This window comes from Streptomyces sp. NPDC044064, from assembly GCF_056434245.1.
In genome coordinates, this window is the sequence record NZ_JBWKFN010000024.1 from 53,706 (window position 1) to 110,202 (window position 56,497).

The following is a 56,497-nucleotide window of genomic DNA, read 5'->3' on the forward strand; positions in this document are numbered from 1 at the left end:
TGGGGGGATCCGCTCCGGGGAGACTCGGGAAAGGGAGAGTTCTACGGCGCCTCAGATTGTGGTTGAATCCGCACACCCCGACACAAAAGCGCCGGGCGGGCTGAGAACTCCTCAGCCCGCCCGGCGCCTTGTACAACGGAAACTCAGACCAGGTTCACCGAGCGGGCGGACGTCGCCCCGATCTCCGACGCGACCTCGGCCAGAACCGCGGTGCCCACCGTGTCGTCCACGGTCAGCACGGCCAGCGCCTCTCCGCCGACCGCCGCGCGGGCGACCTGCATGCCGGCGATGTTGATGCCCGCCTCGCCGAGGATGCGGCCGACGGTGCCGACGACACCCGGGCGGTCCTCGTAGCGCAGGACGACCATGTGGTCGGCGAGGGCGAGGTCGACGTCGAAGTCGCCGACCGCGACGATCTTCTGCACATGCTTCGGGCCCGCCAGCGTGCCGGAGACCGACACCTCCTCGCCGCTGCCGAGCGTGCCGCGCACGGTCACCACGTTGCGGTGGTCGGCGGACTCGGAGCTGGTGGTCAGCCGCACCTCGACGCCACGCTCCTGCGCGAACAGCGGCGCGTTGACATACGACACCGTCTCGTCGACGACGTCCTCGAAGACGCCCTTGAGCGCGGACAGCTCCAGCACCTTCACGTCGTGCTGGGTGATCTCGCCGTAGACCTCGACGTCGAGACGGACCGCGACCTCGCCCGCGAGCGCGGTGAAGATGCGGCCGAGACGCTCGGCGAGCGGCAGACCCGGCTTGACGTCCTCGGCGATGACACCGCCCTGGACGTTCACCGCGTCCGGCACCAGCTCACCGGCGAGCGCGAGGCGCACCGACTTGGCGACGGCGATACCGGCCTTCTCCTGGGCCTCGTCGGTCGAGGCGCCGAGGTGCGGGGTGGCCACGACCTGGTCGAACTCGAACAGCGGGGAGTCCGTGCAGGGCTCCTTGGCGTACACGTCCAGACCCGCGCCCGCGACGCGGCCCTCCTTGAGCGCCGAGTACAGCGCCTCCTCGTCGACGATGCCGCCGCGGGCCGCGTTGACGATGCGCACGCTCGGCTTGACCTTGCGCAGCGCCTCGTCACCGATCAGGCCGAGGGTCTCGGGGGTCTTGGGCAGGTGGACGGTGATGAAGTCGGAGACCTCGAGCAGCTCGTCCAGGGACAGCACCTTGACGCCCATCTGCGCGGCCCGCGCGGGCTGCACGTAGGGGTCGTAGGCGACGACCTTCATACCGAAGGCGGACATGCGCTGCGCGACAAGGGCACCGATGCGGCCCAGGCCCACGACACCCAGCGTCTTCTCGGCCAGCTCGACACCCGTGTACTTGCTGCGCTTCCACTCGCCGACCTTCAGCGCGGCGTTCGCCTGCGGGATGTTGCGCGCGGTGGCGAGCAGCAGACCACAGGCCAGCTCGGCGGCCGTGACGATGTTGGAGGTCGGGGCGTTGACGACCATCACGCCGGCCTTGGTGGAGGCGGAGACGTCGACGTTGTCCAGGCCTACGCCGGCTCGCGCGACGACCTTGAGCTTCTTCGCGGCGGCGATGGCCTCCGCGTCGACCTTGGTGGCGGAACGGATCAGGATCGCGTCGACGTCGGCGATGGCGGGGAGCAGCTCGGCTCGGTCGGCGCCGTTGCAGTGCCGGATCTCGAAGTCGGGGCCGAGCGCGTCTACGGTCGCGGGCGACAGCTCTTCAGCGATGAGTACGACGGGTTTCGAGCTCACGTGAGTCCTCACAAGTCCAATGCGGACGGCCGTCCCGACGGCCGCTGGCGGTGGAGGGGGCTAGCCGCGGAAGACGCACGACGCTGTGGGCCTGACGCGTATGTTGTGCAGCAGTGTAGTGGCGTGCCGGAGGGCGTCTTGCGCCTCTGCGGAAGGATCACCCGTCCGTGGCTGGACGGGGTGGACAAAGGGGGCCGGAGCAGTTTGCCCCGACCCCCTGACGTGGGGCTTACGCCTCCTCGTTCACCCAGCTCATCAGCTTGCGGAGCTGCTTGCCGGTGGTCTCCAGCAGGTGCTCGGCGTCCTGCTGCTTGTACTCGTTGTACTTCTTCAGACCGCCGTGGTACTCGTCCATCCAGGTCTGGGCGAAGGTGCCGTCCTGGATCTCGGCGAGGACCTGCTTCATCTCGGCCTTGGTGGCGTCGGTGATGATGCGCGGGCCGGTGACGTAGTCGCCCCACTCGGCGGTCTCGGAGACGGACCAGCGCATCTTCTCCAGGCCGCCCTCGTACATGAGGTCGACGATCAGCTTCAGCTCGTGGAGGCACTCGAAGTAGGCGATCTCCGGCTGGTAGCCCGCCTCGACCAGGGTCTCGAAGCCGGCCTTGACCAGGGCGGAGGTGCCGCCGCACAGCACGGCCTGCTCGCCGAACAGGTCGGTCTCGGTCTCCTCGGTGAAGGTCGTCTTGATGACACCGGCGCGGGTGCCGCCGATGGCCTTGGCGTACGACAGGGCCAGCGGGAAGGCGTTGCCCGTGGCGTCCTGCTCGACGGCGGCGATCGCCGGAACGCCGCGGCCCTCCTCGTACTGACGGCGGACCAGGTGGCCCGGGCCCTTCGGGGCGACCAGGGCGACGTCGACGCCGGCCGGGGGCTTGATGAAGCCGAAGCGGATGTTGAAGCCGTGGGCGAAGAACAGCGCGTCGCCGTCCTTCAGGTTCGGGGCGATGGACTCCTCGTAGACCTGGGCCTGGATCGGGTCCGGGATGAGGATCATGATGACGTCGGCCTCGGCGGCGGCCTCGGCCGGGCTCACCACGCGCAGGCCCTGCTCCTCGGCCTTGGCCTTGGACTTGGAGGCCTCGTGCAGACCGACACGGACGTCGACACCGGAGTCGCGCAGCGACAGGGCGTGCGCGTGGCCCTGGCTGCCGTAGCCGATGACCGCGACCTTGCGGCCCTGGATGATGGACAGGTCGGCGTCAGCGTCGTAGAACAGCTCGGCCACTTTGGGTTCTCTCCTTGGTGTGCAGGTTGTGCGTCCCACCGTATGCCGGTGAGCGGACGGAAAGTCTCGGGGTCTCGGCATACGGGCGACCGGCGATGCGCCGACCGCCCGTATCCAGCCTTACGCGGATCGGTCGAGAGCGCGCAGCGAGCGGTCCGTGATCGAACGGGCGCCGCGACCGATCGCGATCGTGCCGGACTGCACCAGCTCCTTGATGCCGAACGGCTCCAGCATCTTGAGCATGGCGGACAGCTTGTCGCTGGACCCGGTGGCCTCGATGGTCACGGCCTCGGGGGAGACGTCGACCGTCTTGGCGCGGAACAGCTGGACGATCTCCACGATCTGGGAGCGGGTCTCGTTGTCGGCGCGCACCTTCACCAGAACGAGTTCGCGCTGAACGGCCGAACCCGGCTCCAGTTCGACGATCTTCAGGACTTCGACGAGCTTGTTGAGCTGCTTGGTGACCTGCTCCAGCGGCAGGGCTTCGACGCTCACCACGATCGTGATGCGGGAGATGTCGGCGTGCTCGGTGACGCCGACGGCGAGGGAGTCGATGTTGAAGCCGCGGCGGGAGAAGAGGGCGGCGATCCGGGCCAGGATGCCCGGCTTGTTCTCCACCAGGACGGAGAGCGTGTGCTTGGACATTTTCTTCTGCGTCTCTCTCGCTCAGTCGTCTTCGTTGTCGCCGAAGTCGGGGCGGACGTCCCGGGCGGCCAGGATCTCGTCGTTGGAGGTGCCGGCGGCGACCATCGGCCACACCATCGCGTCCTCGTGGACGATGAAGTCGATGACGACCGGACGGTCGTTGATGGAGTTCGCCTCTTCGATGACCTTGTCCAGGTCCTCGGGGCGCTCGCAGCGGATCGCGTAACACCCCATGGCCTCCGACAGCTTCACGAAGTCGGGGACGCGGGTGCCGGCGCTCGGCTCCTTGCCGGTGGCCTCCGGGCCGGAGTGCAGCACGGTGTTGGAGTAGCGCTGGTTGTAGAAGAGGGTCTGCCACTGGCGGACCATCCCGAGGGCACCGTTGTTGATGATGGCGACCTTGATCGGGATGTTGTTCAGGGCGCAGGTGGTCAATTCCTGATTGGTCATCTGGAAGCAGCCGTCGCCGTCGATCGCCCAGACCGTACGGTCCGGCCGGCCGGCCTTGGCGCCCATGGCGGCCGGGACCGCGTAGCCCATCGTGCCCGCGCCACCGGAGTTCAGCCAGGTGGCGGGCTTCTCGTACTGGACGAAGTGCGCGGACCACATCTGGTGCTGGCCGACGCCCGCGGCGAAGATCGTGCCCTCCGGGGCGAGCTGCCCGATGCGCTCGATGACCTGCTGCGGGGCCAGGGAGCCGTCCTCGGGCTGGTCGTAGCCGAGCGGGTAGGTCTCGCGCCAGCGGTTGAGGTCGCTCCACCAGGCGGTGTAGTCGCCCTTGTGGCCCTCGCTGTGCTCCTTCTGCACGGCCTGGACCAGGTCGGCGATGACCTCGCGGGCGTCGCCGACGATCGGCACGTCGGCGGCGCGGTTCTTGCCGATCTCGGCCGGGTCGATGTCGGCGTGGACGATCTTGGCGTACGGGGCGAAGCTGTCCAGCTTGCCGGTGACGCGGTCGTCGAAGCGGGCTCCGAGGGCGACGATCAGGTCGGCCTTCTGCAGCGCGGTGACGGCGGTGACCGCACCGTGCATGCCCGGCATTCCCACGTGCAGCGGGTGGCTGTCGGGGAATGCGCCGAGCGCCATCAGGGTGGTGGTGACGGGCGCTCCGGTGAGTTCGGCGAGGACCTTCAGCTCGGCGGTGGCCTGCGCCTTGATGACGCCGCCGCCGACGTAGAGGACGGGCCGCTTGGCGGCGGTGATCAGCTTGGCGGCCTCGCGGATCTGCTTGGCGTGCGGCTTGGTCACCGGGCGGTAGCCGGGCAGGTCCATGGTGGGCGGCCAGGAGAAGGTGGTCTTCGCCTGGAGGGCGTCCTTGGCGATGTCGACCAGGACCGGGCCCGGGCGGCCGGTGGAGGCGATGTGGAACGCCTGCGCGATGACCTGCGGGATGTCCTCGGCCTTGGTGACGAGGAAGTTGTGCTTGGTGATCGGCATGGTGATGCCGACGATGTCCGCCTCCTGGAAGGCGTCCGTGCCGATCGACTTCGAGGCGACCTGGCCGGTGATCGCGACCAGCGGCACCGAGTCCATGTGCGCGTCGGCGATCGGCGTGACCAGGTTGGTGGCGCCGGGGCCGCTGGTCGCCATGCAGACGCCGACCTTGCCGGTGGCCTGCGCGTAACCGGTGGCCGCGTGGCCGGCGCCCTGCTCGTGGCGGACCAGGACGTGGCGCACCCGGGTGGAGTCCATCAGCGGGTCGTACGCCGGCAGGATCGCGCCGCCGGGAATGCCGAATACCGTCTCAGCGCCGACCTCCTCGAGGGAGCGGATGAGGGACTGCGCACCCGTGACGTGCTCGACGGGGGCGGACTGCTGTCCTCCGGATCGGGGCCGCGGCTGCGGATGGGCCCCGGTGGCCTGCTCGGTCATCGGCATTCTCTTCTCGATGCTGAGGGTTTTTGCGAGGTTTGTACGGTGTACGACTGCGGTACGACAGGTGCCTGTGCAACAAAAAACCCCTCGTGCCGTAGGGCAAGCGAGGGGAGCGCGCCGGTGTGGTCGCTGGGGATTCCGGATCGTCCTCCGGTCGTTCCCAGCTCAGCCGACGCGCTGTCCAAGTACGAGAATTCGGGTGCGCATGGCACTGACCCTCCCCCCGACGCGCACCACGTGTCAAGTGGGTGGGACGGGAGTCTCATTATGTGAGCGAAGGGCACTGCCACCTCCGAAGACGGCGGACACACCTCCGGTGTACACCCCCGCTCCCCCGCCCGCGAACGCCGGCTCGGCCGGGGCGTGCGGAACGGGATAATGGCCTGATCCGAGCGCCCGGCGCAGCCGGTACTCGTCCAGCGGTCCCGCGAAGGCCATGCCCTGCCCATGGGTGCAGCCCATCGCGCGCAGCGCGACCACCTGCTCCGGCAGGTCGACGCCCTCGGCGACGGACTGCAGCCCGAGATCGCCGGCGATGCGCAGCAGCCCGCTGGTGATCTTGTGCAGCCGCGCGGACTCCACGACACCGTCGACCAGGCTGCGGTCGAGTTTGAGGATGTCGACGGGGAGCCTTCTGAGGGCCGTGATCGCCGCGTAGCCGCTGCCGAAGCCGTCGAGCGCGATCCGCACGCCGAGCCGGCTGAGCGCGGCCAGGCGCCGCTCCAGCTCGTCCAGCGAGGTCCTGGGGTCGGTGTCGGACAGCTCGACGACCAGTGCGCCGGGCGGCAGCCCGTGCCGGGTCAGCAGCGCCTCCAGGGGGCCGAGCGGTGTCGAGCGGTCCAGCAGCCGCCGGGCACTCGTCCGGACGGCCACCGGCACCACGCTCCCGGTGGCGGCCCGCTCGGCCGCCTGCTCCACGGCCTCCTCCAGGATCCAGCGCTCCAGCTCGGCGGTCTTGTCGCCGTCCTCGGCCACCCGCAGGAACTCGGCCGGGGTGAACAGCACCCCCTGGGAGGAGCGCCAGCGCGCCTGCGCGGAGACCGATGTGATCCGGCCGTTCTCCAGACAGACCACCGGCTGGTGCAGCAGCGCGAACTCTCCGTCGTGCAGCGCGGCGCGCAGCCGGGTGGCCAGCTCCGCCTTACGTACGACGTCCTGCTGCATCTGCGGTTTGTACAGCTCGACACGGCCCTTCCCGGCCGACTTCGCGCGGTACATCGCGAGGTCGGCGTTGCGCAGCAGCTCGCCCGCGCCGAGGCCGGGTTCGGCGAAGGCGACCCCGATGGAGGCGTTGACACGGACATCGTTGCCGTCGATCGCGTACGGCTGGGAGAGGGTCACCCTGAGGCGGTCGGCGAGCTCCAGGATGTTCCGCTCCCGGGCGGCACGGTCACGGGTGCCGTCCCCGACGATCAGGGCCGCGAACTCGTCGCCGCCCAGCCGGGACGCGGTGTCCCCGTGCCGGACCGCGTCCTGGAGTCTGCGGGCGGCCTGGACGAGCAGCTCGTCCCCCGCCTGGTGCCCGATCGTGTCGTTGACGGCCTTGAAGCCGTCCAGGTCGATGAAGAGCACGGCCGTGCCCCTCAGGGCGGCGCCGCGGTCGGTGGCCCGGCGGCCGGAGACGGCCTGCTGGACGCGCCTGGTGAACAGCGCGCGGTTGGGCAGGTCGGTGAGCGGGTCGTGCTCGGCGTTGTGCTGCAACTGGGCCTGCAGCCGTACCCGTTCGGTCACGTCCCGGCTGTTGAAGATCAGGCCGCCGTGATGCCGGTTGACGGTCGACTCGACGTTGAGCCAGCCGCCCTCGCCCGAGCGGAAGCGGCACTCGATGCGTGTGGTGGGTTCCTCCAGCGGGCTGGCGGCGAGGAAGCGGCGCACCTCGTGCACCACGCAGCCCAGGTCCTCCGCGTGGATCAGGGCCGCCAGTTCGGTGCCCACCAGATCCTCGGCGGGCCGTCCGTAGACCCCGGCGGCGGCCGGGGAGACGTACCGGAGGATGCCGTTGGGCGCGGCGATCATGATGACGTCGCTGGAGCCCTGCACCAGGGAGCGGAAGTGGTTCTCCTTCTGCGCCAGTTCCTGGGTGAGGGTGATGTTGTCCAGCAGCATGATGCCCTGGCGCATGACGAGCGCCAGCACGACGCCGCCCGCGGTGATCAGCACGACGTGGTCGGGCCGGCGGCCGTTGAGGACGTTGTACAGGATGCCCAGGGTGCAGACCGCGGCGGCGAGGTACGGCGTGAGCGCGGCGAGGGAGCCGGTGAGCGGCCGGCCGGCCGGGTACCGGGTGTGGTCGCCGCCCGGCGCGGGCACGTGGGGGTGGCCGGTGCCGCGCTGGCCGGGCACGTGCTCGTGGACGACGCGTGTGTGCCCGTCCGGCACGTGCCGCTCGCCGTCCTGCGCTCCGGGGCGCCGGGGGGCGGCCCAGGGGGCGTAGGCGAGCAGCAGGGAACCGGCGAACCAGCCCGCGTCCAGCAGCTGTCCGGAGTGGTAGCTGCTGTGCAGCAGCGGCGAGGTGAACAGCGCGTCGCACATCACGGTCAGGGCGAGCGCGCCGATCGCGGTGTTCACCGCCGTGCGGTTGCCGGGGGTGCGGCGGAAGTGCAGGGCGAGGACCATGCTGACGAGCGCGATGTCGAGCAGCGGGTACGCCAGGGACAGCGCGGTGTGCGCGACGCTCGGCCCGTCGAACCGGGCCGCCTGGGCGAGCGCGAGGCTCCACGACAGCGTGAGCAGGGAGCCGCCGATCAGCCAGGCGTCCAGCGCCAGGCAGATCCAGCCCGCCCGTGTCACCGGCCGTTTGGCGAGGACCAGCAGGCCCACGATGGCGGGCGGCGCGAAGCACAGGAAGAACAGGTCGGCGTAGCTGGGGCTGGGCACGGGTCGTCCGAGGACCACTTCGTACCACCCCCAGACCGCGTTGCCCAGGGCGGCCATCGCCGACGAGAGCGCGAACAGCAGCCAGGCGGGGCGGAAACGGACCCGCGGGCTGCGTGCGTAGAAGAAACAGGAGACTGCGGCGGTGCCCGCCGCGGCGGTCAGCCCGAAGTCGCCCATGATCAGCGCGAGTTTGCCCGAACCCCAGTCGAACATGGAGCCGATGACATAGGCGCCGCAGACCAGGGCGAGGGCGAGCTGATGGACCAGTCGCCTCCCGTCACCGGCGGCCGGCCGGCGGGGCGGCAGCGAGGCCCCCGGCGGATGCGGTGTGCGCAGCGCGCCGTCGAGGGTGGTCGTCACGGAGGGCGGCGCGTTCACCGGGGCCTCCCGGTGCGCGCCGCTCCCGGGCCCCGTGGGTCCCGGTGCGCATTCCTCCTGCGGCCGCCCGGCCTGCGGTGGTGGCTGTGATGGCTCATGTGGTGGCCGCGTCTGCGCGCCGCCGTGCGCCAGGGTCGCCGTCGGCGGCTCCGCCGCGTCGGATCGTTCGTCCATAGGCCGTGCATCGCCCGTCGCCCCCCTCACAAATCTGAAATGTCCATCCCCGGCGCCGTACGTCCCCGGCGCAGCCCCTGTCGGGACGATACACCAGTATCGTCACTCAGGGACATAGCTTCTCTACGCTCCGTGACGATCAACGGATATGCCGGCACGGTCTGCGTCCGGAAGATTGCGGAGGGTACCGGAAGCGGATTACGCCCCTGTTGTGAGGATCACGTTCCGCAGGGGCTCCCGGTTCACAAAACGGTTCAACTGGTCCACGAGCAGCCGCTTGGCGCGTGGCAGGAAGGCCGACGTGGGCCCGCCCACATGGGGGCTGATGAGCACGCCGGGCGCCTGCCACAAGGGGTGTCCGGGCGGCAGCGGCTCCGGGTCGGTCACGTCGAGGGCCGCCGCGATGCGCCCGTTCTCCAGCTCCGTGAGCAGCGCCTTGGTGTCGACGACCCCTCCCCGGGCGACGTTGACGAGCAGCGCTCCGTCCTTCATGCGGGCCAGGAATTCCGCGTCCACCAGACCCTGGGTCTCCGCCGTCAAGGGCGTGCAGAGGATCACGACATCGGCTTCCGGAAGCAGTGAGGGCAATTCGGTGAGTGGGTGCACCAGACCGCGCGCCGTGGTGCGCCTGGAGCGCGCGACGCGCGCCACCCGCGCTACTTCAAAGGGCACGAGCCGGTCTTCCACGGCCGAGCCGATGGCGCCGTAACCGACGATGAGGACGCTCTTGTCGGCCAGGGCGGGGTGGAACGCGCTCTGCCAGCGCTCCTCCTGCTGCGCCCGGACGAACCCGGGGATGCCGCGCAGGGAGGCCAGGGTCAGGGTCAGCGCGAGTTCCGCCGTGCTCGCCTCGTGCACACCGCGCGCGTTGCACAGCTGTACTCCGGGCACGATCGCCGACAGCCGGGCGGTGACGTCGTCCACGCCCGCGGTGAGCGTCTGGATGACCTGAACACCGGTCAGATGCTCCAGGGGGCGCACCTTGACCGGCCACCGCTTCATGTACGGCACCACGTACACGACACAGTCCGCGGGGTCGCCCGGAAACCCCTGGTCGCCGTTCTCGCCCCCGTCCCAGAACAGGTACCGGAGCCCCTCGGGAAGCCCTTCGATCTCGTCCGGCGGGATGGGAAGCCACACGTCTGCACTCATGCCAGGAGGCTATGTCAGTCGTACACGTGTGCAGAGGTTAGGTTGGGGGCCGGCACAGGGAGGTTCACGAGCAGGTGGAGCGCAGGACGATCGGCGCGGGGGCGCTCGCGGTGGGGGCCGTCGGACTCGGGTGCATGCCGATGAGCTGGGCGTACAACGGATCCCGGCAGCGGGGCGACCTATCGCTCAGAGCTGTTCACCGGGCGCTGGATCTGGGCTCGACCCTCCTGGACACGGCGGACATGTACGGCCCGTTCACCAATGAGCTGCTGCTGGGGCGGGTGCTGAAGGAGCGGCGCGAGGACGCCTTCGTGTCGACGAAGGTCGGGCTGCTCGTGGGCGAGCAGCACATCGTGGCCAACGGCCGCCCGGGGTATGTGCGGCGGGCCTGCGACGCCTCGCTGCGGCGCCTGCAGACGGACGTGATCGACCTCTACCAGCTGCACCGCGCGGATCCCGAGGTCCCGGTCGAGGAGACGTGGGGCGCGATGGCCGAGCTGGTGCAGGCGGGAAAGGTACGGGCGCTGGGTGTCTGCGCGGTGGGTGCGCGCGGCGGGCGCCGCTCGGGGTCCCGGCTGTACGACCCGACGCTGCGCCAGCTCCAGCGGATGCAGCAGGTCTTCCCGGTGAGCGCGGTGCAGGCGGAGCTGTCGGTGTGGTCGCCGGAGGCGCTGGACGGGCTGCTGCCGTGGTGCGCGGCGCGGGGCGTGGGCTTCCTGGCGGCGATGCCGCTGGGCAACGGCTTCCTGACCGGCACGCTCACCCCGGGCGAGGGCTTCGAACCGGACGACCTGCGCGCCCGCCACCCCCGCTTCACGGCCGAGATGATGGCGGCCAACCAGCCGATCGTCGCCGGACTGCGCCGTGTCGCCCGCCGGCACGGCGAGGGCGTCACCGCGGCGCAGGTGGCACTGGCCTGGGTGCTCGCCCAGGGAGGCCAGGTGATCGCGCTGCCCGGCACCAAGCAGGAGCGCTGGGCCGAGGAGAACGCGGCGGCGGCCGCGCTGCGGCTGACCGCGCAGGACCTGGCGGAGGTGTCCCGGCTGCCGGCCGCGCGGGGTTCCTGGGACTGAGGGCCCTGGCGGGGCCCGCAGTGGTGAGATGGGAGCAGCTGCCGCTGGATCACCGCCCCGAAGGGACCATGATCGTGCAACGTCGAGTTGTGACGGCCGTGTTGGCCGCGACCGCGCTCCTGCTCACGGCGGGCTGCTCCTCCGGCGGTGGTGGCGGCGGCGGCGCGCCGAACGGCAGCGGGAGCGCGACGTCACCGGGTGCCGCCGCCTCCTCCGCCCGGGCCACGGAGTCGGCCGCTCCGGCCAAGGGCTCGGTGAAGGTGCTGCGCACCGTGGCCGAGGGGCTGAAGACACCGTGGGGTCTGGCTCCGCTGCCCGGCGGCGGGCTGCTGGTCTCCTCCCGTGACGAGGGCACGATCACCCGGATCGACGAGAGGACGGGCAGGAAGACCGAGCTGGGCAAGGTCTCCGGGGTCTCCCCGGCCGGGGAGGGCGGCCTGCTGGGCATCGCCCTGTCGCCCGACTACGCCTCGGACCACATGATCTACGCCTACTTCACCTCGGCCTCGGACAACCGCATCGTCCGGATGCTGTACGACGAGCAGAAGCCGGCCGGCGAGCAGCTCGGCGCTCCCGACACGATCTTCAAGGGCATCCCCAAGGGAATCATCCACAACGGCGGCAGGATCGCCTTCGGCCCCGACGGGATGCTCTACGCGGGCACCGGCGAGAGCGGCGACCGCGGTCTGGCCCAGGACAAGAAGTCCCTGGGCGGCAAGATCCTGCGACTGACCCCCGAGGGCGAGCCGGCCCCGGGCAACCCGTTCCCCGGCTCCCCCGTGTACTCGTACGGCCACCGGAACGTCCAGGGTCTGGCCTGGGACTCCAGGCAGCGCCTGTTCGCCTCGGAGTTCGGCCAGGACACCTGGGACGAGCTGAACGCGATCAAGCCGGGCGACAACTACGGCTGGCCCCAGGCGGAGGGCAGGTCCTCACGGGCCGGTTTCCACAATCCGATCGCCCAGTGGCACACCGACGAGGCCTCCCCCAGCGGGATCGCCTACGTCGGCGGCGTCATCTGGATGGCCGCCCTCAAGGGCCGGCGCCTGTGGCGCATCCCCCTGCGGGGCACCGGGGCCGCGGCGGCCCCGCAGGCCTTCCTCACCGGCGAGTACGGCCGCCTGCGGACGGTGGTCCCGGCAGGCGGCGACAAGGTGTGGCTGGTCACGAGCAACACGGACGGACGGGGGAAGCCGAAGAAGGGCGACGACCGGGTACTGGAAGTGGAAGTGAAGTAGCTCCCGGCTCATCCGTGGGTCACTCGTCGTCCTCCGCCCCGGCTTCCGGGGAGGGCGGCTTGGGCCCGCGGACGACGACCTTCCCCGAGGCGAGGTCTATGGGTCCCCGGCTCGGGTCGTTGTCCCCGACGTCCTCCCGGGTCAGCTCCAGGCGCTTCTCTTCGTCATGGGTGTGCTTGCGACCGGGTGCGAACAGTTCCTCGAAGGCGTTGAACACGGCTTCTCCCCCTTGCCGGTTTCCTCCAGCGTACGGTCAGCCCGGCGCTTCCGCGGTGAGCGCTTCGGCCGGGAACAGCCCCAGCCGGTGCGCCACCGCCGCCGCCTCGCCCCGGCCCGCGACGCCGAGCTTGGACAGGATGTTGGAGACGTGGACGCTCGCGGTCTTCGGGGAGATGAAGAGTTCCTCGGCTATCTGACGGTTGGTGCGGCCGGCCGAGACCAGGCGCAGGACGTCCCGCTCGCGGCTGGTGAGGCCGAGGCTCTCGGCGGGGTCGAGGGCCCTGTGGGGCGTGTGGCCGAGAGTGAGGCGGGCGCGCTGGGCGAGGCGGCCGACGGCGTCGGCGAGCGGGCGGGCGCCGAGGTGGTCGGCCACGGCCCCGGCCAGACGGAGCAGTTCCGTGGCGCGGTGGCGCTCGTCGTCCCCGGCGGCCTCTTCGAGCAGGGCCTGGGCGAGTCGGCGGCGGACGCGGGCCAGGTCGTAGGGGCGGTCCAGGCACTCGAAGTCGGTGACCACGTCCGACCAGACCGCGGCGGTGTCGGTGCCACGGGCGCGGTGCAGTTCGGCGCGGGTCCAGCGCTCGTAGGCGTCCCAGACGGGTGCTCCGGTGGTGAGCTTCCGTGCGGCTTCGGCGAGCGTGTCGAGAACGGCGGCGCGGCCGTCGGCCGCCACGGGCAGGGCGCGGGAGTCGGCCTCGGTGGTGGCGGCGGCCAGCAGCAGGGGCCAGCCGTAGCGCTGGGTGCCTGGTGGGAAGCCTGCCGCCAGGGCGCGGTCCAGCTCGACGCGGGCGTCGAGGAGTCGTCCCTCCTCGGCGGCGACGCCGATGGTGATGCGGCCCACGGGCAGCAGCACCTGGGGCATCGGATCGTGGGAACCGTAGTGGGTGAGCGCGATGGACAACTGGCGGGCGGCCTCGGCGGCGTCGCCCCGGGCGAGGGCGATGTGGGCGAGGCGCAGGGCGCCGGCGCCCCGGGGTTTGGCGCTGGCCGCGGAACCGAGGGCGCCCGCGGCGGCTTCGGCGGCCTCGTCCCACTTGCCCAGCGCGTACAGCGAGTCGGAAAGGTTGCCGTGGAGCCACGCCTCGGAGTCCAGCAGGCCGAACCTGCGGGCGAAGACGAGACCCTCGCGCAGGATCGGCACGGCTTCCCGGGAGCGGCCGACCGAATCCAGCTCGGAAGGCAGGTTCACATACGCCCGGCCCACGACATGGGCCACGCCCTCCTGGAGCGCCGCCTGCTTGACCCGGGCCATCTCCGCCAGCCCGGTCTCGACGTCACCCGAGTCGACCATGAGGGCGGCCAGGGTCAGCTGCGCGTTGAGCTCGATCTCACGGGCGTCCACCATCCGCGCGTACTCCACGGCCCGCTCGGCGGCGGCGAAGGCCTCGGAGCCGGGCTGGTGGAGCATGGACCAGCTGGCCACGTTGGCCAGCACGTCGGCGTGCACCTCCGAGGGCGGCAGGCCGCGCACCAGGTCCTGGGCGTTGGCGAGTTCCTGCCAGCCGTCGCCCCGGGCCAGGGCCTGGACCAGCCGGGAGCGCTGCACCCAGAACCAGGCCGCGCGCAGCGGGTCGTGCTCGTCCTGGAGGAGCCGCAGGGCCTTCTTGGCGATCTTCAGGGCGCGTTCGCGCTCCCCGCAGAAACGGCCCGCGACCGCCGCCTCGGCCATCAGGTCGAGATAGCGCAGCGGGGTGGTGGCCGGATCGCACCCGCACGGCGGGTAGACGTCGGTGTAGTCCACCGGGCGCAGGGCGGCACGGACCTCTTCGGGTGCGGCGTCCCACAGCTCCATCGCCCGCTCCAGGAGCCGCAGTTGCTCGGTGTAGGCGTGCCGGCGGCGGGCCACGACGGAGGCGTCTAGGACGGCGGGCAGGGCCCGGGCGGCGTCATGGGCGTGGTACCAGTAGCTGGCCAGGCGCATCACGCGGGCGTCGGAGGGGACGAGCGTGGGGTCGGTCTCGACGGCCTCGGCGTAGCGCCGGTTGAGCCGGGAGCGTTCGCCGGGGAGCAGGTCGTCGGCGACGGCCTCGCGGACCAGGGAGTGCCGGAAGCGGTAGCCGTCGCCGCCGGGGGTGGCGGTGAGGATGTTGGCGCCGACGGCGGCTCGCAGCGCCTCGATGAGGTCGTCCTCGACGAGCCGGGCCACGGCGGCGAGCAGCCGGTACTCGACGGTGGAGCCGCCCTCGGCGACGATCCGGGCGACCCCTTGGGCGCTCTCGGGCAGCGCCTCGACCCGGACCAGGAGCAGGTCGCGCAGGGAGTCCGTGAGCCCGGTGCAGCAGCCCTCGACGGCGGCGACGGCGAGTTCCTCGACGAAGAAGGCGTTGCCGTCGGACCGCTCGAAGATCTCGTCGACCTGGGCGGGATCGGGTTCGGCGGCGCGGATGCCGGCGATCTGGCGGCCGACCTCCTCGCGGGTGAAGCGGGCGAGTTCGATGCGGCGGACGGTGCGCAGCCGGTCGAGTTCGGCGAGCAGGGGGCGCAGCGGGTGGCGGCGGTGGATGTCGTCGGCGCGGTAGGTGGCGAGGACCAGGAGGCGGCCGGTGCGCAGGGTGCGGAAGAGATAGGCGAGGAGGTGGCGGGTGGAGGCGTCGGCCCAGTGCAGGTCCTCCAGGACGAGCACGACGGTGTGCGCGGCGGCGACCCGCTCCAGCAGCCGGGCGGTGAGTTCGAACAGGCGGGCCATGCCCTGCTCGTCGTGGCGGCTGGAGGTGGCCTCGCCGAGCTCGGGCAGCAGCCGGGCCAGTTCCTCCTCCTGTCCGGCGCCGGCGGCGGCGAACTCCTCGGGCAGGGCATCGCGCAGGGCGCGCAGCGCGGTGGAGAAGGGGGCGAAGGGCAGCCCGTCGGCGCCGATCTCCACACAGCCGCCGACGGCGACGACGGCGGCACGGCGGCAGGCGGCCGCGGCGAACTCCTCGACGAGGCGGGTCTTGCCGACCCCCGCCTCCCCGCCGAGCAGCAGCGCCTGCGGCTCGCCCGCGGCGGCACGGGCGAGCGCGTCGTTCAAGGTGTCCAACTCGTCGGTGCGGCCGACGAACACGGGACTCACGGACCTGGTCTCCACGGGCCCGAGCATCGCACGAGGTCCGGACGGCGATGCACCCGTTTTCCACAGCCCCGGTGTGATCGTCGTACGAATCTGGGGCGGAGGACGGCCGACCCCCGTGCGGCCGCCCTCCGCCCTGCCCGCGCTCACGCGGTGCGCGGGAGCCGGTGCCTGCGGGGACGGTCGGTATGGGTCTCGGCACCCGCGGTGCTGTGCAGTGCGGCCTCCTCACGGCGGGCGATGCGACGGGAGCGCCGGACCTCGCGGGCGAGGCGCTCCTGTGCGGCCACCCGCAGCAGCTCGGTGGAACGCACCCGGTGGAGTTCGTACTCGTACATGGTCTGTCCTTCGGGAGAGGTGGTTTCGTGCTTCGCTTTCTGCGATGCCTCCACCTTCGTCTCCCAGGGGGGTGCGCCACATCGGGAGAGTTCCGCATCTTCGCGCGCGCGGGCGGCCGTTGACGCGCGTAAGGGGCCTCAGAGACTCCGTAAGGTACCTACGGATTCCCTAAGGCCCCTGGGACCTGCGGTTTCTCAGCCCGTCGAGGGCAGGGCGAGCAGCGCGTCGGAGTACTTCAGGATGGCCAGGAGCAGGCCGATGACGCCGAGCGAGACACCCGCCCAGGCGACCGACTTGATCCAGGCGGCCTGCGGGCGCCCGGGGACGCCGAACGCGGGCCGGGCGAGCACGACCACGCCGGTGATCAGCGCGGCCAGCGCGAACAGGCCGGCCCACAGGGCGGTGGTGTGCCAGGCGTCGCCGTAGACCTCCTTGACCTGCTTGGCGACGCTCGCCGAGGACGAGGTCTGCAGCTGGCCGACGAGGGTCTCGCGGGCGGCCGCGACCGTGCCGATCCAGCCGCCGCTGAGCGAGACCAGGCCCAGTGCGGCGGAGACGACGGCACCGGCGCCCTGGCCGACCCCGGAGGGGGTCTTCGCCCGAGGCGCCGGCTCGGGCTCCCCGCCCTCCCCGGAGTCGTCCCCGGTGCTCTCGTCGGTGCTCTCGCCGGTCAGCTGCCCGTCCGGTTCCGCGGTGTCCGTCCCGGCCACCGCCTCGGCAGCCGCGGCCGCCTCCTGCGGTGCCTGCTCGTCGTCGGTCTTGGTGGGGTCCTCAGTCTTCGTTGCCATGCCCGGCACCGTACGGACGCAGTCTGAGAGGTCTCTTAATGATCGTCGTGCGCGCCACGCGCGCGTGCGGCCCGCCACTCCGGGGCCAGCACCGCCCAGATCTCGGTGTCCGCGCGCACGCCCCGGTGCGGGTAGTTCTCCCGCAGGAGGCCCTCGCGGCTCATGCCGAGGCGCCTGGCCACGTTGAGGCTGCCCTGGTTGGCGGCGGAGGCGTACCACTCCACGCGGTGCATGCCGCGCTCGTCGAACGCCCAGTCCAGCAGCACCCGCATACCGCGCGTGACGAGGCCGCGCCCGGCCGCCGCCGGTTCCAGCCAGCAGCCGGCCTCGCAGACCCCGCCCGGGGTGTCCCAGACGCGGAACAGCAGGCCGCCGACGAGCTTTCCGTCCAGCCAGATCCCGTGCAGGCTGCCCGCGTCGGCGGCGCGCTTGTCGGCGTACGACTTCACCCAGGACCTGGCACCCGCCAGGTCGGACACCACGTCCGCCAGACCGATGTGCCGGCCGATGTACTCCCGCCCCCGGTCGATGTTCGCGAGGACCTCCTCGGCGTGCCAGACCTCCAGGGGGCGCAGTTCGGCGCCGTCCTCACCCAGGGATATCGCGTACATCGCGCTGCTGCTCCTCCCGCAGTTCCTCCATGGACACCCTGCTGAGCCTCTCATGCGCGGCACGGCACTCGGGCGGCTCGATGCTGATACGCGGCAGCCGGCGCTCCAGCCAGCCGGGCAGCCACCAGTTGGCGGCGCCGAGCAGGTGCATCAGGGCGGGCACGAGCAGGGTGCGCAGGACGAAGGCGTCGAGGGCCACGGCGGAGGCGAGCGCGATGCCGAACATGGCGATCACGCGGTCCCCGCTGAGCACGAAGGCGAGGAAGACCGAGATCATGATGACCGCGGCCGAGTTGATCACCCGGCTGGTCTCGGCGAGTCCGACGCGCACGGCCCGCCGGTTGTCACCGGTCTCCAGCCACTCCTCGTACATCCGGCTGACCAGGAAGACCTGGTAGTCCATGGACAGCCCGAACAGCACCGAGACCATGATCACGGGCAGGAACGGCTCGATGGGGCCCTCCCGGCCGAGGCCGAGCGGTTCGCTGCCCCAGCCCCACTGGAAGACGGCGACGACGATGCCGAAGGCGGCGGCCACGGCGGCGATGTTCATCGCGGCGGCCTTCAGCGGGATGCCGAGCGAGCGGAAGGCGACCAGCAGCAGCAGACAGCCGAGCCCGATCACCACGCCGATGAACAGCGGCAGTTTGCCCACGATCACATCCGCGAAGTCGTCGTAGCTCGCCGTCACTCCGCCGACGTGCACGTCGAGCGAGGTTCCCCTCTCCGCGCGCGGGAGCACCTCGGTACGCAGCCGGTCGACGAGGTCGCTGGTGCGCTGCGACTGGGGCGCGGAGCCGGGGACCACGGTGAGGTAGGCGGTGCCGCCGCCGGAGTCGTACGTCACCGGGGTGACAGAGGCGACGCCCCGGGTGGAGCGCAGGGTGGTGTCGAGGCCGTCCAGGACGAGCTTGTCGTCGCCGCCGTCCACCCGGGTCACCAGGGTCAGCGGACCGTTCACGCCGGGTCCGAAGCCCTGCGCGAGGAGGTCGTAGGCCTGCCGTGTGGTGGACGAACGGGGGTCGTTGCCCTGGTCGGAGGTGCCGAGGTGGAGGGAGAGCGTGGGCAGCGCGAGCAGGGCGATGACGGCGACGGCGAGAGAGCCGAGCAGCTTGGGCCGGCGCTCCACGAACGCGGCCCAGCGGGCGGCGAGACCGGTGGGCAGCTCGGGCCGCGGCCCGCGCCGGGCCAGCCGGCGCCGCTCACGGCGGCTGAGCGCGCACGGTCCGATGCAGGCCAGCAGGGCGGGCAGCAGCGTGACGGAGGCCGCGACGGTGAGGACGACCGTCAACGACGCGGCGACGGCCACCCCGTCGAGGAAGCCCAGGCGCAGTATCAGCATGCCCAGCAGGGCGATGCACACGGTCGCACCCGCGAACACGACCGCGCGTCCGGTGGTGGCCACGGCGTTCGCGGCGGCCTCGGTGACGCTCAGACCGCGTTTCAGACCGCGCCGGTGCCTGGTCACGATGAACAGCGCGTAGTCGATGCCGACGCCGAGCCCGATCAGCAGGCCGAGCATGGGCGCGAAGTCGGCGACGGTCATGGCGTGCCCGAGCAGCCCGATGCCGGCGTACGCCGTGCCGACGCCGACCAGCGCGGTGGCGATCGGGAGCAGCGAGGCGGCGAGCGAACCGAAGGCGAGGAACAGCACCACGGCCGCGACCGCCACGCCGACCACCTCGGCCGTGTGCCCGCGCGCGGACTCGGTGAGCCCGATGGCGCTGCCGCCCAGCTCCACCCGCAGCCCGTCCCGTTCGGCGGCCCTGGCGGTGCGCACGACCGCCTCGGCCTCGGACCTGCCGATGTGCTCGGCCTGCTGGGCGAAGGTGACGGTGGCGTAGGCCGTGTGCCCGTCGGCGCTGATCCGGTGGGCCCCCTGACGGCCGTACGGGCCGGACACGGAGGCCACTCCCGGCAGGCCGGCGATCCGGTCGAGGGTGCGCGTCATGGTCCGCCGCACGGCGTGCGCGCGGACGGTGCCGTCGGTGGTGTGCCAGACGACGGTGTCGCTGTCGCCGCTCAGGCCCGGGAAGCCCTCCTCGAGCAGCTGCGTCGCGCGTCCCGACTCGGTGCCGGGGACCTCGTAGTCGTTCGAGTACGCCGAACCGGCCGCGGCGGCAGCCGCACCGGCCCCGCCGAAGGCGAGCAGCCACAGCAGGACGGTGATCAGGCGGTGGCGGACACACCAACGTGCGAGGGCTGCCACGGACGTGCTCCCAGGGACGATTTGTGGATCTTTGGCCGGGAACCATCGTCCATAAACTGAACAGCCCGCAAAGAACGAATGAGCAACGCGGGACACTCTTGCAGGCGAAAGTGATCGTTTGCCGCGTTCGTGGGTTTATTCGCAGGAGTGGGAGGGAAGTCACAGAACAATCAGGTGAACTCTGTCGTCCCTGCGGGTACTTTGGTGCGCTTCGCGACGCCGCCGCGCTCGACGTCTCAGTCGAACTGGTCGCCGAGCGCCATGACCATCGTCCCCAGGATCAGCAGCCACAGCGCCCGGCGGGTGCGGCCCCTGGCACCGAGGACCGCGGCGAAGGCGCAGACGGCGGCGCCGAGGGCGTACGCGGCCGGTACGAGGGCCGGGGCGGAGCCGCTGAGCCGCAACACCGCGGCGGCCAGCCCGGCCAGACACAGCAGCACACCGGTGCCGGAGGCGATCCAGCGGGCCCGGCGGGCGTCCGAGACGTCGTCCGCCGGCTCCTCCACGTCGGATATGACGGGTTCGGCGTCGGTAGCGGTGTCGGAATCGGTGCGTCCACTCATGGCGGGCGAGCGTAGCGCGTCCGGCCCGGGAAACCTGATGCGGGTCGGTGCCCCCGGCTGCTACCCATGGTCGCTTGTGACCGAGACAGCGAACACACCGGACGAACTCACCGGCCGCCTCACCCATCCCCGCCGTCCCCGCAGCAGCCGTTACGACGCCCGCTGGGCCATCGAGAACCAGATGGGTCCGCACGCGCTGTGGCTGCTGGAGTGGCTCGCACCCACGCTCGGGCTGGACCAACTGCGGCCCGGCGCCCGGGTGCTCGACCTCGGCTGCGGCCGCGCGATGACCTCCGTCTTCCTGGCCAGGGAGTACGGCGTCCAGGTCACCGCCGCCGACCTGTGGGTGAAGCCCGACGAGAACGCCGTACGCATCGCCGAGGCGGGCGTGGCCGACCGCGTGCTGCCCGTGCACGCCGAGGCACACGCCCTGCCGTTCGGCGAGGGCGGCTTCGACGCGATCGTGTCCGTCGACGCCTACCAGTACTTCGGCACCGACGATCTGTACCTGCCCACGCTGACCCGGCTGCTGAAGCCGGGCGGGCGGATCGGGGTCGTCGTGCCGGCACTTCGGGAGGAGCCGACGGGCACCGAGCCGCCGGAGCACCTGAAGCCCTGGTGGGAGCCCGACTTCTGGTGCTTCCACTCCCCCGGCTGGTGGCGGCGCCACTGGACCCGCAGCGGGGCCGTCGAGGTCGAGGCGGCCGACTGGCAGCCGCACGGCTGGCGGGACTGGCTGCTGTGGTGCGAGGTGGTCGCCGAGGAGAGCACGGACGACTTCCACGTCCGGATGGCCGGCCGGTGCGCGGAGATGCTCCGCGCGGACCAGGGGCGCGCCCTCGGATTCGTACGGGTCGTCGGGCGCCGCCCGTAGGCACATGCCTGGGGGGACACACCGGAACCGGTGTGTCCCCCCAGGGAGTGAACGAACGTCAGCCCTCGCTGACGCCCAGCCTCTCCAGGATCAGTTCCTTGACGCGGGCCGCGTCGGCCTGACCCCGGGTCGCCTTCATGACCGCGCCGACCAGGGCGCCGGCCGCGGCCACCTTGCCACCGCGGATCTTGTCCGCGATGCCCGGGTTGCCGGCGATGGCCTCGTCGACGGCCGTGCCGAGGGCCGAGTCGTCGGAGACGACCTTCAGGCCGCGCTTGTCGACGACCTCGTCCGGGGTGCCCTCGCCCGCGAGGACGCCCTCGATGACCTGGCGGGCCAGCTTGTCGTTCAGGTCGCCGGAGCTGACCAGCTCGGTGACCCGGGCGACCTGCGCCGGCGTGATGGCCAGCTCGTCCAGCGACTTGCCCGACTCGTTGGCGCTGCGCGCCAGCTCGCCCATCCACCACTTGCGGGCGGAGGCCGCGTCGGCACCGGCGTCGATCGTGGCGACGATCGGGTCCAGCGCGCCGGCGTTCAGGATCGCCTGCATGTCGGTGGCCGAGATGCCCCACTCCGCCAGCAGGCGGGTGCGGCGGGCCAGCGGCATCTCCGGCAGCGCGGCGCGGATCTCCTCGACCCACTCGCGCGAGGGCGCCACCGGGACGAGGTCGGGCTCCGGGAAGTACCGGTAGTCCTCGGCCTCCTCCTTCACGCGGCCCGAGGTCGTCGACCCGGTGTCCTCGTGGAAGTGGCGGGTCTCCTGGACGATCGTGCCGCCGGAGGAGAGCACGGCCGCGTGGCGCATGACCTCGAACCGGGCCGCACGCTCCACGGAGCGCAGCGAGTTGACGTTCTTCGTCTCGGAGCGCGTGCCGAACTTCTCGCTGCCCGTGGGCATCAGCGACAGGTTGACGTCGCAGCGCATCTGGCCCATCTCCATGCGGGCCTCGGAGACGCCGAGGGCACGGATGACCTCGCGCAGCTCACGGACGTACGCCTTCGCCACCTCGGGGGCACGGTCGCCGGCACCGACGATCGGCTTGGTGACGATCTCGATGAGCGGGATACCCGCGCGGTTGTAGTCGAGGAGGGAGTGCTGCGCACCGTGGATACGGCCCGTGGCACCGCCGACGTGCGTCGACTTGCCGGTGTCCTCCTCCATGTGGGCGCGCTCGATCTCCACGCGGAAGGACTCGCCGTCCTCCAGCTGCACGTCGAGGTAGCCGTTGAAGGCGATGGGCTCGTCGTACTGGGAGGTCTGGAAGTTCTTCGGCATGTCCGGATAGAAGTAGTTCTTCCGGGCGAAGCGGCACCACTCGGCGATCTCGCAGTGGAGCGCGAGACCGATCTTGATCGCAGACTCGACGCCGGTCGCGTTGACGACCGGGAGCGCGCCGGGCAGGCCGAGGCAGGTCGGGCAGGTCTGCGAGTTGGGCTCGGCGCCCAGCTCGGTCGAACACCCGCAGAACATCTTGGTCTTGGTGCCGAGTTCGACATGGACCTCGAGGCCCATGACGGGGTCGTACGACGCCAGCGCGTCCTCGTACGACACCAGGTCGGTCGTGGTGGTCACGGTGAAAACTTCCCTCTCAGCCCAGCAGGACGTCGTCGTCGCCCAGCCGCTTCAGCTCGCGGTAGAGGATGGCGAGGCCGGTGACGATCGCGACGGCGGACACGGTGGCGTCGATCAGCCGCAGCGTGTCGTGCTCGGCGCGCGCCTTCTTGATCTGCTTGGCCACACCGAACGCGCCGAACGCGGTCCCGGCCATCGACAGGTACGTGCCGGACTTCGACTTCTTGAAGCCCTTGGCCTTGTTCAGTGCACTCACAGCGACGGAGCCTCCTCGAGCAGCGGGTGCCCCCACTTTTCCACGAAGGCGGCCTCGACGGCGGCGCCGACCTTGTAAAGACGGTCGTCCTTCAGCGCCGGGGCGATGATCTGCAGACCGACCGGGAGGTTGTCCTCCGGGGCGAGACCGCAGGGCAGCGACATGGCCGCGTTGCCCGCCAGGTTGGTCGGGATGGTGCACAGGTCCGCGAGGTACATCGCCATCGGGTCGTCGGCGCGCTCGCCGATCGCGAAGGCGGTGGTCGGGGTCGTCGGGGAGACGATCACGTCGACCTGCTCGAAGGCCTTCTCGAAGTCGCGCGTGATGAGCGTGCGGACCTTCTGCGCGGAGCCGTAGTAGGCGTCGTAGTAGCCGCTCGACAGCGCGTACGTGCCGAGCATGATGCGGCGCTTGACCTCGGGGCCGAAGCCCGCCTCACGGGTGAGGGAGGTGACCTCCTCGGCCGAGTGGCTGCCGTCGTCGCCAGTCCGCAGGCCGTAGCGCAGGCCGTCGAAGCGGGCGAGGTTGGAGGAGCACTCGGACGGGGCGATCAGGTAGTACGCCGACAGCGCGAGGTCGAAGGACGGGCAGTCCAGCTCGACGATCTCGGCGCCCAGTTCCTTGAGCAGCACGACCGACTCGTCGAAGCGCTGGATGACGCCGGCCTGGTAGCCCTCGCCGCGGAACTGCTTGACCACGCCGACCCGCATGCCCTCGACGCTGCCGTTGCGGGCGGCCTCGACCACCGGCGGGACGGGGGCGTCGATGGAGGTGGAGTCGAGCGGGTCGTGCCCGGCGATGACCTCGTGCAGCAGGGCCGCGTCCAGGACCGTACGGGCACAGGGGCCGCCCTGGTCCAGTGAGGACGAGAAGGCCACCATGCCGAAGCGGGAGACCGCGCCGTACGTCGGCTTCACGCCGACCGTGCCGGTGACGGCGGCCGGCTGGCGGATGGAGCCGCCGGTGTCGGTGCCGATGGCCAGCGGGGCCTGGAAGGAGGCGAGAGCGGCGCTGGAGCCGCCGCCGGAGCCGCCGGGGATCTTGGTGAGGTCCCAGGGGTTTCCGGTCGGGCCGTAGGCGCTGTTCTCGGTGGAGGAGCCCATGGCGAACTCGTCCATGTTGGTCTTGCCGAGGATGACGACGTCGGCGGCCTTCAGCCGCTTGGTGAGCGTCGCGTCGTACGGCGGGATCCAGCCCTCGAGGATCTTCGAGCCGACGGTCGTCGGCACGCCCTCGGTGGTGAAAATGTCCTTGAGTGCGAGCGGGACGCCGGCCAGCGGGCCGAGCTTCTCGCCGCGGGCCCGCTTCTCGTCGACGGCGCGGGCCTGCGCGAGCGCGCCCTCACGGTCGACGTGCAGGAAGGCGTGGACCTTCTCGTCCACCGCCTCGATGCGGGCCAGGTGGGCCTCGGTGACCTCGACGGCCGTCAGCTCGCCGGAGGCGATCTTCTCGGCGGTCCGGGCCGCGGTGAGCTTGATGATGCTGTCCGTCATGGTCAGTCCTCCCCCAGGATCTGCGGCACCTTGAAACGCTGCTGCTCCTGGGCCGGGGCGCCGGAGAGCGCCTGCTCGGGGGTGAGCGAGGGACGGACCTCGTCCTGCCGCATGACGTTCGTCAGCGGGAGCGGGTGCGAGGTCGGCGGTACGTCTTGGTCGGCGACCTCGCTGACGCGGGCGACCGCGCCGATGATGTCGTCGAGCTGGCCTGCGAAGTGGTCGAGTTCTTCGGGCTTCAGCTCCAGACGCGCCAGCCGGGCGAGGTGGGCGACCTCCTCGCGCGTGATGCCAGGCATGCAGCGATCCTCTGGGGTGAGTGTGTGTGGTTAGGGCCCAATCCTATGGGGCGGGCCCCGGTGCCCGTGAAACGGTTTGCCGGGGCCCCTCCGAGAGCACTCCGTCAGCGCCGCCTCGCGTCCCAGATCTCACTCTTCAGGAAGTGGTTGTCGTACAGCTCCTGCACGTCCAGGAGGCTCTCCGGGGGGACCTCGCCGAGGCCGATGCGCTGCAGGTGGCGGAAGTACTCGAAGCGCTCGACGCCCGGTGTGATGACGATGAGCAGGTCGGCGTCGGCGCCGGGCACGGCGGCGAAGGCGTGCGGCTTGCCGGGCGGGACGATGACGAGGTCGCCCGGGCCGGCGGTGACGACGTCCTCGCCGGAGAGGATGTCGGCGGCGCCGTCCAGCAGGAAGAACATCTCGGCGGAGTTGTCGTGCCAGTGCGGCTTGGCACCGTCGGCGCCCGCCGTGAGGGTGACGCGCTGGGTGGACAGCGCGCCGCCGGTCCGGCTGCTGTCGGCCAGCAGGCGCACGGTGGTGGGCGCTCGGCCGACGACCTCGGCCTCGGCCTCTCGGACGATCACGGACTCGTCGAACTTCGGAACGAACAGCGACATCTGGAAACCCCCTGGTGACGGTGGTGCCGTGGTCAGACGAGGAAGAGCAGCGCGGCGCTGATCAGTACAACGACCGCGGTGGCGAAGTGGATCCCGAAGGCGATGGCCTTCGTACCGCCGCTGCGCAGGACTATCAGCGTGTCACTGAGCGGGACAAGGGCCACGCAGACCATGAACCAGGCCTCGGCCTGCGCCCCGGCGAAGGCCAGCAGCGCCAGACCGACGAGCCCGAAGGTGCCGTCCCGCATGCCCTTGACCGTGAGGTAGGGGCCGGCGTCGCCGTCCGGCCGGGCGGGGGCGCCGTAGCCGGCCGCGGCGGAGGCGGGCTGGAACAGGAATCGGTATCCGAGGAACACGCAGAACAGGTCGAGCACGACGGCCAGGGTGTATGCGGTGACGGTCACGTGTCTTCTCCTTGCTAGCAGCGCTAGGGACAAGAGCGAAGCTACCAGAGCGTCGACAGAAGCGCTAGCGGCGCTAGAATCACGGTCATGACGATCCAGACGCGCCGGGAGCGCGAACGAGCGGAACGCGAGCGGCTGATCGTGACGGCCGCACGGGAACTGGCGGAGGCGGAGGGCTGGGACGCGGTGACCACGCGCCGGCTGGCCGCCGAGATCGAGTACAGCCAGCCGGTCCTCTACAGCCACTTCAAGGGCAAGAGCGCGATCACGGCGGCGGTCGTGGTGCAGGGCTGCGCGGACCTGGCGGCCGAGCTGACCTCGGCGCGCGCCGAGGCACAGGGCGTGCGGGAGTCACTGGCGGCGGTGGCGGAGACTTACATGTCCTTCGCGCGGCGCCGGCCGGCCCTCTACGACGCGATGTTCACCCACCTCGTGGAGCTGCCGTTCGCCACGGAGGAGGCACCGGAGCCGCTGCGGGCGGCGTTCGGCGAGCTGTTCGCCGCCGTGCAGCCGATCGCGGCCGAGGGCGACGACCCCGGCCTGCTGACGGAGACGTTCTGGGCGGGGCTGCACGGGCTGGCGACGCTGATGCGCAGTGGCCGGCTGCCTGAGCACGCGCACGAAAGGCGGTTGGCGTTGCTGATCGGCCACTTCGCGGGCGGCCGAGCACCGGCGGCCGCCGACGGCGGTCGGCGCCGCGGGAAGCGGCACCGCGCGACCGGGCTGTGACGGACAGACCGGTGGGAGAGGTTATTCGGCGGCCGGAAGCGCGGCACGCGGCCGCTGCCACCCGCGGGACCCACGCGCCCGCAGCCAGGCCGTCGTCTCGTCCGGAGGCATCGCCGCGGCGACCAGCCACCCCTGCACCGCGTCACACCCGAGATCCCGCAGCCGCTCCCAGGTCTCGTCGTCCTCCACCCCCTCGGCGACGACCAGCAGCCCCAGCGAGTGCGCCAGGTCGACCGTGCAGCGCACGATCTCCGCGTCCTCCGTGTCCACGGCCAGCCGGGCCACGAAGGACCGGTCGATCTTCAGCTCGCTCACCGGCAGCCGCCGCAGATGCACCAGCGAGGAGTACCCGGTGCCGAAGTCGTCCAGGGACATCTTCACGCCGTGCCCCGTGAGCCCGGCCAGAGTGTCGGCGGCCCGCTGCGGGTCCTCCAGCAGCACGTGCTCGGTTATCTCCAGCTGGAGAGCTCCCGCGGGCACTCCGTGCCGGGCCAGCCGGGCGGCGACGGAGCCCGCGAAGCCGGGCGTGTGGACGTCGCGCGGGGAGACGTTCACCGCCACCGGCACCCGCAGCCCCTGGGCCCGCCAGCGGGCGACCTGCGCGAGCGCGGTCTCCAGCACGTACTCCGTCAGATGGGGCATCAGCCCCGAGGACTCCGCTATCGCTATGAACTCGTCCGGCGGCACCTTCCCGCGTTCGGGATGCACCCACCGCACCAGGGCCTCGAGGCCGGCGACCTGTCCGTCGAAGCGGACCTTCGGCTGGTAGTGCAGCTGCACCTCCTGCGCGTCCAGCGCCCGGCGCAGATCGCCCAGCAGGCCCAGCCGGTCCGGGGTGTTGGAGTCGCGCTTGGACTCGTAGACCTCGACGCCCGTACGGTCCCGCTTCGCCTGGTACATTGCCACGTCCGCCCGCCGCAGCAGCCCCTCGGCGTCCAGCGCGTGGTCCGGGAATACGGCTACGCCCGCGCTGGCCTCCAGGACGAGGGTGAGCCCGTCGAGGTCGAGCGGGGAGCTGAGGGCGGCGACGAGGCCGCGGGCGACCCGCGTGGCCGACGTGGTGGAGTCGGCGACGGGCAGTAAGACGGCGAACTCGTCACCGCCGAGCCGGGCCGCCTCCGCGCCGCGCGGGAGGGCGATCCGTAGCCGGTCGGCTATCTGCAGCAGCAGCCGGTCACCGGCGAGATGACCCAGGGTGTCGTTCACCGACCGGAAACGATCGAGGTCGATCAGCATGAGGGCAGTGCGGGCGCCGATGCGCTCGGCGTCGTCGAGGGCGGTCCAGATCCGCTCCAGCAGCCACTGCCGGTTGGGCAGTCCGGTCAGCGGGTCGCGGAGCTGCTCCTCGGCCCGGGCCCGGGCCATCCACAGCGTGGAGTCGAGGGCTATCAGCGGGATGGCGAACAGCGGCAGCAGGATCGGCTGGGCGTCGGCGACCACGCACACCAGCGGGGCGATGCCGAGCAGCGCGACGGCGACCAGGCCCTGCCTGACCAGGGCGGTACGCGCGACGGTGGGCAGTCCGCCGCCGCGCGGTGCGTGCAGGTACCACAGCAGGCCACGGCTGACCAGGAGATAGGCGGCGGCGACGAGCACCACCTCGGGCACGGTGGTGATGCTCCAGCTGTCCGGGCTCCAGGGATCCTCGACCGTCGGTACGCGCCCGAACGAGCCGAGCACCAGGGCGCCGGCGCTGATCCCGAGGATGTCCACGGCGCCGTGCAGCACGCCCTGCCGCCAGCGGTTCCGCCTGGCTATGCCGACCAGGACGACGACGGTGAGGCTGACCATCCCGGCGGGCACCCAGCCGTACAGCAGCAGGACGGCGAGGGTGAGGGCCGCGCCGGAGCCCGTGCCGCCCCACCAGCGGGCGCGGCCGAGCATCACGAGGTGGCCGACGATGGTGCCGGTGAGCACGGCCAGCGACCAGCCGAGCGTGCCGCCCGGGAAGAGGGCGTGGTTGCCGCTGAAGGCATGGTAGAAGCCCGCGCCCAGGGCGAATCCGGCGGCCGCCACGAGGCCCGCGGGCAACGCGGGCCAGGACAGATGCCGTTCGGGGTCGGTGCCGGGCAGCACGGGGGCGGCCTCGATGGCGAGCGGGACCGGTGTGTGTGCCTCGGACGCGGTGCCCGGTCCGGCCGGACGCGCCCGGGTGCCCGTGCGCTCGGCGCCCCACCCGGTCCACCGGATCCCCCGCCAGGCGACCGCACGGCGGCGCAGGCGCAGCCGTGAGTCCGGGGCGGCGCTCTCGGTCGGTTCCATTCCCGTCCCTCTCACAGCCGGCGGTGCCCACGCCACGCGGCCCGATGCCCGACAACCGTCAGCGGCTCCGCGTCGAAGAAACCTTCCTCGTGCCCTTCACGGGCAGGGGGATGCCCCAGCCGCAGCTGGGCACGGCAGGTGCACACCTCAACAGTAGGCCGCGGAAGGCTTCCTCGGGCAGCGGTCGTCGACGGTTGCCCGAATGCGCCCGGGCCACCCGTATGCAACTGATATGCGCCGAACGGGTGGCCTTCAACCGCTACTCTCCGGTCGGAAGCGCGACTTCCGTCGCCGCCTCGGGGCCCTGCTCCAACAGGACGCCGAAACCGTCCTCGTTCAGAACCGGAACCTTGAGCTGCATGGCCTTGTCGTACTTCGATCCCGGGTTGTCGCCCACCACGACGAACGAGGTCTTCTTCGAAACCGAACCGGTCACCTTCGCACCACGGCTCTGCAGCGCCTCCTTGGCGCCGTCCCGGGTGAAGTTCTCCAGCGTGCCGGTCACGACGACGGTGAGACCCTCCAGCGGGCGCGGCCCCTCGTCCTCGCCGGACGTTTCGTCCTCGAGCGGGACTCCGGCCGCCTTCCACTTGCGGACGATCTCGCGGTGCCAGTCCTCGGCGAACCACTCCTTGAGGGCGGCGGCGATGATCGGACCGACGCCGTCGGTGGCGGCCAGCTCCTCCTCGGTGGCCTGTTCGATGCGGTCGACGGAACGGAACTCGCGCGCGAGGGCCTGCGCCGCCACCGGACCGACGTGCCGGATGGACAGGCCGTTCAGGAAGCGGGCGAGCGGGCGGGCCTTGGCCGCCTCGATGTTCTCCAGCAGCGCGAGGGTGTTCTTCTTCGGCTCGCCCTTCTGGTTGGCGAAGACCGTGACGACCTTCTCCTCGCCCGTCTTGGGGTCACGCTTGGGCAGGCCGCTGTCCGGATCGAGGACGTAGGCCTTGATGGGCAGCAGCTTCTCCACCGTCAGGTCGAACAGGTCGCCCTCGTCCACCAGCGGCGGGTCGGCCGGCTCCAGCGGGCGGGTCAGCGCGGCGGCGGCCACCGCGCCGAAGTTCTCGATGTCCAGGCACTCACGGCCCGCGAGGTAGGAGACGCGCTCGCGCAACTGGGCCGGGCACGTACGCGCGTTGGGGCAGCGGAGGTCGATGTCGCCCTCCTTCATGGGCCGCAGCGGAGTCCCGCACTCGGGGCACTCGCTCGGCATCACGAACTCCCGCTCGGCGCCGTCCCGCAGGTCGACCACCGGGCCGAGGATCTCCGGGATGACGTCTCCGGCCTTGCGGATCACCACGGTGTCGCCGATGAGCACACCCTTGGCCTTGACGACCTCCTGGTTGTGCAGGGTGGCGAACTCGACCTCGCTGCCCGCGACCGTGACCGGCTCGACCTGGGCGTACGGCGTGACGCGGCCGGTGCGGCCGACGCCCACCTTGATGTCGATGAGCTTGGTGTTGACCTCTTCCGGCGCGTACTTGTAGGCGATCGCCCAGCGCGGGGCCCGGGCGGTGGAGCCGAGGCGGCCCTGGAGCCGGATCTCGTCCAGCTTGATGACCGCGCCGTCGATCTCGTGCTCCACGGAGTGGCGGTTCTCGCCGTCGTAGTGGGCGATGAACTCCCGTACGCCGTCCAGGTCGTCGACCACCCGGTTGTGCGTGGAGGTGGGCAGGCCCCAGGTCTTGAGCAGGTCGTAGGCCTGGGAGAGACGGGTCATGCCCGTGAAGCCCTCCAGGGCGCCGATGCCGTGGACGACCATGTGCAGCGGGCGGGTGGCGGTGACCCGCGGGTCCTTCTGGCGCAGCGAACCGGCGGCGGCGTTGCGGGGATTGGCGAACGGCTTGTCGCCGGCGGCGACCAGCCTGGCGTTCAGCTCCTCGAACTTCTCCATCGGGAAGTAGACCTCGCCGCGGATCTCCACGAGGTCGGGGACGTCGTCGCCCCGGAGGCGGTCCGGGATCTCCGCGATCGTGCGGACGTTGGGGGTGATGTCCTCGCCGGTGCGGCCGTCGCCGCGGGTGGCGGCGCGCGTGAGACGGCCGCGCTCGTAGGTGAGGTTGACGGCGAGGCCGTCCACCTTCAGCTCGCACAGGAAGTGGTACTCCTGGTCGCCCAGCTCCCTGGCGATGCGGTCGGCCCAGGCGGCCAGTTCCTCGTCGTTGAAGGTGTTGTCCAGGGAGAGCATCCGCTGGCGGTGCTCGACCGCCGTGAACTCCGTCTCGTACGACCCCGCGACCTTCTGGGTCGGCGAGTCCGGCGTGCGCAGCTCCGGGTACTGCTCCTCCAGCGCCTCGAGCGTCTTGAGGAGCTGGTCGAATTCCGCGTCGCTGACGACGGGAGCGTCCTTCACGTAGTACCGGAAGCGGTGCTCCTCGACCTGCTCCGCGAGCAGGGCGTGCTTCTCGCGGGCGTCTGCGGGCACCGTCGTCGTCTCCGCTTGCTTGTCGCCGGCCACCGTGTGGTCCTCCCGTTACTCTGGGTTGTCCGCGAGTGATCTCGCCGCCCGAACGCAGTGGGCGAGCACCTGGCGCGCCCAGGCGGGGGAAGCGCCCGCGAGACCGCACGCCGGGGTGACCGTGACCGCCTCCGCGAGCAACCCCGGATGCAGCCCCAGCCTGCGCCACAACGTCCTGACACCCATGACGCTACCGGCAGGGTCTGACAATGGGCCGTCCGTGCCCGGGACGACACCGGCGAACAATCGCGTACCGCCTTCCACGGCCTCGCCGATGGCGTCGTCGTCACGTTCGGTGAGGAGCGAGAAGTCGAAGGAGAGCGCGTCGGCTCCGGCCCGGCGCAGCAGGGCGAACGGGACGTCGGGCGCGCAGGAGTGGACGACGACGGGTCCGCCCTCGTGCACCCCGATGACGTCCCGCAGGGTGGCCTCCACGACCTGCCGGTCCACGGCCCGGTGCGTGCGGTAGCCGCTGGCGGTGCGGACCTGTCCGCGCAGCACTGCGGTGAGGGACGGCTCGTCGAGCTGGAGGACCAGCCGGGCACCGGGGACACGGCGCCGCATCTCGCCGAGGTGCAGCCGCAGGCCCTCCGCCAGCGAGCCGGCGAGGTCGCGGCAGGCGCCGGGGTCGGACAGGGCGGACTCGCCGTTCCTCAGCTCCAGGGCGGCGGCCAGCGTCCACGGTCCGACCGCCTGGACCTTGAGGTCGCCCTCGTAGCCCTGGGTGAACTCCTCCAGGGCGTCGAGGTCCTCCCCCAGCCAGGACCGGGCCCGCTTGGTGTCGCGGCCCGGCCGGTCGCCGATCCGCCAGCCGCTGGGCTCCACGCGCGCGTACAGCTCGACCAGCATGCCCGCGGTCCGTCCGATCATGTCGGCGCCGGGGCCTCGGGCGGGCAGCTCGGCCAGGAACGGAAAGTCCTCGAAGCTGCCGGTGACGGTCTTGGCGGCCTCCCGCGCGTCCCCTCCGGGCATGGACCCGATGCCGGTGGCTCCGGCGAACCTGAACTCCCTGTTTTCGCTCACCCAGGCAGGGTACGTAACGCCGGCCGGTGCCCTCACAACCAGTAGGCGCCGTACCGGCGCAGGAGGGCGCACAGGCCCTCCGGATCGGCCACCACGAGGTTGTTGCGGAAGCGGCCGCGCTCCCAGGAGAGGTCGGTGCCGCCGTGCACGCTGCCGGCGCCGGTGAACTCGCAGTCGGCGTCCAGCAGCGCCACCGTCAGGCTGCCCGGGCACCGGCAGATGCCACCGGTGAACTCGCCGACGGTGGTCAGCGCGCGCAGCTGTGCGAGGCCGGACGGGGCGAACAGCTCGCCGAGGACCTCCCGGTCGGCGAGCCTGCCGCGCCCCTGGCCGCCCGCGAGGATCAGCGCGGCCTCGGTCCGGGACCAGGTCTCCTCCAGCCAGGCCAGGACCTCGTCGGCGCTCGCCCCGCGCCTGCCGTCCGGTACCGCCGCCCCGCTCCCGCCGTCCCCTGTCACCGCCCCGGTCGCACCGTCAGGTCGTTGACCTCCGCGTCCCTCGGCAGGTCCAGGGCCATCAGGATCGTCGTCGCGACCGACTCCGGGTCGATCCACCGGGCGGGGTCGTAGTCCTCGCCCTCCTGCTGGTGGACCTTGGCCTGCATGGGGCTGGCCGTGCGGCCGGGGTAGACGGAGGTGACGCGGACGCCGTTGCCGTGCTCCTCGTGGCGCAGGGAGTCGGCCAGGGCCTTCAGGCCGTGCTTGGAGGCGGCGTACGCGGACCAGCCGGCGTGGGCGTTGAGGCCGGCACCGGAGTTGACGAAGATCACATGGCCGCGTGCGGCGCGGAGCTGGGGCAGGAAGTGCCGGGTCAGCTCGGCCGGGGCGAGCAGGTTGACGTTGAGCTGGTGGCGCCAGGTCTTGGGGGTCAGCTCGCCGACCTCGCCGAGGTCCACGACCCCGGCGATGTGCAGCAGCGAGTCGACCCGGTCCGGGAGCGACTGGTGGGAGAACGCCCAGGAGAGCTTGTCGGGGTCGGCCAGGTCGCCCACCAGGGTGCGCGCCCCGGGGTACTCGGCGGCCAGCTCCTTCGCGCGGCCGGCGTCGCGCGCGTGCAGGACGATTTCGTCCCCGCGCGCGTGCAGACGGCGGGCGACGGCCGCGCCGATGCCGGAACCGGCCCCGGTGATCACATGTGTAGCCATGCCCGCCATGCTCGCATCATCAGGAGCGCGGACCCGCGGCGGCAGCCGCTGACGACGCAGCTTCCAGGTAGGCCAGTGCGGCGGCCGGCTCCTCGGCGAAGAAAACCAGATCGGACAGCGGGCGGGGCAGGAAACCCTCGTCCTCCATGCGGCGGAACTGCAGCTGGAGGCCGTCGTAGAAGCCGTCCGTGTTCAGCAGCACCACCGGCTTCTCGGTGCGGCCGTGCTTCTTCAGCTCCAGGATCTCGGTGGCCTCGTCGAGCGTTCCGGTGCCGCCCACCATGATCACCACGGCGTCGGCCTTGTCCAGGAGCAACTTCTTGCGTTCGGCGAGGTCGGCGGCGATGACCATCTCGTCCGCGCCGGGCCGCGCCTTCGCCGCGAGGAACTCCACGGACACACCCAGGAGCCTGCCGCCCGCGTCCTGCACCCCGTCGGCGAAAACCTTCATCAGACCGACGTCGGAGCCGCCCCAGACCAGGGTGTGCCCGCCCTTGCCGATCAGCTCCGCGAAGTCGCGCGCGGGGCCCGTGTAGCGCTCGTCGAGGTCGGCGGCGGAGAGGAAGACGCAGATGTTCATGTCCCCCACCGTACGCGGGAAGAAGTACGGGCCCGCGCGCGCTGTTCGGACATGACCACAGGACACACGATCACCATCGAACGGGGCGGGCAGCACGTGCGCGTGGTGCACGGCGACAAGGTGCTCGCGGAGACCGACCGTCCCCTCGTACTGCGCGAGACGGGCTCGCCGGTGCGGTACTACATCCCCGCCGAGGACGTCCGTCTCGACCTGCTCACGCCCTCCGACACCCACACCGTCTGCCCCTTCAAGGGCACCGCGTCCTACTGGTCGCTGCCGGACGCGCCCGACCTGGTGTGGGCGTACCCGGACCCGAAGCCCGGCGTGGCGGAGATCAGGGACCACTACTGCTTCTACGAGGCCGACGTGTCGTGACCGCTGAGATCCGTGCCGTACGGCAGTCTGCACCGGCATGGACAAGATGACGACTTCCCGCGACGGCACCTCCCTCGCGTACGGAGTGATCGGCCAGGGGCCGACGGTGATCCTGGTGAGCGGCGCGATGTCCACAGGCGGCACCGTGACGCCCCTGGCACACCGTCTGGCGGACCGCTGCACGGCCGTCGTCTACGACCGCAGGGGTCGCGGCGAGAGCGGTGACACGGCGCCGTACGCGGTGCAGCGCGAGGTCGAGGACCTGGCCGCGCTGATCGAGGCGGTGGGCGGCGCGCAGGCGCTGTTCGGGGTCTCCTCGGGTGGTGCGCTGGTGCTGGAGGCGGCGGCGAGCGGCCTGCCGGTGCGTCAGGCCGCCGTGTACGAGGTGCCGTTCGCGGACTTCCTGGACGGCGGTGCCGAGCGGGAGGCCGCGTACAAGGAGAACCTGAACCAGGCGCTCGCCGAGGGCCGGCGCGGGGACGCGGTGGAGCTGTTCCTGCGGCTGACGGGCCTGGGCGAGGAGATGATCCGGGGGGCGCGTCAGTCGCCCATGTGGGCCGGCATGGAGGCCGTCGCACCGAGCCTGGCGTACGACGACGCGGTCATGGGCGACGGCCTGCTGCCGCGCGAGCGGCTGTCCGGGATCTCCGTGCCGGTCCTCGTGGCCGCGGGCGGGGCGAGCCCCGCGTGGATGCTCGACGCGAACCGCGCGCTCGCGCAGGCGCTGCCCCAGAGCACGTACCAGGTGCTGGAGGGGCAGACCCACATGGTGGAACCGGGGGTCCTCGGCCCGGTGCTGGCCGAGTTCCTCACCCGGTGAGCGGGCCGGTCAGACCGCCGCTGCCGCGGCCCGTACGGTCGACGCGATCGTCGCCGAGCCGACGACGCGCGTGCCGTCGTACAGGACGACCGCCTGGCCGGGGGCGACGCCCCGGACCGGCTCGGCGAAGCTGACGCGCAGCTCGCCGTCGACCAGTTCCGCGGTGACCTCGGTCTCGCCGCCGTGGGCACGGAGCTGGGCGGTGTAGGTGCCGGGGCCGGACGGGGCGCTGCCGCACCAGCGCGGCTTGATCGCCGTCAGCGCGGTGACGTCCAGAGCGCCGGCCGGGCCCACGGTCACGGTGTTGTTCACCGGGGAGATGTCGAGGACGTAGCGCGGCTTGCCGTCGGCGGCCGGGTTGCCGATGCGCAGCCCCTTGCGCTGGCCGATCGTGAAGCCGTACGCGCCCTCGTGCGTGCCGATCCTGGCGCCGGACTCGTCGACGATGTCGCCCTCGGCCTTGCCGAGCCGCTGGGCCAGGAAGCCCTGGGTGTCGCCGTCGGCGATGAAGCAGATGTCGTGCGAGTCGGGCTTCTTGGCGACCGCCAGGCCCCGGCGCTCGGCCTCCGCGCGGATCTCCTCCTTGGTGGTGACCGTGTCGCCGAGCGGGAACAGGGCGTGGGCGAGCTGCTTCTCGTCCAGGACGCCGAGGACGTACGACTGATCCTTGGCCATGTCGGAGGCGCGGTGCAGCTCGCGGGAGCCGTCCTCCTTGACGATGACCTGCGCGTAGTGGCCGGTGCAGACGGCGTCGAAGCCGAGGGCCAGCGCCTTGTCCAGCAGCGCGGCGAACTTGATCTTCTCGTTGCAGCGCAGGCAGGGGTTCGGGGTGCGGCCGGCCTCGTACTCGGCGATGAAGTCCTCGACGACGTCCTCGCGGAAGCGGTCGGCGAGGTCCCAGACGTAGAACGGGATGCCGATGACGTCGGCGGCGCGGCGGGCGTCGCGCGAGTCCTCGATGGTGCAGCAGCCCCGCGCGCCGGTGCGGAAGGACTGGGGGTTCGCGGAGAGCGCGAGATGGACGCCGGTGACGTCGTGGCCGGCTTCCGCGGCCCGCGCGGCGGCGACGGCGGAGTCGACCCCACCGGACATGGCGGCGAGGACGCGGAGGGGGCGGGGGCGCTGCGGGGTGTCAGTCATAGCCCTTCCAGAGTACGGGGCGCGGGAACCGCGGCCGCCGGATATCCGTTGACGATCACATGGGGGCGACGCCTGAGGAGACGACCGGGGTGCCGGCGAAGGACGGGGACCGGCGGCTGGGGCGGCGTGCCCTGCTCATCGGCGGGGCCGCGGCCGCCGTGGGCACGGCCGTGCTGGCCCGGGACGAGCTGTCCCGGCTGTGGTGGCGGCTGCCCGGGGTGGAGAAGCGGCGGGTGGCCGGGGCCGTCGACTTCCGGGGCGCGCACTGGGTGCCGGCCTCGGCGGCGAACTACCGGCGGGCGGACCGGCCGGACGACTACCGCATCGACCGGGTGGTCATCCATGTCACCCAGGGCGGGTACTCATCTGCGGTACAGGTCTTCCAGGACCCCGCGCACGGTGCGGCGGCGCACTACATCGTGCGCAAGGACGGCCGGATCACCCAGCTGATCCGGGAGCTGGACGTGGCCTTCCACGCGGGCAACCGGGAGTACAACGAGCGCAGCGTCGGCATCGAGCACGAGGGCTTCGTAGAGGACTCCTCCTCCTTCACGGACGCGATGTACGCGGCCTCGGCGCGGCTGACGGCGGCGATATGCGGGCGCTACGGCATACCCGTCGACCGGGGGCACGTCATCGGGCACGTGGAGGTGCCGGGGACGGACCACACGGACCCCGGGCGCCACTGGGACTGGGACCGCTACCTGGGGTTGGTTCGGCGGGCGCGGGCCTGAGGCGTCACGCCGGGCCCGCACCGGCTGCGCCGCCGCTACGTCAGCCCCGCCGCCCGGGCCCGCTCCACGGCCGGTCCGATCGCCTTGGCGAGGGCGTCGACGTCGGCGTCCGTGGAGGTGTGGCCGAGGGAGAAGCGCAGGGTGCCGCGGGCCAGGTCCGGGTCGGTGCCGGTGGCCAGCAGGACGTGGCTGGGCTGGGCGACGCCCGCGGTGCAGGCGGAGCCGGTGGAGCACTCGATGCCCTGGGCGTCCAGCAGGAGCAGCAGGGAGTCGCCCTCGCAGCCCGGGAAGGTGAAGTGGGCGTTGGCCGGGAGGCGGCCCCCAGGTGCCGGGTCGCCGCCGAGGATGGCGTCCGGCACCGCGGCGCGGACGGCGTCGATCAGCCGGTCCCGCAGGGCGCCGATCTCGCGGGCGAATCGCTCCTGTTGCCCGGCGGCGACGCGGGCGGCCACCGCGAACGAGGCGACGGCGGGGACGTCGAGGGTGCCGGAGCGGACGTGGCGTTCCTGGCCGCCGCCGTGCAGGACGGGTACGGGGGTGTACTCGCGGCCGAGAAGCAGCGCCCCGATGCCGTACGGGCCGCCGATCTTGTGGGCCGACACCGTCATCGCGGCGAGGCCGGAGGTGCCGAAGTCGACCGGGAGCTGACCGAAGGCCTGGACCGCGTCGGCGTGCAGGGGGATGCCGAACTCGCCCGCGACGTCGGCGAGTTCACGGATCGGCAGGACGGTGCCGATCTCATTGTTGGCCCACATCACGGTGGCCAGGGCGACGTCCTCGGGATTGCGGGCGATGGCCTCGCGCAGGACCTCGGGGTGGACGCGGCCGTAGGAGTCGACGGGGAGGTACTCGACGGTGGCGCCCTCGTGTTCGCCGAGCCAGTGCACGGCGTCGAGTACGGCGTGGTGCTCGACGGGGCTGGCCAGGACGCGGGTGCGGGCCGGGTCGGCGTCGCGGCGGGACCAGTACAGGCCCTTCACCGCGAGGTTGTCGGCCTCGGTGCCGCCCGAGGTGAGGACCACCTCGCTGGGGCGGGCGCCCAGTGCTTCGGCAAGGGTTTCGCGGGACTCCTCGACCGTGCGGCGGGCCCGGCGGCCGGAGGCGTGCAGGGAGGACGCGTTGCCGGTGATGCTCAGCTGGGCGGTCAGGGCCTCTGCCGCCTCCGGGAGCATCGGGGTCGTGGCGGCGTGGTCGAGGTAAGCCATGGTGAGCCCGATTCTACGAGCCCTTGCGGCGGGTCTTGCCCGCGGAGTGCCGTGCGGCGCCTTGCGGGGGCGAGTGCGGCTTGCCTCGGCTGCGGGTTCGGCTCATGCCGGCTGCGGGTTCGGCTCATGCCGGCTGCGGGCGCGGCTTGCCCGGGCTGCGGGTGCTGCCTACGTCGGCTGCTGCGGGCGCGGCTCGTGCGGGCTGCACCTGGCGTGGGTGGTGGCGTGCCGGGCGCTGTCGGCCGTGCCCACCCGTTCCGCCCTGCCGAACGTCTGCCCACGGCGGTCGGCGACATGGCGGCCGGCGGTGCGGCGGACGGCGATGCGTCGCCTCGCGGCGGCCGGCGGTACGGCGGCCCAGGGCAGTCGGCGGTACGGCGGTTGCGTCGCCACGACGGTCGGCGATGCGTCGCCACAGAGTCGGCGGTACGTCACCCCGCAGCGGCCGGAAGTCCGGCGATTGGTGTTGCGTCGCCCCAGGGCAGTCGGCGGTACAGCGGACGGCGATGCGGCGATGCGGCGATGCGGCGTCACGAGGTCGGCGATACAGCGGCTCGCGGTGATTCGCCACGGCGGTCGACGGCGCGACAACCCGCAGCGCTGCCGTGCGGCAGTGCCCCGTCGTCCTCGGGGCCCTGGCTTCTTCAGGCGTTGCCGGTCGGGCTCAGAGGCTCCAGGACACCGTGTGGGACATCTCCATGGCGATCGCCAGGACTGCCAGGTCCGCGATGCCCAGGGTCAGGCCCAGGTAGGCGCGGCCGCGTCGGGTCGTGCCGCGCCAGAGGGCGACCGCGGCCAGGGCGATGGCGATCGGGCCGAGGAAGAGGTTGAGGACGAGCAGGCCGAGAAGGCCGAGGATGAAGGACGCCACGGCCATCCCGTCGGCGTCCCGCGCCTGCGGGCGGGTGTCGGTGCGGCCGGTGGCCGGTGCGGTGAGTTGCATGGTGCTCAGCTCCTGGAAATCGTTCCGGAAGGTCAGTTGACCGAGGTGCCGCGGCGGCGGCTGTGGCGCTCGCGGATCGCGAAGACGGCGAGCCAGGCGGCGATGAAAGCGGCCGCGGTGACGGTGACGGTCAGCGGTACGTGAGCGACGGTGCCCAGTACGACGCCGAGCAGCATGAGTGCGACGACGAGGAACAACATGGGATCAGATCCCCCCTCCGAGATGCCTTGGGTCTGGCCTCTGTGAAATTTCGGTGAACAGTTGTAGTAACACTTGTTCACTGACTTTGAGTCTAGCGCCTCCGACGGCTTTAAAATTCCAGAGAACAGTTGTTAACTGGATGACATGAGTCACACCCTCGGCATCCGGCAGGCCCAGAAGCAGAAGACCCGGCAGGCTTTCCTGGACGCGGCGCTCGCGCTGCTGGAGGAGCAGAGCCTGAGCAGCCTCGGTCTGCGCGAGGTCACCCGCGCCGTCGGTGTCGCCCCGACCGCCTTCTACCGGCACTTCCGCTCCACCGCCGACCTCGGCGTCGCCCTGGTCGACGAGGCCCTGGGCAGCCTGCACCCGATGGTGCGGACGACGGTGTCCACGGCGGGCGACAGCGAGGAGCGCATCACACGCGCGATCGAGTTGATCGCGCACCACGTGGACGCCCATCCCGCCCACGTCCGTTTCATCGCCCGCGAGCGGCACGGCGGGGTGCAGCCCGTGCGCGAGGCCATCCAGTCCCAACTGGCCCGGTTCGCGGAAGAGGTGAAGGCCGAGCTGGCCAAGGACCCGCAGGCCGAAGGCTGGAGCGACGACGACGTGCTGATGCTCGCGCATCTCTACGTCGACCAGATGCTCATCACCGCGTCGCTCTTCCTGGAGACCCTGGAGGGATCCACGGGCGAGCGGGAGCGCGTCGCCCAGCTCGCCATCCGGCAGATGCGGCTCATCAGCATCGGCCGCCGGCACTGGCTGGACTGACCGGCCACCGGCCGCGGCACACGCGCAGGGGGCGGTGCGCTCGTCCCGCCGAGCACACCCCCCCCTGCCGCCGGTCGGCCTTACTGCCGCACGACCCCGCCGATCAGCCCTGCTGAGCCTGTCCCCCGGCCTGTGCCCCGCCCTGCCCTCCGGCCTGACCACCGCCGGGACCGCCGCAGCCGCCGCCCCGGCCGCCCCCGGGAGCGCCCTGGCCACCGCCGGGGGCGCCGCTCGGCATGCCCGAGGGCGCACCGCTCGGCGGGGCCGACGGCGACCCGGTCGGCCTGGCCGTGGAGGCACCCGAAGGTGCGCCGGACGGTGCCCCGCTCGGCCGGCGGCCCGTGCCGCCGGTCGGCATGCCGGACGGCGCCTGGCAGGACTGCGCGCCGGAGTCGCCGCTGGTCGACGAGGAGTCGCCCGAGCCGCACGCGGTGAGCAGCAGCGGGGACAGCGCCAGCAGGGCTGCGGCGGGGACGAGGCGTGCACGCTTCATGGGAGTCAGCTCCGCGGAAGATGAGGAAATCCTGAGGCGGGCACTCAACCAACGGCGGTTAGGGCGTTCTTGGGCCCGCCCTGTCCGCCACCTGTCAATCGGGTAAAGCGCACCTCAAGTACCGCCACTCACCTGGGATTTCACTCCTCGCCCCGGTCTGCCCCCTGGTACAAGGCCGTGACAGAGCGGACCGCCCGCAGCAGCTCCGCGCGCGCCTCGGGCGGGTCGAGTATCTCCACCTGGTCGGAGAACGCGAGCAGTTGGCGCACGGCGCGCAGCACCGGGTACGACAGCAGCGCAGTGACCCAGTCGCTCTCCCCGTCGTCGTCGGGGAGTCCGGTCAGCTGCCCGGCGGCCATGCGCTGGAACATGTCGAGCCGCTCGCGCCGGACCCGTACCGTGACGTCGATCCCGTCCTCCGGGCGCTGCTCCACCTGGCGGCGCAGCGCCTCCCAGACATCGGCGAGTTCGACACCGGGCCGGCGCCGCACCGGATCGTCCAGCAGGCGTGCCGAGCGCACCCGGTCGGCGCGGAACAGCCGGGGCGCGCCGCGCCGGTCGGCGACCAGGTACCAGACCCCGGCCTTGGCGACCAGGCCGTACGGGTCCACGGTGTACGTCCGCGGCTCCCGCTCCCCGCTGTGCCGGTAGCGCAGCCTGAGCCGCCGGTCGCAGAACACCGCGTCCTGGAGCACCTCCAGGTCGACGGCCTGCTGCGGGCCGCTGCGCCAGCGGGTGGCGTCGACCAGGATGCGCCGGCTGGTGACCTCGGCGGCGGGCCGGTGCGGGGCGGGCAGAGCGGCCATCACCTTGCGCAGGGCCGAGCCGAGCGCCGCGTCGAGGCCGAGTGCGGCGTGGGCGCCCTGGGCGGCGAGGATGAACAGGGCGCGGGACTCGTCCGCGGTGAGGCCGGTGACGTCCGTGCGGAAACCGGCGAGGAGTTCGATGCCGCCGTGCCGGCCGCGCTCGGCGTACACGGGGACGCCGGAGGCCGACAGGGCCTCGACGTCCCGGTAGATGGTGCGGACCGACACCTCCAGCCGGTCGGCGAGTTCGGGCGCGGGGACGCGGCCCCGGGTCTGCAGGAGCAGCAGGATCGACAGCAGCCGGTCGGACTTCACGCCGACAGGATCCCGCCGGGCGGGCGGCCGGAGCAATTCACGGCGGCGGTGCCGGATCGTCCGGGGAGCCCTTTCGTCGGCACCGGCCGAGGCTTCGGGCGGCCGGCGGCCGGCGGCCGGCCGGCGGCAGCCGCGGGACCCGACAAAATCCCGACACGGATAAAACCTGACGGAAGCTGTCAGGTTATCGAGGGAACCTCACTGCACCGACCTACGGAGAGGCATCCCATGAACACCATCGACCCGCGCCCCGTCTACACCCGCGCCACCGAGCAGGCGGCCGCGCTCATCAAGACGGTGCGCCCCGAACAGCTCGACGGCCCCACGCCCTGTACCGAGTTCGACGTACGGACCCTGCTGAGCCACATCGTCGGCGGCACCCGGCGGATCGCCGTGGTCGGCGAGGGCGGCGACGGGCTCGCGATGCACCCGTTCGCCGAGGGCGTCGCGGACGACGGCTGGGCGGCCGCCTACGACGAGGTGCGCGTGCGTGTCCTGAAGGCCTGGGAGGCGGACGAGCGGATGACGAGCCCGGTGCGTGTGCCCTGGGGCGAGGTCCCCGGCCACGCGGCGCTCTCCGGCTACGTCATGGAGATCGTGACCCACACCTGGGACCTCTCCGAGGCCCTCGGCCACCCCGGGGAACTCGACCCGGAGCTGGCCGAGTTCGCGTTGGCCACCGCCCGCCAGGTACTGCCCGACTCCCGTCCCCGCGACGAGAACACCCCCTTCGACGCCCGCCACCAGGCAGCCGAGGGAGCGGGCCGCTACGAGCAGCTGGCGGCCTGGATGGGCCGCCGGCCCCTCGACCGGGCCTGACCGGCCCGCCCCGGTCAGGTGAGGCGGGCCCGGGCGAGCTGGCGGGACTGGGCGACCAGGCGGTCCTCGCTGTCCCAGACCTCCGCGTCCTCCTCCAGGAAGCCGCCGGCCAGGTTGCGCGTGGTGATCGACACACGCAGCGGGCCGGGGGCCGGGCGGTGGCGGACGTGGACGGTGAGTTCGACGGTGGGCACCCAGCCCTTGATGCCGATCTCGAAGGCGGTGGGCGGAAGGGCGTCCACCGCGAGGAGCAGCGAGAGCGGGTCGGCGTCACGGCCGTCGGCGAGGCCGAACCAGGCTCGCATCTCACCCTTGCCGGAGGGCGCGCCCAGTGCCCAGCCGAGGGTGGCGGGGTCCAGCTTGAGCATCAGCCGGTCGGCGATGGCCGAGCTGCCCGGGACCGGAGCCGGGGAGTCGTCCGGGCCGAAGCACTGCTCCATGGGCGGCATCGCGGGCGGGGTCGCCGTCGTACGGACGTCGTCCGGGAGGGTGGTGAGGTCGCCGTAGGAGGCGAGGACGCGGATGCGCTCGACCTCGTTGCCGTGGTCGTCGTACTGGAAGAGCGAGGCCTGGCCGGTGGAGAGGGTGCGGCCGGTGCGGACGGCCTCGGTGCGGATGACCGCCGGGCCCGGCTGGGACGCGGTCAGGTAGTGCGCCGAGATGGTGAAGGGGTCCGGGTGCGGGAGGGCGTCCGCGAGGGCCCGGCCGAGCACGGCCAGCAGATAGCCGCCGTTGACGGCGTTGATGATGGTCCAGCCGGCGGAGAGGTCGATGTCGTAGACCCCGGGCTCGCGCCGGGTGACCGCGGTGTCGCGGTCGAACTCGCTGTCGCCGATCACGGCCCGCGACGATGGGGGTCCCCCGACTCGAGCGAAGCCGAGAGTGGGGGAGGGTGCGGAAGCTGCTTCTGGCATGACTGAACCGTACAACAGGAAATTACTAAGCGGTAGCTTTGTATATTGCGGGCGGATGACGGGATCCCGCCGGGCGGCTGGCAGGATGGGGCGAGGCCCCCCTGCCGGGTGAGGTTCCGGCAATTTCTAGGTAAGTGCCCCGACACGTCCACAACCCCGGGCCCCCGATTCCCCTCTATGGGGACATGAGCCTCACCGGGACTCCGTTCCTCTACACGACCATCGTGCTCTCCGTGGTCGCCGTCATATTGCCGCTCGTCCTGTGGTCGAGGATGCGGGGGCCGAGGGCCCTGCGCGCCGCCGCCCGGGTGCTGATGCTGCTGTTCGCCCAGGGCACGGCCGTCACGCTGGTGTTCGTACTGGTCAACAACCAGAACAACCTGTACGACAACTGGGCCGACCTGCTCGGCACCGGCAATCACGTCCAGCAGGCCGCCGACCTCGGCCGGGACGGTACCGGCGGCATAGCGCTGAAACGGTTGCCCAAGGTCAGGCAGAACTTCACCCAGGCCGACGGCCCGGGCATGCGCGCGGCCGGCGGGGTGCGCGTCACCCAGCTCAAGGGCCGGGTCTCCGGCGTGAACGCCGAGGTCTACGTCTGGCTGCCGCCCCAGTACAACGAGCCGGCCTACCGCAACAAGAAGTTCCCGGTAGTGGAGCTGCTGCCGGGCTACCCCGGCTCGGCGAAGGCCTGGTTCGGGTCGATGAAGACGCACGAGCAGCTGCTGCCGCTGATGAGGAGCGGCCAGGTGGCGCCCTTCATCCTGGTCGCCCCGCGCACCAACCTGCTGGCCGGTGTGGACACGGGCTGCGCCAACATCCCCGGCCAGGTCAACGCCGACACCTGGCTCAGCATCGACGTGCCGAAGATGGTCACGGACAACTTCAGGGCCCAGCCGGCCCCGCAGGGCTGGGCGGTGGGCGGGTACTCGGCGGGCGCGCACTGCGCGGTCAAGCTGGCCGTGGCCCACCCCGACCGGTACCGGGCCGCGGTGAGCATGTCGGGCTACAACGACCCGATAGGCGAGCGCAACTCCCTCGCCGCCCAGAACCCCACACTGCGCGCCGAGAACAATCCCTACCTGCTTCTCAAGAAGGCGGCCGCACCGCCCCGGATCGCGCTGTACTTCTCCGGCGAGTCCGGCGACGGCTACCAGGCGGGCGTGGCGCTGGAGTCCGCCGCCAAGGCGCCGACGACCGTGCACGTGGTGTTCCTGCCGCGCAGCGCGGGCGGGCACACCATGGCGCTGTGGCGGCCGCAGGTCACCACGGTGTTCCGCTGGCTGACCCTGGAGATGGGCCAGAACCGCGCCAGGGGCGCGGACCGGTCCCTCACCGGGACCGGCCGGTCCGCCGGGTCTACTCCTCCGACACCGTCGAGCGACGGTTCCACGCGCGCGGCGCTCGCCAGTGGTACCTCATCGCCAGCAGGCGCAGCACGAAAGCGGTGACCACCGCGAGCCCGCTGGTGAACGAGGTCAGGACGTCGTAGTGGATGCACAGCACCACCATGGTGGAGCCGACGATCGCCGGGACCGCGTACAGGTCGCGGTCCCAGCGCAGCAGCGAGGGAACCTCGTTGGCGAGCACGTCCCTGAGCACGCCACCGCCGACCGCGGTGGCGAGGCCCAGGGTGGCGGACGCGGTCAGGTTGAGGCCGTAGGAGTACGCCTTCGACGTACCGGAGACCGAGAACAGGCCGAGGCCGGCCGCGTCGAAGACGAGCACCGCCGACTGGATGCGCTCCACGTGCGGATGCAGGAAGAAGACCACGAGCGCGGCGAAGAGCGGGGTGAAGAAGTACCCGAGGTCCGTGAAGGCGGCCGGGGGCACGGCCCCGATGATCACGTCGCGGAACAGCCCTCCGCCCAGCGCGGTGACCTCGGCGAGCACGGCGATGCCGAACACGTCGAAGTTCTTCCGGACGGCCAGCAGGGCGCCGGAGATCGCGAACACGAAGATGCCGATGACATCGAGCGTGTGCTGGACGGAGGGACTGAAGAGTTGCTGCAGCTGCACCCTGACATTCTTACCTGTCAGAGGGTGTGAACCTTACAAAGCCAGGCCTAGAGGGTCGGCTTACCTGTCGTGAACAGCCAGGTGCCGAAGAGATCGTCCAGCTGCTGCCCACTGATCCGCTCGGCGAGGCGGACGAAGTCGGCCGTGTCCGCGTTGCCGTACCGGTGGAGCCGGGTCCAGGCGGGCAGCAGCCGGAAGAACGCCTTGTCGCCGATCCGCTCACGCAGCGCCTGCAGGGTCATCGCGCCGCGCTGGTAGACGGCGGAGGCGAACATCGTGTCGCGCTGCGGGTCGGCCACCTTGATCTGCCAGAAGGCAGCGTCGGCGGGACGGGCGTTGTACGCGGCGAGGAAGGAGTCGTGGGCCGAGCGGGTGCCCTGGTGCTCCGCCCACAGCCACTGGGCGTAGGTGGCGAAGCCCTCGTTGAGCCAGATGTCCTTCCACCGGTCCACGCTCACCGAGTCGCCGAACCACTGGTGGGCCAGCTCGTGCACGATGGTCGTCTCGTTGCGCACGGCCGAGTAGGCGGGCTTGCTCTGCACCTCCAGCGAGAACCCCGCCTCGGGCATGTCGTCGACGATCGCGCCGGTCTCCTCGAAGGGGTACGGCCCGAAGACCTGCGACCAGTAGTCGGTGGCGGCGGCCGTGACGGCGTACACGTCGACGTTGTTGCTGTTCTTCAGGACGGGGTCGATGGCGACGTAGATCGGGGTGCCGCCCGGGGTGCGGCCGGTCTGCACGTCGAACTTCCCGATGGTGGCGGTGGCGAGGTAGGTGGCCATGGGCCGGCTCTCGCGCCAGTGCGTGTACGTCGAGTCGCCCCGGTCGTACGTCGACACGAGCCGCCCGTTGGAGACGCCGGTCAGGCCCTTGGGCGACTTGATCCGGATGTCGTAGGTGGCCTTGTCGGCGGGGTGGTCGCTGGACGGGAACCAGGTGGAGGCGGCGTTGGGCTCACAGGCGACGAAGACGCCGTCGGCGGTCTTCATCCAGCCGTACTTCGAGCCGAAGACGATGGGGCCGCCGAGCGGCTCGGGTATGCCGCCGTACGTGACGGACACGGTGAACTCGCGTCCCTCGGCGAGGGCTCTGCGCGGGGTGACGGTGACCTCGTCGCCGTCGCGCGTGAACTGCGCGCGTCTGCCGTCGACCTCGACCTTCGTGATCTCCAGCTGCTGCAGGTCGAGGTCGAAGGAGGAGAGGTTCTGGGTGGCGCGCGCGGTGAGGGTCGTACGGCCGTCCAGACGGCCGGTGCCCGGGTCGTAGGCGATGTCCAGGTCGTAGTGGCGGGCGTCGAAGCCGCCGTTGCCGAGCTGTGGGAAGTAGGGGTCGCCGATGCCGGGTGCGCCCGCGGTGGGGGCGGGAGCGGCGGCGATGACCAGGAAGGAGGCCGCCGCGGTGGCGAGGGTCCCTAAGCGTGCCGAACGGGAGAGTGCCATGGTCGTCCCTTTCGAGCGTGTGCCTGTCGGTGGACGGACACGGACGACTCTGCACTCTCCCGTTCATGCATGTACATGACTTTGCCCAGTTGTCATGTGCTACTTGTCGGTTGACTCCTGGGACTTGGGAGCCGCGGCCTCGGACTCGGCAGCGGACTCCGACTCCTCCGACTCCTCCGACTCCGACTCCTCCGACGCGGACTCCTCAGCGGCCTCGGACTGCTCGGCCTCGGCCGGCGCCTCCTCGGTCTCTTCGGTCTCGGCCGCCGCGACCTCGGCGGCAACCGCCGCCGACGTCTCCGCCGACTCCTCCAGGACCGCGTCACCGACCAGCTCGGAGGCCTCCTTCGCCGCCGTGAGCAGCACCGTGTCCTGCGGGGCCTGGTCGGCGAAGTTCTCCGGGTGGTGGCAGGCGACCCGCTGACCGGGCTTCAGCTCCAGCAGCTGCGGCTCGGTCGTCTTGCAGATCTGCGTCGCCTTCCAGCACCGGGTGTGGAAACGGCAGCCGGAGGGCGGCGCGATCGGCGACGGGACGTCACCGCGCAGCAGGATGCGCTCGCTCTTGGTGCCCCGCCGCTTCGGGTCGGGAATCGGCACGGCCGACATCAGCGCCTTGGTGTACGGGTGCATCGGCGCCTCGTACAGCGAGGCGCGGTCCGCCAGCTCGACGATCTTGCCGAGGTACATCACCGCGATCCGGTCCGAGACGTGCCGGACGACGGACAGGTCGTGCGCGATGATCACGTACGTCAGGCCCAGCTCCTCCTGGAGGTCGTCCATGAGGTTGACGACCTGGGCCTGGATCGACACGTCCAGCGCGGACACCGGCTCGTCGGCGACGACCAGCTTCGGCTTCAGCGCGAGCGCGCGGGCGATGCCGATGCGCTGGCGCTGACCGCCGGAGAACTCGTGCGGATAGCGGTTGTAGTGCTCGGGGTTGAGGCCGACCAGCTCCAGGAGCCGCTGGACCTCCTTCTTCACCCCGCCCTCGGGCTCGACGCCCTGGAGCCGGAAGGGCGCCGAGACGATCGAACCGATGGTGTGCCGGGGGTTCAGGGAGCCGTACGGGTCCTGGAAGATCATCTGGACGTCGCGGCGCATCGGGCGCATCTTCCCGGTGCTCAGCCGCGTGATGTCCCGGCCCTCGAACTCGATCGTGCCGCTGGTCGGGTCCTGGAGCCGGGTGATGACCCGGCCCATGGTCGACTTGCCGCAGCCCGACTCGCCGACGACGCCCAGGGTCTCGCCCTTGCGCACCTCGAAGTCGATGCCGTCGACGGCCTTCACGGCGCCGACCTGGCGCTGCAGGAGGCCCTTCTTGATCGGGAAGTGCTTCGTCAGGCCCTGGACCCTGAGCAGCACCTCACGCTCGGCGGAACCGCCCTCGGGAGCCGACGCCTGCTGCGGGATCGCGGCCTTTCCGGCGGCGTCCTCGACGTTGTCTGTCTTGTTCGTCTCACTCACAGCTTCGGCGCAATCTCTTCGGTCCAGATCCGCGTGCGGTCCTCGGCCGAGAGGTGACAGGCGGACCAGTGACCGCCCTCCACCAGCTGCAGCTCGGGGCGCACCGTGCGGGTGACGTTCCCCTTGGGGAGGTCCGCGTACGGGCAGCGCGGGTGGAAGGCACAACCCGAGGGGACGTTGATGAGGCTCGGCGGCTGGCCCTTGACCGGGGTGAGCCGTTCGGCCGTCTCACGGTCGATGCGCGGCATCGAGCCGAGCAGGCCCCAGGTGTACGGGTGCTGCGGCTGGTCGAAGATCTCCCCGACCGGTCCGCGCTCCACGCACCGGCCGCCGTACATCACCAGGACGTCGTCGGCGATCTCGGCGACCACGCCGAGGTCGTGCGTGATCATGATGACCGCGGAGCCGAACTCCTTCTGCAGGTCCCGGATCAGGTCGAGGATCTGCGCCTGGACGGTGACGTCGAGGGCGGTGGTCGGCTCGTCCGCGATGAGCAGTTCGGGGTTGTTGACCAGCGCCATCGCGATCATGGCGCGCTGGCGCATACCGCCGGAGAACTCGTGCGGGTAGCCGTCGATGCGCTTGGCGGGCTCAGGGATGCCGACCCGGTCGAGCATCTCGATGGCGCGCGTGCGGGCCACCTTCTTGCTGACCTTGTTGTGGACCCGGTAGGCCTCGACGATCTGCGTCCCGACCTTGTAGTACGGGTGCATCGCGGACAGCGGGTCCTGGAAGATCATCGCCATCTTGCGGCCGCGCAGCCGGCGCACCTCGTCCGGGTCGGCGCCGATCAGCTCCTGGCCGTCCAGCCACACCTCGCCGGAGACCTTGGCGTTCGCCGCGCGGTGCAGCCCCATGAGACCGAGGGACGTCACGGACTTGCCGGAGCCCGACTCACCCACGATGCCCAGGGTCTGGCCCCGCCGCACGTCGAAGCTGACGCCGTCCACCGACTTGACCAGGCCGTCGTCGGTGTTGAAGTGGATGCGCAGATCGCGAACGGAGAGGAACGCGTCGTCGGCATCGGAAGGGGCGGCGACGTCCGTGGCCGGTTCGCCCAGTGCCGCCTTTTCGAGCTTGCTCACGAGTACCTCACGCGGGGGTCGATGGCTGCGTACACCAGGTCGACGACCAGATTGGAGAAGACGATGAAGAAGGCGGCGACCAGGGTCACGGCCATCACGATGGGCAGGTCGTTGTCCTTGATGGCCTGGATCGAGTACGCGCCGATGCCCTGCAGGGAGAAGACCGTCTCGGTGAGCACCGCGGTGCCGATGAGGGTGCCGAAGTCGATGCCGAAGATGGTGACGATCGGGGTGAGGCTCGCGCGCAGGCCGTGCTTGGTGACGACCGTGCTCTCCCGCAGACCCTTGGCCCGGGCCGTCCGGATGTAGTCCTCGCTCATCGTCTCGAGCATGCCCGCCCGGGTGAGCCGGGCGTAGGTGGCGGAGAAGAGGAACGCGAGGCTGACCCAGGGCAGGAACAAGTGCCAGGCCCACTCACCCGGGTTCTGGGTGAAGGGCACGTAGTCGGTGCTGTCCCAGATGGGCCACTGGTAGATGAACAGGACGTTGATGACCTGTCCGGTGAAGAAGATCGGGAGCGAGACGCCGGCGAGCGCGATGAACATCGAGATGCGGTCGACGGGCTTGCCCTTGCGCAGTGCGGAGATGACACCGGTGGTGACACCGAAGATCAGCCAGATCACGGCCGCGCCGACGGCCAGCGAGAAGGAGACCGGGATGCGCTGCGTGAGCTGCGGCCACACCTCGACGTGACTCTTGAAGGAGTACCCGAAGCAGGGGGCGCTGCAGTGCGTGGCGTCGGGACCGAACTTGTAGTCCGCGCCTACGAACAGGCCCTTGATGTAGTCCCAGTACTGCATGTAGATGGGCTGGTCGAAGCCCAGGTTCCTCTTGATCGCGGCGATGGACTCGGGGTTGGCGTCCTTGCCGACGTACTGGGTGGCCAGCTGGGTGGCCGTCTGGCCGCCCAGGCGGGGGACCAGGAAGAAGATTGCGAAGGTGACTGCGCTGACCACCAGCAGCAGCACCAAAGCGCCGAAGACGCGTCGGATGATGTACGCAGCCACAGCTGTCCGGCTCCGGGGGGCCGGGACGGAGTGTGTCCGTCCCGGCCGCCCGGTGCCTTCACCTGCCTTTCAGGGGTATCCGGCCTGCTGTTACTTGGAGGAGCCCAGCAGCGTGTAGTCGTACATGCCGAGGTACGCCTGCGTGACCGTGACGTTGGTCGCGGACGTAGGCCTGATCAGCAGGTTCTTGCGGTAGATCAGCGGGACGACCGAGGCGTTGTCCAGGACCATCTTGTCGATGTCGCCCCAGGCCTTGGTGCGGGCCGCGGAGTCGGTGTTGGAGATGGCGTCGGACAGAGCCTTGTTGATCTTCGGGTCGTTCAGCTCCATCAGGTTGTTGCCGCCCGAGGGCTTGATGGCCGAACCGTCGATGATCTGGTCCAGGAAGCCGTAGCCGGTCGGCCAGTCGGCGCCCCACGCCATCATCATCATGCCGAGCTTGTGCGAGTGGACGTAGCTCGGGACACCGGCGAAGTTGGAGAAGTACTTGCCGGAGGGGAACTGCTTGATGTCGACCTTGATGCCGACGCTCTTGAGCGAGTTCTGGATGGCCGTGGCGGCCGCGACCTCGGCGGGGCGGTCGGCGCGGGCCGTCAGCACGGTGGAGAAGCCGCTCGGCTTGCCGCACTGCTTCAGCTCGTCCTTGGCCTTGGCCGCGTCACCCTTGTGGCCCGGCGTGGCGTAGGAGTCGAACTTGGTGTAGCCGTTGACCGACGGCGGCAGCAGCGTGGTGGCCACGTCGCCCTTGGGCGAACCGCCCATGGCGTCGATGACCGACTGCTTGTCGAGGGCCCACTGGACGGCCTTGCGGCAGTGGACGTTGTCGAACGGGGCGACGTGCTGGTTCAGGGCCATGTAGCCCGTGGCACCCGCGTACGAGTTGTCCGTCTGCTTGGCGTACTTGCCGCTCAGGACCTTCGGCTGGGTCTGCGGCTGCACACCGGCGCCGGTGATGTCCGCCGTGATCTTGTCGGCGAGCAGGTCGTTGTCGACCGTGACCGGGTTGACCTTGAACTTGACGTTGATCTTGTCCGGCAGCGCCTTGCGGATCGGGTCCGTCTTCGGGTCCCAGTTCGGGTTGCGGACGAGGGAGGCGCTGGCGCCCTCCTCGTACGAGGCGAACTTGTAGGGGCCGGAGGACACGATGTGCTGGACGTACTTCGCGCCGTCGTCCTTCGCCTGCGGCACGGGGGCCGTCTGGGAGAAGGTCGCCAGGTAGTCGAAGTCGGCGAAGGGCTTGGCCAGGTGGAAGACGATCGTCTGGTCGTCCGGGGTCCCGATCGAGTCGATCCCCTTCTTGTCCTTGTAGGGGCCCTTGTACTTGTCGCCGCCCTTCAGGTACGCCTTGAAGTACGTGGGGCCGTTGGACAGGGCCTCGGGCGCGAAGTTGGAGCGCTCGACCGCGTACTTGACGTCCTTGGACGTGATCGGCGTGCCGTCGTCGAACTTCAGGCCCGAACGCAGGTGGTACGTCCACGTCTTGGCGTCGGCGCTGGACTTGCCGAGGGAGTCGGCGAGGTCGGGGACGACGGTCAGGCCGTCCTTGCCGGCAGCCGGCTTGAAGGTGACGAGCGTACGGGCGTACAGACGCGAGAAGTTCTGCACGAAGCCGTAGTACGTGTTGCCCGGGTCCAGGGAGTCCGGAACGTCGGAGTCCTCAAGGTTGACCGTCCCCCCCTTCTTGCTCGACGCGTTGACGATGGAGTTCAGCGCCGCGTCCTTCGAGCCGGCGCCACCACCGCTGTTGTCGTTGCTGTCTTTACCGCCGCCGCACGCGGCAGCGCCGAGCGAGACCGCCAGGACCGTCGCCACGGCGGCGGTAACCCTTCTCGTCTTCACGTGAGGAATGCCCCCTCGATCGTTGGATCACTTGCTGCGAGGGTCGAGCGCGTCACGCAGCCCGTCACCCAGCAGATTGAATGCCAGGACGGTGATGAAGATCGCCAGTCCGGGCACGAACATGAACTGCGGATCTGCTGTGTAGAGATCCACGGCGTTGCTGAGCATTCCGCCCCAGGAAGCCTGCGGCGGAGCGATACCGACTCCGAGGAAGCTCAGCGCGGCCTCGAAGAGGATGTTCGTCGGGATGATCAGCGTCGAGTAGACGAGGATCGGCGCGACGAGGTTGGGGAGCAGCTCGCGGAACAGGATGTACGGGCCGCGGGCGCCCAGGCTGGTGGCGGCCTCCACGAACTCGCGCCGCGCGAGGCTCATCGTCTGGGCGCGCACGATACGTCCGATGTACGGCCAGCTGAAGAAGCCGATCACGAAGATCAGCACGCCGATGCGCAGCGACAGACCGTTGAACCCGAAGAAACCGTCCTGCACAGAGGCCGAGATGGCGATGGCGAACAGCAGCAGCGGGAACGCCAGGAAGGTGTCCATCAGCCGGCTGATCACGCTGTCGACCCAGCCGCCGTAGTAGCCGGCGACGACGCCGAGCACGGTACCGATGATCACGGACAGCAGCGTGGCGCCGCCGGCGACCAGCAGCGAGACCCAGGAGCCCTCGATGATGCGGGCGAGCATGTCACGGCCGTACTGCGGCTCGACGCCCAGCGGGTGGGCCCAGCTCATGCCGCCCCAGCTGCCCTTGGGGGCCAGCAGGGCCGGGTCGATGAGGTCCTGGTGGAACTGGTTGGGGTCCAGCCCGAAAGCCCACTCGATCGGCTTCGCGAGCACCGCCATCAGCACGAGCAGGATGACGATGACACCGCCCGCCACGGCCAGTTTGTCCCGCTTGAAGCGGGTCCAGGCGATCTGTGTGAGCGAACGCCCTTCGATCTGAGCCTTCTTGACCCCGGCGAGCACAGCCTCGGGCGGGGTCTCGGCCTCGGCTCCGGTGGTCTCGATCGGTGCGGTCACTGTGAACCCGACCCCTCTAGCCGGTTGTTGCCCGGCCCGCGTCTGCCGCGAAGGTTTGCGGCTTTATCGACTTGCACTCGACCACGAGGTGAGCACCTCGTGTCTTGAGTGGGGAGTCTTCAGCGTGGCCGCGATCACCCGCCAGAGTCCAAGGCGAAAGTATGCATAACCGTGATACGGCCATGGGGGTTCCGTTATCCGAACCTACGGAACCGACCCGCGAACGCTCTCACCACACCCGATGACCGGTCGGACGTCGCCCTCGACCCGTCGCGCACACGCTCGGGCCGGGACGCCCGACGCAGGTGACGGGCATCCCGAAGGACAGGGAACGCCCCGGTGGGGCGGGGTGGCGGCGCTCAGTAGGCGCCGTGCACGGGCGGATATCCGTAGCCGGCAGCCGGGGCCTGCTGCTGGGGCTGCGGGGCGGCCGCGTGGGCCTCACGGTCGTAGAACGGGCGGGCGCTGGCCCGCATCCACATCACGACCGGGTCGTAGTCGTCGGTCATGGCGACCGTGGACACCGGCAGCCCGTCCGGGACCGCGCCGACCGACTGCTGCATCATCGCGCGCACCGAGTCCACCGCGGCCGGCGAGGTGTCGTACACGTCCAGGCCGATGGCGAGGTAGGGCGCCCCGAGCGCGGGCTGCACCCAGGCGCGGCGCAGGGAGCGCAGGGCCGGGGTGCGGTGGGCGTTCTGCGCGAGCAGGGCGTAGAACTGCGAGATCTCGATGCCGGGTTCGGACAGCCGCAGGGGGCCGGCCGGCTGACGGTCCAGGCCGGTGGCGATGCGGCGCAGGTCCAGCCAGGGGATGCCGACGCCGCCGCCCTGGGCGTGCGGGTTGAGCCAGAGCCCGAAGTGGTCGGGATAGAGGGTGCGGGCCACGTCCAGTCCGTCGACCACCTCGTAGGAGCGGTTCCAGCCGCTCGCCGAGAGCTCCTGGGCGGAGGTCACACAGGGGGCGTAGCTGAAGCCCTCGACCTCCATGTTTCCGTACTGGGCGTCGGGCGAGCCGGCCTGGCCGTGCCACAGGAGCATCCAGATCTGGCCGGAGGAGGGGGTGGCGAGGGCGCGCAGCAGTGCCTCGTAGGCGTCGTAGCGCCCGGGGGTGACCTGGCGCAGCATGTGCTCGACGCTGCCGCTTGGGCTCGCGCTCACCTGTCTTGCCCTTCTTGTGGAGTGCCCCGCATGTGGAGACAGCTTAAGCGCCCAGTAGCTCGGGGCCTTGTGTCCGTTCGCGGGTGCGGGTACGTGGTGGGTTCTCGCGCAGTTCCCCGCGCCCTTCAGGTGGTTTCAGTGCCCGGACTGGTAGAAGGGGCGCACGTTCGCCCGGAGCCAGTCGGCCACCGGGTCCTGGGCCACGTCGAGGAGGACCAGGTTGACGGGCCACTTGACCGGGACTTTGCCGAGAGCCTTGCCGAGGGCGTCCAGGGGGAGGGCTCGCAGATCGCCTTCCCACTGGGAGAGTTCCACGCCCACGAACATGACGGGGTCGCCCGTCTCGATGGCGGCGAGGCAGCGGCGGGCGGTGACGACCACGCCGGTCGCGGTGAACTCCGCGGAGGCGGCGGCCAGGAAGTCGACCGGGTCGTCCTGCCAGTCGGGCTCGAAGAGGCGGACCCGGCCGCCGGAACCGGGGCCGTCCAGCGGGGTGCGGCCCGCGCGGCACAGCTCGGCCACCGCCTCGGGCGGCAGCGGGACGCCGACCACGCCGTCGGGGTTGACGGCGATGCCGACCTGCGGGGGCAGGCCGCGGGCGAACTCCACCGCCGGGGCGACGGTGTACGACATGTGGGGGCCGGCCGCCTGGCGGAGCTGCTCCTCGGAGCTGAAGACCGGGACGTACACCTGGCCCTCGATCTCCATCGTGGGCAGGTCCAGGGGGCCGCTCTGCGGGCCGCCGCCGTTCGGCAGGGGGATCCAGAGGAAGCTCCGGCCCAGCACCTCGATGATCCGGCCGCCCGCGGAGGGTATGCCGAGGGAGGCCGAGAGCACCTCCTCCAGCTCGTTGCCGGGCCAACCGCCGTGCGGGTGGGGGTGCGTCTGTGCCGGGAAGTCCGCGGGAATGTCCGCCGGGAAGTCCATCTGCCTACCGCCTGCTGGGAACCATGCTGTGGAGCAAAAGGCTAGCGGGTGCCTGTGACGGCGACCGGTCCGATCAGCCGGTGAAGGCTATGCGGTGCAGGACGTCCGCCGCGTCCCGGTCCAGCAGCACCGCGGAGCCGCAGTCGGCGGGCAGCTCGCCGCGCTCCACCGCGCGCAGCAGCCGGGCGGTCGTACGGCGGTGGCGGCCGAAGGCGTACCGGGACACGCCGCGGCCGCGCTCGCGCTGGCCCCGACGGGCGGTGCCGGGGGTGACGTCGAGAAGGAGCAGGTGCAGGGTGCCGCCGCGGCGGCGGGCCTCGCGGGCCAGCCAGGAGCGCACCCAGGACTGGGTGCCGCAGTCGTGCACGACGACTCCCTCGCCGGTGCGCAGGGCCCGGCGCAGTCCGGCGTAGTGGGCGAGGCGGACCAGCGGGCGGTAGAGCGCGTAGGGAAGGAAGCGGGGCATGCGGTCGTCCCAGCGGTCACGGGCGTCCTGGGAGTCGATGCGGTGACCGGGGACCGCGCGGTGCATCAGCGTGGACTTGCCGCTGCCGGGCAGGCCGGTGATCACCACCAGGTCGCCGGGCCCGAAGAGCAGGGCGTGCGGGCTGCGGCCCCCGCGCTCGCGCAGGTCGCGGACGACCGGGGCCGGGCGGTCGGCGCAGCGCTCGCGGGCCGGGGCGGAGGGCTGCCCGGGCACCGCGATGCCGGTGGTGGTGGCGTAGGCCGAGGTCCTGTTCACCGTGATCGTCCTCCCCTGTGTGCTTGGCAATCCCATGCCCATCACATGTAAAGAGAAGGTAATGCGCCGCGTCCAGTGGTTCGGTGCGCGTACTGCCACAGGTCGGTTACAGATGCGGGCCCTGACGGGTGGGGGCAAGGCGTGCAATGATGTGCCCGCCAACTGCATACCGGCCGCTTGAATCCGCGCGGGAGAGTTCCCAGCAGCCTTCGCTGGGACGCCGAAGGAGCAAGTCCCTCCCTTGAATCTCTCAGGCCCCGTTACCGCGCGGGCGAGGCACATCTGAAAAGCGGGCCGCTGTGTCAGTGGCTCCACCCAAGGTGCAAGCCGTGGTCGTCCCTGTGGCGGTCTCGGCGAACCTCTCAGGTTCCGATGACAGATGGGGAGGAACGACCTCGCCAGTCATGCCTTGGG

General features: G+C 71.2%; 53 protein-coding genes and 2 riboswitches. Of the genes, 10 read left to right on the top strand and 43 right to left on the bottom strand.

Going from position 1 to position 56,497, the window contains the following annotated elements:
• Window positions 1–143: 143 nt before the first annotated feature.
• The 6 genes from serA to AC07DS_RS32530 all read right to left on the bottom strand — a co-directional run bounded on the left by serA (window position 144) and on the right by AC07DS_RS32530 (window position 10,062).
• Complete coding sequence (serA, locus tag AC07DS_RS32505; protein ID WP_145883518.1) at window positions 144–1,733, bottom strand: phosphoglycerate dehydrogenase; 1,590 nt, start codon at window positions 1,731–1,733, stop codon at window positions 144–146.
• Window positions 1,734–1,962: 229 nt separating this feature from the next.
• The gene (gene ilvC, locus AC07DS_RS32510; protein WP_479151115.1) at window positions 1,963–2,961 is read right to left on the bottom strand and encodes a ketol-acid reductoisomerase; all 999 of its coding nucleotides are present in this window, start codon (window positions 2,959–2,961) and stop codon (window positions 1,963–1,965) included.
• A gap of 120 nt (window positions 2,962–3,081) precedes the next feature.
• The gene (gene ilvN / locus AC07DS_RS32515) at window positions 3,082–3,606 is read right to left on the bottom strand and encodes an acetolactate synthase small subunit (protein ID WP_145883520.1); all 525 of its coding nucleotides are present in this window, start codon (window positions 3,604–3,606) and stop codon (window positions 3,082–3,084) included.
• A 21-nt stretch (window positions 3,607–3,627) separates the two neighbouring features.
• The gene (locus AC07DS_RS32520; RefSeq protein WP_145883521.1) at window positions 3,628–5,478 is read right to left on the bottom strand and encodes an acetolactate synthase large subunit; all 1,851 of its coding nucleotides are present in this window, start codon (window positions 5,476–5,478) and stop codon (window positions 3,628–3,630) included.
• A 243-nt stretch (window positions 5,479–5,721) separates the two neighbouring features.
• Complete coding sequence (locus tag AC07DS_RS32525; protein WP_479151118.1) at window positions 5,722–8,736, bottom strand: EAL domain-containing protein; 3,015 nt, start codon at window positions 8,734–8,736, stop codon at window positions 5,722–5,724.
• A 372-nt stretch (window positions 8,737–9,108) separates the two neighbouring features.
• A complete protein-coding gene (locus AC07DS_RS32530) occupies window positions 9,109–10,062 on the bottom strand; it encodes a 2-hydroxyacid dehydrogenase (RefSeq protein WP_479151120.1) in 954 nt (317 codons plus the stop codon).
• Between the two features lie 74 nt (window positions 10,063–10,136).
• Between AC07DS_RS32530 and AC07DS_RS32535 the strand changes: the two genes are divergently transcribed.
• Window positions 10,137–11,135, top strand: coding sequence for an aldo/keto reductase (locus tag AC07DS_RS32535; protein WP_479151122.1), 999 nt, complete (start codon window positions 10,137–10,139; stop codon window positions 11,133–11,135).
• Window positions 11,136–11,203: 68 nt separating this feature from the next.
• A complete protein-coding gene (locus tag AC07DS_RS32540) occupies window positions 11,204–12,373 on the top strand; it encodes a PQQ-dependent sugar dehydrogenase (RefSeq protein ID WP_479151124.1) in 1,170 nt (389 codons plus the stop codon).
• Between the two features lie 19 nt (window positions 12,374–12,392).
• On the opposite strand, the gene AC07DS_RS32545 is transcribed toward AC07DS_RS32540, so the two are convergent.
• From AC07DS_RS32545 to AC07DS_RS32575, 7 genes are all read right to left on the bottom strand, one after another.
• Window positions 12,393–12,590, bottom strand: a complete 198-nt coding sequence (locus tag AC07DS_RS32545; RefSeq protein WP_479151126.1) for a DUF6191 domain-containing protein — start codon at window positions 12,588–12,590, stop codon at window positions 12,393–12,395.
• 36 nt (window positions 12,591–12,626) lie between these two features.
• Window positions 12,627–15,665, bottom strand: a complete 3,039-nt coding sequence (locus tag AC07DS_RS32550; protein ID WP_479151128.1) for a helix-turn-helix transcriptional regulator — start codon at window positions 15,663–15,665, stop codon at window positions 12,627–12,629.
• A 116-nt stretch (window positions 15,666–15,781) separates the two neighbouring features.
• Window positions 15,782–15,973: a hypothetical protein gene (locus AC07DS_RS32555; protein ID WP_479151130.1), complete on the bottom strand. Its 192-nt coding sequence runs from the start codon at window positions 15,971–15,973 to the stop codon at window positions 15,782–15,784.
• A 195-nt stretch (window positions 15,974–16,168) separates the two neighbouring features.
• Window positions 16,169–16,762: a hypothetical protein gene (locus AC07DS_RS32560; RefSeq protein ID WP_479151133.1), complete on the bottom strand. Its 594-nt coding sequence runs from the start codon at window positions 16,760–16,762 to the stop codon at window positions 16,169–16,171.
• Window positions 16,763–16,797: 35 nt separating this feature from the next.
• The gene (locus tag AC07DS_RS32565; protein WP_479151136.1) at window positions 16,798–17,373 is read right to left on the bottom strand and encodes a GNAT family N-acetyltransferase; all 576 of its coding nucleotides are present in this window, start codon (window positions 17,371–17,373) and stop codon (window positions 16,798–16,800) included.
• Window positions 17,351–19,582, bottom strand: a complete 2,232-nt coding sequence (locus AC07DS_RS32570; protein WP_479151138.1) for an MMPL family transporter — start codon at window positions 19,580–19,582, stop codon at window positions 17,351–17,353. Before AC07DS_RS32570 ends, AC07DS_RS32565 begins: the two co-directional genes overlap by 23 nt.
• Window positions 19,583–19,818: 236 nt before the next feature.
• Window positions 19,819–20,145: a hypothetical protein gene (locus AC07DS_RS32575; RefSeq protein WP_479151140.1), complete on the bottom strand. Its 327-nt coding sequence runs from the start codon at window positions 20,143–20,145 to the stop codon at window positions 19,819–19,821.
• A gap of 76 nt (window positions 20,146–20,221) precedes the next feature.
• On the opposite strand from AC07DS_RS32575, the gene AC07DS_RS32580 reads away from it, so the two are divergent.
• Complete coding sequence (locus AC07DS_RS32580) at window positions 20,222–21,019, top strand: SAM-dependent methyltransferase (RefSeq protein WP_479151141.1); 798 nt, start codon at window positions 20,222–20,224, stop codon at window positions 21,017–21,019.
• A 58-nt stretch (window positions 21,020–21,077) separates the two neighbouring features.
• Here the strand turns inward: AC07DS_RS32580 and gatB are convergent, their stop codons facing one another.
• The 6 genes from gatB to AC07DS_RS32610 all read right to left on the bottom strand — a co-directional run bounded on the left by gatB (window position 21,078) and on the right by AC07DS_RS32610 (window position 25,643).
• Window positions 21,078–22,592 (bottom strand): Asp-tRNA(Asn)/Glu-tRNA(Gln) amidotransferase subunit GatB, encoded by a 1,515-nt coding sequence (gene gatB, locus AC07DS_RS32585; protein WP_479151143.1) that lies wholly within the window; start codon window positions 22,590–22,592, stop codon window positions 21,078–21,080.
• 16 nt (window positions 22,593–22,608) lie between these two features.
• A complete protein-coding gene (locus AC07DS_RS32590) occupies window positions 22,609–22,848 on the bottom strand; it encodes a hypothetical protein (protein WP_020942391.1) in 240 nt (79 codons plus the stop codon).
• The gene (gene gatA / locus AC07DS_RS32595; RefSeq protein WP_479151145.1) at window positions 22,845–24,341 is read right to left on the bottom strand and encodes an Asp-tRNA(Asn)/Glu-tRNA(Gln) amidotransferase subunit GatA; all 1,497 of its coding nucleotides are present in this window, start codon (window positions 24,339–24,341) and stop codon (window positions 22,845–22,847) included. Before gatA ends, AC07DS_RS32590 begins: the two co-directional genes overlap by 4 nt.
• 2 nt (window positions 24,342–24,343) lie before the next feature.
• Window positions 24,344–24,640, bottom strand: a complete 297-nt coding sequence (gene gatC / locus AC07DS_RS32600; protein WP_351335407.1) for an Asp-tRNA(Asn)/Glu-tRNA(Gln) amidotransferase subunit GatC — start codon at window positions 24,638–24,640, stop codon at window positions 24,344–24,346.
• A 104-nt stretch (window positions 24,641–24,744) separates the two neighbouring features.
• Entirely contained in the window at window positions 24,745–25,239 is a 495-nt protein-coding gene (locus AC07DS_RS32605; protein ID WP_479151147.1) for a cupin domain-containing protein, read from the bottom strand.
• Between the two features lie 32 nt (window positions 25,240–25,271).
• The gene (locus AC07DS_RS32610; protein ID WP_479151149.1) at window positions 25,272–25,643 is read right to left on the bottom strand and encodes a DUF4267 domain-containing protein; all 372 of its coding nucleotides are present in this window, start codon (window positions 25,641–25,643) and stop codon (window positions 25,272–25,274) included.
• Between the two features lie 87 nt (window positions 25,644–25,730).
• On the opposite strand from AC07DS_RS32610, the gene AC07DS_RS32615 reads away from it, so the two are divergent.
• Window positions 25,731–26,372 (top strand): TetR/AcrR family transcriptional regulator, encoded by a 642-nt coding sequence (locus AC07DS_RS32615; RefSeq protein ID WP_479151151.1) that lies wholly within the window; start codon window positions 25,731–25,733, stop codon window positions 26,370–26,372.
• A 21-nt stretch (window positions 26,373–26,393) separates the two neighbouring features.
• On the opposite strand, the gene AC07DS_RS32620 is transcribed toward AC07DS_RS32615, so the two are convergent.
• The 6 genes from AC07DS_RS32620 to AC07DS_RS32645 form a co-directional block, all read right to left on the bottom strand.
• Window positions 26,394–28,634, bottom strand: coding sequence for a putative bifunctional diguanylate cyclase/phosphodiesterase (locus AC07DS_RS32620; protein ID WP_479151153.1), 2,241 nt, complete (start codon window positions 28,632–28,634; stop codon window positions 26,394–26,396).
• A gap of 259 nt (window positions 28,635–28,893) precedes the next feature.
• Window positions 28,894–31,092 (bottom strand): NAD-dependent DNA ligase LigA, encoded by a 2,199-nt coding sequence (gene ligA / locus AC07DS_RS32625; protein WP_479151156.1) that lies wholly within the window; start codon window positions 31,090–31,092, stop codon window positions 28,894–28,896.
• A gap of 15 nt (window positions 31,093–31,107) precedes the next feature.
• Entirely contained in the window at window positions 31,108–32,115 is a 1,008-nt protein-coding gene (locus AC07DS_RS32630; protein WP_479151158.1) for a methionine synthase, read from the bottom strand.
• Between the two features lie 32 nt (window positions 32,116–32,147).
• Window positions 32,148–32,573: a hypothetical protein gene (locus tag AC07DS_RS32635; protein WP_479151160.1), complete on the bottom strand. Its 426-nt coding sequence runs from the start codon at window positions 32,571–32,573 to the stop codon at window positions 32,148–32,150.
• Window positions 32,570–33,268, bottom strand: a complete 699-nt coding sequence (locus AC07DS_RS32640) for an SDR family oxidoreductase (protein WP_479151161.1) — start codon at window positions 33,266–33,268, stop codon at window positions 32,570–32,572. Before AC07DS_RS32640 ends, AC07DS_RS32635 begins: the two co-directional genes overlap by 4 nt.
• 10 nt (window positions 33,269–33,278) lie before the next feature.
• The gene (locus AC07DS_RS32645; protein ID WP_479151165.1) at window positions 33,279–33,839 is read right to left on the bottom strand and encodes an LOG family protein; all 561 of its coding nucleotides are present in this window, start codon (window positions 33,837–33,839) and stop codon (window positions 33,279–33,281) included.
• Window positions 33,840–33,890: 51 nt separating this feature from the next.
• Here AC07DS_RS32645 and AC07DS_RS32650 point away from each other — a divergent pair, with 51 nt between their 5' ends.
• Both AC07DS_RS32650 and AC07DS_RS32655 read left to right on the top strand, forming a co-directional pair.
• Window positions 33,891–34,214, top strand: a complete 324-nt coding sequence (locus AC07DS_RS32650; RefSeq protein WP_479151166.1) for a DUF427 domain-containing protein — start codon at window positions 33,891–33,893, stop codon at window positions 34,212–34,214.
• Window positions 34,215–34,251: 37 nt separating this feature from the next.
• Window positions 34,252–35,034 carry an alpha/beta fold hydrolase gene (locus tag AC07DS_RS32655; RefSeq protein WP_479151169.1) on the top strand — a complete coding sequence of 261 codons (783 nt, stop codon included), beginning with the start codon at window positions 34,252–34,254 and terminating at the stop codon, window positions 35,032–35,034.
• 9 nt (window positions 35,035–35,043) lie between these two features.
• Here AC07DS_RS32655 and mnmA read toward each other — a convergent pair whose 3' ends face one another.
• Window positions 35,044–36,174 (bottom strand): tRNA 2-thiouridine(34) synthase MnmA, encoded by a 1,131-nt coding sequence (gene mnmA, locus AC07DS_RS32660; protein ID WP_479151171.1) that lies wholly within the window; start codon window positions 36,172–36,174, stop codon window positions 35,044–35,046.
• Window positions 36,175–36,233: 59 nt separating this feature from the next.
• Here mnmA and AC07DS_RS32665 point away from each other — a divergent pair, with 59 nt between their 5' ends.
• On the top strand, window positions 36,234–36,908 hold the full coding sequence (locus tag AC07DS_RS32665) for an N-acetylmuramoyl-L-alanine amidase (RefSeq protein WP_479151173.1): 675 nt from the start codon (window positions 36,234–36,236) through the stop codon (window positions 36,906–36,908).
• Between the two features lie 35 nt (window positions 36,909–36,943).
• Here the strand turns inward: AC07DS_RS32665 and AC07DS_RS32670 are convergent, their stop codons facing one another.
• The 4 genes from AC07DS_RS32670 to AC07DS_RS32685 form a co-directional block, all read right to left on the bottom strand.
• Complete coding sequence (locus tag AC07DS_RS32670; RefSeq protein WP_479151175.1) at window positions 36,944–38,113, bottom strand: cysteine desulfurase family protein; 1,170 nt, start codon at window positions 38,111–38,113, stop codon at window positions 36,944–36,946.
• Between the two features lie 168 nt (window positions 38,114–38,281).
• Window positions 38,282–38,506, bottom strand: a complete 225-nt coding sequence (locus tag AC07DS_RS32675) for a hypothetical protein (RefSeq protein WP_479151177.1) — start codon at window positions 38,504–38,506, stop codon at window positions 38,282–38,284.
• Between the two features lie 271 nt (window positions 38,507–38,777).
• Entirely contained in the window at window positions 38,778–39,056 is a 279-nt protein-coding gene (locus AC07DS_RS32680; RefSeq protein ID WP_145883546.1) for a DUF4190 domain-containing protein, read from the bottom strand.
• Between the two features lie 32 nt (window positions 39,057–39,088).
• Entirely contained in the window at window positions 39,089–39,256 is a 168-nt protein-coding gene (locus AC07DS_RS32685; RefSeq protein ID WP_386576612.1) for a hypothetical protein, read from the bottom strand.
• 145 nt (window positions 39,257–39,401) lie between these two features.
• Between AC07DS_RS32685 and AC07DS_RS32690 the strand changes: the two genes are divergently transcribed.
• Complete coding sequence (locus tag AC07DS_RS32690; protein WP_479151180.1) at window positions 39,402–40,028, top strand: TetR family transcriptional regulator; 627 nt, start codon at window positions 39,402–39,404, stop codon at window positions 40,026–40,028.
• Between the two features lie 103 nt (window positions 40,029–40,131).
• Here the strand turns inward: AC07DS_RS32690 and AC07DS_RS32695 are convergent, their stop codons facing one another.
• Window positions 40,132–40,521: a hypothetical protein gene (locus AC07DS_RS32695; RefSeq protein ID WP_479151182.1), complete on the bottom strand. Its 390-nt coding sequence runs from the start codon at window positions 40,519–40,521 to the stop codon at window positions 40,132–40,134.
• Window positions 40,522–40,661: 140 nt separating this feature from the next.
• Entirely contained in the window at window positions 40,662–41,642 is a 981-nt protein-coding gene (locus tag AC07DS_RS32700) for a helix-turn-helix transcriptional regulator (RefSeq protein ID WP_479151184.1), read from the bottom strand.
• A 228-nt stretch (window positions 41,643–41,870) separates the two neighbouring features.
• Between AC07DS_RS32700 and AC07DS_RS32705 the strand changes: the two genes are divergently transcribed.
• Entirely contained in the window at window positions 41,871–42,461 is a 591-nt protein-coding gene (locus AC07DS_RS32705) for a TIGR03086 family metal-binding protein (protein ID WP_479151186.1), read from the top strand.
• 14 nt (window positions 42,462–42,475) lie between these two features.
• Here AC07DS_RS32705 and AC07DS_RS32710 read toward each other — a convergent pair whose 3' ends face one another.
• Complete coding sequence (locus AC07DS_RS32710; protein ID WP_479151187.1) at window positions 42,476–43,375, bottom strand: thioesterase family protein; 900 nt, start codon at window positions 43,373–43,375, stop codon at window positions 42,476–42,478.
• 185 nt (window positions 43,376–43,560) lie between these two features.
• On the opposite strand from AC07DS_RS32710, the gene AC07DS_RS32715 reads away from it, so the two are divergent.
• A complete protein-coding gene (locus tag AC07DS_RS32715; protein ID WP_479151189.1) occupies window positions 43,561–44,826 on the top strand; it encodes an alpha/beta hydrolase in 1,266 nt (421 codons plus the stop codon).
• On the opposite strand, the gene AC07DS_RS32720 is transcribed toward AC07DS_RS32715, so the two are convergent.
• From AC07DS_RS32720 to AC07DS_RS32765, 10 genes are all read right to left on the bottom strand, one after another.
• Window positions 44,735–45,394 (bottom strand): trimeric intracellular cation channel family protein, encoded by a 660-nt coding sequence (locus AC07DS_RS32720; RefSeq protein ID WP_479151191.1) that lies wholly within the window; start codon window positions 45,392–45,394, stop codon window positions 44,735–44,737. The two genes, AC07DS_RS32715 and AC07DS_RS32720, sit on opposite strands and share 92 nt — an antisense overlap.
• 47 nt (window positions 45,395–45,441) lie before the next feature.
• Window positions 45,442–46,833 (bottom strand): M1 family metallopeptidase, encoded by a 1,392-nt coding sequence (locus tag AC07DS_RS32725; protein WP_479151194.1) that lies wholly within the window; start codon window positions 46,831–46,833, stop codon window positions 45,442–45,444.
• 99 nt (window positions 46,834–46,932) lie between these two features.
• Window positions 46,933–48,297: an ABC transporter ATP-binding protein gene (locus AC07DS_RS32730; protein WP_479151196.1), complete on the bottom strand. Its 1,365-nt coding sequence runs from the start codon at window positions 48,295–48,297 to the stop codon at window positions 46,933–46,935.
• Window positions 48,294–49,382: an ABC transporter ATP-binding protein gene (locus AC07DS_RS32735; protein WP_479151198.1), complete on the bottom strand. Its 1,089-nt coding sequence runs from the start codon at window positions 49,380–49,382 to the stop codon at window positions 48,294–48,296. Before AC07DS_RS32735 ends, AC07DS_RS32730 begins: the two co-directional genes overlap by 4 nt.
• Window positions 49,379–50,389 (bottom strand): ABC transporter permease, encoded by a 1,011-nt coding sequence (locus AC07DS_RS32740; protein ID WP_479151200.1) that lies wholly within the window; start codon window positions 50,387–50,389, stop codon window positions 49,379–49,381. The genes AC07DS_RS32735 and AC07DS_RS32740 overlap by 4 nt, the downstream gene beginning before the upstream one ends.
• Before the next feature lie 90 nt (window positions 50,390–50,479).
• Window positions 50,480–52,228, bottom strand: a complete 1,749-nt coding sequence (locus tag AC07DS_RS32745) for an ABC transporter substrate-binding protein (protein ID WP_479151202.1) — start codon at window positions 52,226–52,228, stop codon at window positions 50,480–50,482.
• A 27-nt stretch (window positions 52,229–52,255) separates the two neighbouring features.
• On the bottom strand, window positions 52,256–53,254 hold the full coding sequence (locus AC07DS_RS32750) for an ABC transporter permease (protein WP_479151204.1): 999 nt from the start codon (window positions 53,252–53,254) through the stop codon (window positions 52,256–52,258).
• Between the two features lie 359 nt (window positions 53,255–53,613).
• A complete protein-coding gene (locus AC07DS_RS32755; RefSeq protein WP_479151279.1) occupies window positions 53,614–54,381 on the bottom strand; it encodes an enhanced serine sensitivity protein SseB C-terminal domain-containing protein in 768 nt (255 codons plus the stop codon).
• Window positions 54,382–54,549: 168 nt separating this feature from the next.
• Window positions 54,550–55,341, bottom strand: a complete 792-nt coding sequence (locus tag AC07DS_RS32760) for an enhanced serine sensitivity protein SseB (protein ID WP_479151205.1) — start codon at window positions 55,339–55,341, stop codon at window positions 54,550–54,552.
• A gap of 73 nt (window positions 55,342–55,414) precedes the next feature.
• Entirely contained in the window at window positions 55,415–56,083 is a 669-nt protein-coding gene (locus AC07DS_RS32765; RefSeq protein WP_479151207.1) for an AAA family ATPase, read from the bottom strand.
• A gap of 178 nt (window positions 56,084–56,261) precedes the next feature.
• Window positions 56,262–56,359, top strand: a riboswitch (glycine riboswitch).
• Window positions 56,360–56,472, top strand: a riboswitch (glycine riboswitch).
• Window positions 56,473–56,497 lie beyond the last annotated feature (25 nt).

What these genes read in the sequence shown, in the direction of transcription:
- AC07DS_RS32665 (WP_479151173.1), top strand. Translation starts at nt 36,234, where the DNA reads ATGGGGGCGACGCCTGAGGAGACGACCGGGGTGCCGGCGAAGGACGGG.
- AC07DS_RS32550 (WP_479151128.1), bottom strand. Translation starts at nt 15,665, where the DNA reads ATGCTCGGGCCCGTGGAGACCAGGTCCGTGAGTCCCGTGTTCGTCGGC.
- AC07DS_RS32705 (WP_479151186.1), top strand. Translation starts at nt 41,871, where the DNA reads ATGAACACCATCGACCCGCGCCCCGTCTACACCCGCGCCACCGAGCAG.
- AC07DS_RS32565 (WP_479151136.1), bottom strand. Translation starts at nt 17,373, where the DNA reads ATGTACGCGATATCCCTGGGTGAGGACGGCGCCGAACTGCGCCCCCTG.
- AC07DS_RS32680 (WP_145883546.1), bottom strand. Translation starts at nt 39,056, where the DNA reads ATGCAACTCACCGCACCGGCCACCGGCCGCACCGACACCCGCCCGCAG.
- AC07DS_RS32520 (WP_145883521.1), bottom strand. Translation starts at nt 5,478, where the DNA reads ATGACCGAGCAGGCCACCGGGGCCCATCCGCAGCCGCGGCCCCGATCC.
- AC07DS_RS32655 (WP_479151169.1), top strand. Translation starts at nt 34,252, where the DNA reads ATGGACAAGATGACGACTTCCCGCGACGGCACCTCCCTCGCGTACGGA.
- mnmA (WP_479151171.1), bottom strand. Translation starts at nt 36,174, where the DNA reads ATGACTGACACCCCGCAGCGCCCCCGCCCCCTCCGCGTCCTCGCCGCC.
- AC07DS_RS32560 (WP_479151133.1), bottom strand. Translation starts at nt 16,762, where the DNA reads ATGGCAACGAAGACTGAGGACCCCACCAAGACCGACGACGAGCAGGCA.
- AC07DS_RS32615 (WP_479151151.1), top strand. Translation starts at nt 25,731, where the DNA reads ATGACGATCCAGACGCGCCGGGAGCGCGAACGAGCGGAACGCGAGCGG.
- AC07DS_RS32725 (WP_479151194.1), bottom strand. Translation starts at nt 46,833, where the DNA reads ATGGCACTCTCCCGTTCGGCACGCTTAGGGACCCTCGCCACCGCGGCG.
- AC07DS_RS32620 (WP_479151153.1), bottom strand. Translation starts at nt 28,634, where the DNA reads ATGGAACCGACCGAGAGCGCCGCCCCGGACTCACGGCTGCGCCTGCGC.
- AC07DS_RS32710 (WP_479151187.1), bottom strand. Translation starts at nt 43,375, where the DNA reads ATGCCAGAAGCAGCTTCCGCACCCTCCCCCACTCTCGGCTTCGCTCGA.
- AC07DS_RS32755 (WP_479151279.1), bottom strand. Translation starts at nt 54,381, where the DNA reads ATGCTGCGCCAGGTCACCCCCGGGCGCTACGACGCCTACGAGGCACTG.
- AC07DS_RS32575 (WP_479151140.1), bottom strand. Translation starts at nt 20,145, where the DNA reads ATGAGTGGACGCACCGATTCCGACACCGCTACCGACGCCGAACCCGTC.
- AC07DS_RS32650 (WP_479151166.1), top strand. Translation starts at nt 33,891, where the DNA reads ATGACCACAGGACACACGATCACCATCGAACGGGGCGGGCAGCACGTG.
- AC07DS_RS32715 (WP_479151189.1), top strand. Translation starts at nt 43,561, where the DNA reads ATGAGCCTCACCGGGACTCCGTTCCTCTACACGACCATCGTGCTCTCC.
- AC07DS_RS32695 (WP_479151182.1), bottom strand. Translation starts at nt 40,521, where the DNA reads ATGAAGCGTGCACGCCTCGTCCCCGCCGCAGCCCTGCTGGCGCTGTCC.
- AC07DS_RS32760 (WP_479151205.1), bottom strand. Translation starts at nt 55,341, where the DNA reads ATGGACTTCCCGGCGGACATTCCCGCGGACTTCCCGGCACAGACGCAC.
- AC07DS_RS32530 (WP_479151120.1), bottom strand. Translation starts at nt 10,062, where the DNA reads ATGAGTGCAGACGTGTGGCTTCCCATCCCGCCGGACGAGATCGAAGGG.
- AC07DS_RS32645 (WP_479151165.1), bottom strand. Translation starts at nt 33,839, where the DNA reads ATGAACATCTGCGTCTTCCTCTCCGCCGCCGACCTCGACGAGCGCTAC.
- gatC (WP_351335407.1), bottom strand. Translation starts at nt 24,640, where the DNA reads ATGCCTGGCATCACGCGCGAGGAGGTCGCCCACCTCGCCCGGCTGGCG.
- AC07DS_RS32690 (WP_479151180.1), top strand. Translation starts at nt 39,402, where the DNA reads ATGAGTCACACCCTCGGCATCCGGCAGGCCCAGAAGCAGAAGACCCGG.
- AC07DS_RS32670 (WP_479151175.1), bottom strand. Translation starts at nt 38,113, where the DNA reads ATGGCTTACCTCGACCACGCCGCCACGACCCCGATGCTCCCGGAGGCG.
- AC07DS_RS32605 (WP_479151147.1), bottom strand. Translation starts at nt 25,239, where the DNA reads ATGTCGCTGTTCGTTCCGAAGTTCGACGAGTCCGTGATCGTCCGAGAG.
- ilvN (WP_145883520.1), bottom strand. Translation starts at nt 3,606, where the DNA reads ATGTCCAAGCACACGCTCTCCGTCCTGGTGGAGAACAAGCCGGGCATC.
- AC07DS_RS32685 (WP_386576612.1), bottom strand. Translation starts at nt 39,256, where the DNA reads ATGTTGTTCCTCGTCGTCGCACTCATGCTGCTCGGCGTCGTACTGGGC.
- AC07DS_RS32640 (WP_479151161.1), bottom strand. Translation starts at nt 33,268, where the DNA reads ATGGCGGGCATGGCTACACATGTGATCACCGGGGCCGGTTCCGGCATC.
- gatA (WP_479151145.1), bottom strand. Translation starts at nt 24,341, where the DNA reads ATGACGGACAGCATCATCAAGCTCACCGCGGCCCGGACCGCCGAGAAG.
- AC07DS_RS32540 (WP_479151124.1), top strand. Translation starts at nt 11,204, where the DNA reads ATGATCGTGCAACGTCGAGTTGTGACGGCCGTGTTGGCCGCGACCGCG.
- AC07DS_RS32555 (WP_479151130.1), bottom strand. Translation starts at nt 15,973, where the DNA reads ATGTACGAGTACGAACTCCACCGGGTGCGTTCCACCGAGCTGCTGCGG.